The sequence below is a fragment of the Pseudomonas sp. FH1 genome, from assembly GCF_000510895.2.
In the GTDB taxonomy this organism is placed as follows: domain Bacteria; phylum Pseudomonadota; class Gammaproteobacteria; order Pseudomonadales; family Pseudomonadaceae; genus Aquipseudomonas; species Aquipseudomonas azotoformans_A.
Window position 1 is genome coordinate 57,672 of record NZ_AOHM01000142.1, and the last position, 56,893, is coordinate 114,564.

Annotated in this window: 52 protein-coding genes (2 of these 52 only partly in view); 24 read left to right on the forward strand and 28 right to left on the reverse strand. The window is 62.2% G+C overall.

Features of this window, described 5'->3' with window-relative positions; genetic code table 11:
* On the reverse strand, positions 1-355 hold the beginning of the coding sequence (xylA, locus tag H096_RS31440; protein ID WP_033903111.1) for a xylose isomerase. The gene continues 962 nt to the left of window position 1, outside the view; only the first 355 of its 1,317 coding nucleotides appear in the window; its start codon is at positions 353-355; its stop codon lies beyond the left edge, outside the window.
* Between the two features lie 139 nt (positions 356-494).
* On the opposite strand from xylA, the gene H096_RS31445 reads away from it, so the two are divergent.
* Both H096_RS31445 and H096_RS31450 read left to right on the forward strand, forming a co-directional pair.
* Positions 495-1,667, forward strand: coding sequence for a XylR family transcriptional regulator (locus H096_RS31445; protein ID WP_033903112.1), 1,173 nt, complete (start codon positions 495-497; stop codon positions 1,665-1,667).
* An 88-nt stretch (positions 1,668-1,755) separates the two neighbouring features.
* Positions 1,756-2,733, forward strand: coding sequence for a sugar-binding transcriptional regulator (locus H096_RS31450; protein WP_033903113.1), 978 nt, complete (start codon positions 1,756-1,758; stop codon positions 2,731-2,733).
* Positions 2,734-2,804: 71 nt separating this feature from the next.
* Here the strand turns inward: H096_RS31450 and dhaL are convergent, their stop codons facing one another.
* From dhaL to H096_RS31475, 5 genes are read right to left on the reverse strand one after another with little or no spacing between them, the layout of a single operon-like run.
* Positions 2,805-3,452 (reverse strand): dihydroxyacetone kinase subunit DhaL, encoded by a 648-nt coding sequence (gene dhaL, locus H096_RS31455; RefSeq protein WP_033903114.1) that lies wholly within the window; start codon positions 3,450-3,452, stop codon positions 2,805-2,807.
* A gap of 3 nt (positions 3,453-3,455) precedes the next feature.
* Positions 3,456-4,457: a dihydroxyacetone kinase subunit DhaK gene (locus tag H096_RS31460; RefSeq protein WP_033903115.1), complete on the reverse strand. Its 1,002-nt coding sequence runs from the start codon at positions 4,455-4,457 to the stop codon at positions 3,456-3,458.
* A gap of 36 nt (positions 4,458-4,493) precedes the next feature.
* A complete protein-coding gene (locus H096_RS31465) occupies positions 4,494-5,252 on the reverse strand; it encodes an SDR family oxidoreductase (RefSeq protein WP_033903116.1) in 759 nt (252 codons plus the stop codon).
* Positions 5,253-5,266: 14 nt separating this feature from the next.
* Positions 5,267-6,244 carry an ABC transporter permease gene (locus H096_RS31470; RefSeq protein WP_033903117.1) on the reverse strand — a complete coding sequence of 326 codons (978 nt, stop codon included), beginning with the start codon at positions 6,242-6,244 and terminating at the stop codon, positions 5,267-5,269.
* Positions 6,241-7,728, reverse strand: coding sequence for a sugar ABC transporter ATP-binding protein (locus tag H096_RS31475; RefSeq protein ID WP_033903119.1), 1,488 nt, complete (start codon positions 7,726-7,728; stop codon positions 6,241-6,243). The genes H096_RS31470 and H096_RS31475 overlap by 4 nt, the downstream gene beginning before the upstream one ends.
* Positions 7,729-7,984: 256 nt before the next feature.
* On the opposite strand from H096_RS31475, the gene rpiB reads away from it, so the two are divergent.
* The gene (gene rpiB, locus H096_RS31480) at positions 7,985-8,467 is read left to right on the forward strand and encodes a ribose 5-phosphate isomerase B (protein ID WP_033903120.1); all 483 of its coding nucleotides are present in this window, start codon (positions 7,985-7,987) and stop codon (positions 8,465-8,467) included.
* Positions 8,468-8,473: 6 nt separating this feature from the next.
* Here the strand turns inward: rpiB and H096_RS31485 are convergent, their stop codons facing one another.
* The 5 genes from H096_RS31485 to H096_RS31505 form a co-directional block, all read right to left on the reverse strand.
* A complete protein-coding gene (locus tag H096_RS31485; protein ID WP_033903121.1) occupies positions 8,474-9,739 on the reverse strand; it encodes a carbohydrate porin in 1,266 nt (421 codons plus the stop codon).
* A 56-nt stretch (positions 9,740-9,795) separates the two neighbouring features.
* Positions 9,796-12,204 (reverse strand): glucose/quinate/shikimate family membrane-bound PQQ-dependent dehydrogenase, encoded by a 2,409-nt coding sequence (locus H096_RS31490; protein ID WP_033903122.1) that lies wholly within the window; start codon positions 12,202-12,204, stop codon positions 9,796-9,798.
* A gap of 178 nt (positions 12,205-12,382) precedes the next feature.
* Positions 12,383-13,123, reverse strand: coding sequence for a helix-turn-helix domain-containing protein (locus H096_RS31495; protein ID WP_033903124.1), 741 nt, complete (start codon positions 13,121-13,123; stop codon positions 12,383-12,385).
* Positions 13,124-13,312: 189 nt separating this feature from the next.
* Complete coding sequence (locus tag H096_RS31500) at positions 13,313-14,641, reverse strand: MFS transporter (RefSeq protein WP_033903131.1); 1,329 nt, start codon at positions 14,639-14,641, stop codon at positions 13,313-13,315.
* Positions 14,642-14,706: 65 nt separating this feature from the next.
* Positions 14,707-15,675, reverse strand: a complete 969-nt coding sequence (locus H096_RS31505) for a hydroxyacid dehydrogenase (RefSeq protein WP_033903132.1) — start codon at positions 15,673-15,675, stop codon at positions 14,707-14,709.
* A 276-nt stretch (positions 15,676-15,951) separates the two neighbouring features.
* On the opposite strand from H096_RS31505, the gene H096_RS31510 reads away from it, so the two are divergent.
* Together H096_RS31510 and H096_RS31515 are read left to right on the forward strand one after the other, a co-directional pair.
* The gene (locus tag H096_RS31510) at positions 15,952-16,626 is read left to right on the forward strand and encodes an RraA family protein (protein ID WP_033903133.1); all 675 of its coding nucleotides are present in this window, start codon (positions 15,952-15,954) and stop codon (positions 16,624-16,626) included.
* Positions 16,623-17,843, forward strand: coding sequence for an MFS transporter (locus tag H096_RS31515; RefSeq protein ID WP_033903134.1), 1,221 nt, complete (start codon positions 16,623-16,625; stop codon positions 17,841-17,843). The genes H096_RS31510 and H096_RS31515 overlap by 4 nt, the downstream gene beginning before the upstream one ends.
* 33 nt (positions 17,844-17,876) lie before the next feature.
* Here H096_RS31515 and H096_RS31520 read toward each other — a convergent pair whose 3' ends face one another.
* Entirely contained in the window at positions 17,877-18,767 is an 891-nt protein-coding gene (locus tag H096_RS31520; protein ID WP_033903135.1) for a proline iminopeptidase-family hydrolase, read from the reverse strand.
* A gap of 81 nt (positions 18,768-18,848) precedes the next feature.
* Positions 18,849-19,607 carry an autoinducer binding domain-containing protein gene (locus H096_RS31525; RefSeq protein ID WP_051422267.1) on the reverse strand — a complete coding sequence of 253 codons (759 nt, stop codon included), beginning with the start codon at positions 19,605-19,607 and terminating at the stop codon, positions 18,849-18,851.
* Positions 19,608-19,746: 139 nt separating this feature from the next.
* Here H096_RS31525 and H096_RS31530 point away from each other — a divergent pair, with 139 nt between their 5' ends.
* Complete coding sequence (locus H096_RS31530; protein ID WP_033903136.1) at positions 19,747-21,117, forward strand: APC family permease; 1,371 nt, start codon at positions 19,747-19,749, stop codon at positions 21,115-21,117.
* A gap of 46 nt (positions 21,118-21,163) precedes the next feature.
* Here the strand turns inward: H096_RS31530 and H096_RS31535 are convergent, their stop codons facing one another.
* Entirely contained in the window at positions 21,164-23,107 is a 1,944-nt protein-coding gene (locus tag H096_RS31535; protein WP_033903137.1) for a methyl-accepting chemotaxis protein, read from the reverse strand.
* Between the two features lie 146 nt (positions 23,108-23,253).
* On the reverse strand, positions 23,254-24,144 hold the full coding sequence (locus H096_RS31540; RefSeq protein ID WP_016978827.1) for a bestrophin family ion channel: 891 nt from the start codon (positions 24,142-24,144) through the stop codon (positions 23,254-23,256).
* Between the two features lie 370 nt (positions 24,145-24,514).
* Between H096_RS31540 and H096_RS31545 the strand changes: the two genes are divergently transcribed.
* Genes H096_RS31545 through H096_RS31555 form a run of 3 tightly spaced genes read left to right on the forward strand, consistent with a single transcriptional unit; the run spans position 24,515 to position 26,650 of the window.
* Positions 24,515-25,378, forward strand: a complete 864-nt coding sequence (locus tag H096_RS31545; RefSeq protein ID WP_033903138.1) for a hypothetical protein — start codon at positions 24,515-24,517, stop codon at positions 25,376-25,378.
* Positions 25,379-25,404: 26 nt separating this feature from the next.
* Positions 25,405-26,445 carry a GGDEF domain-containing protein gene (locus H096_RS31550; RefSeq protein ID WP_033903139.1) on the forward strand — a complete coding sequence of 347 codons (1,041 nt, stop codon included), beginning with the start codon at positions 25,405-25,407 and terminating at the stop codon, positions 26,443-26,445.
* A 10-nt stretch (positions 26,446-26,455) separates the two neighbouring features.
* Positions 26,456-26,650: a hypothetical protein gene (locus H096_RS31555; RefSeq protein WP_033903140.1), complete on the forward strand. Its 195-nt coding sequence runs from the start codon at positions 26,456-26,458 to the stop codon at positions 26,648-26,650.
* A gap of 7 nt (positions 26,651-26,657) precedes the next feature.
* On the opposite strand, the gene H096_RS31560 is transcribed toward H096_RS31555, so the two are convergent.
* Positions 26,658-26,969 carry a helix-turn-helix domain-containing protein gene (locus H096_RS31560; protein ID WP_061436242.1) on the reverse strand — a complete coding sequence of 104 codons (312 nt, stop codon included), beginning with the start codon at positions 26,967-26,969 and terminating at the stop codon, positions 26,658-26,660.
* Positions 26,970-27,047: 78 nt separating this feature from the next.
* Here H096_RS31560 and H096_RS31565 point away from each other — a divergent pair, with 78 nt between their 5' ends.
* Together H096_RS31565 and H096_RS31570 are read left to right on the forward strand one after the other, a co-directional pair.
* Entirely contained in the window at positions 27,048-28,139 is a 1,092-nt protein-coding gene (locus H096_RS31565) for an NADH:flavin oxidoreductase/NADH oxidase (RefSeq protein ID WP_033903141.1), read from the forward strand.
* A 200-nt stretch (positions 28,140-28,339) separates the two neighbouring features.
* Positions 28,340-30,466: a TonB-dependent siderophore receptor gene (locus H096_RS31570; protein ID WP_033903142.1), complete on the forward strand. Its 2,127-nt coding sequence runs from the start codon at positions 28,340-28,342 to the stop codon at positions 30,464-30,466.
* 36 nt (positions 30,467-30,502) lie between these two features.
* On the opposite strand, the gene H096_RS31575 is transcribed toward H096_RS31570, so the two are convergent.
* The 6 genes from H096_RS31575 to H096_RS31600 form a co-directional block, all read right to left on the reverse strand.
* On the reverse strand, positions 30,503-31,669 hold the full coding sequence (locus H096_RS31575; RefSeq protein WP_033903143.1) for a M20 aminoacylase family protein: 1,167 nt from the start codon (positions 31,667-31,669) through the stop codon (positions 30,503-30,505).
* Complete coding sequence (locus H096_RS31580) at positions 31,659-32,888, reverse strand: diaminopropionate ammonia-lyase (RefSeq protein WP_033903144.1); 1,230 nt, start codon at positions 32,886-32,888, stop codon at positions 31,659-31,661. Before H096_RS31580 ends, H096_RS31575 begins: the two co-directional genes overlap by 11 nt.
* 31 nt (positions 32,889-32,919) lie before the next feature.
* Positions 32,920-33,696 (reverse strand): amino acid ABC transporter ATP-binding protein, encoded by a 777-nt coding sequence (locus H096_RS31585; RefSeq protein ID WP_033903145.1) that lies wholly within the window; start codon positions 33,694-33,696, stop codon positions 32,920-32,922.
* Positions 33,689-34,354, reverse strand: coding sequence for an ABC transporter permease subunit (locus H096_RS31590; protein WP_033903146.1), 666 nt, complete (start codon positions 34,352-34,354; stop codon positions 33,689-33,691). Before H096_RS31590 ends, H096_RS31585 begins: the two co-directional genes overlap by 8 nt.
* An 8-nt stretch (positions 34,355-34,362) precedes the next feature.
* Positions 34,363-35,004, reverse strand: coding sequence for an amino acid ABC transporter permease (locus H096_RS31595; protein WP_033903147.1), 642 nt, complete (start codon positions 35,002-35,004; stop codon positions 34,363-34,365).
* A 76-nt stretch (positions 35,005-35,080) separates the two neighbouring features.
* The gene (locus tag H096_RS31600; protein ID WP_033903148.1) at positions 35,081-35,971 is read right to left on the reverse strand and encodes a transporter substrate-binding domain-containing protein; all 891 of its coding nucleotides are present in this window, start codon (positions 35,969-35,971) and stop codon (positions 35,081-35,083) included.
* A gap of 267 nt (positions 35,972-36,238) precedes the next feature.
* On the opposite strand from H096_RS31600, the gene H096_RS31605 reads away from it, so the two are divergent.
* Entirely contained in the window at positions 36,239-36,703 is a 465-nt protein-coding gene (locus H096_RS31605; RefSeq protein WP_033903149.1) for an Lrp/AsnC family transcriptional regulator, read from the forward strand.
* Positions 36,704-36,787: 84 nt separating this feature from the next.
* Here H096_RS31605 and H096_RS31610 read toward each other — a convergent pair whose 3' ends face one another.
* Positions 36,788-37,510 carry a FadR/GntR family transcriptional regulator gene (locus H096_RS31610; RefSeq protein ID WP_010211221.1) on the reverse strand — a complete coding sequence of 241 codons (723 nt, stop codon included), beginning with the start codon at positions 37,508-37,510 and terminating at the stop codon, positions 36,788-36,790.
* 48 nt (positions 37,511-37,558) lie between these two features.
* Entirely contained in the window at positions 37,559-39,295 is a 1,737-nt protein-coding gene (locus H096_RS31615; protein ID WP_033903150.1) for an IlvD/Edd family dehydratase, read from the reverse strand.
* A 192-nt stretch (positions 39,296-39,487) separates the two neighbouring features.
* Here H096_RS31615 and H096_RS31620 point away from each other — a divergent pair, with 192 nt between their 5' ends.
* The 7 genes from H096_RS31620 to araH are packed head-to-tail and all read left to right on the forward strand — an operon-like array spanning position 39,488 to position 47,826.
* Complete coding sequence (locus tag H096_RS31620) at positions 39,488-40,810, forward strand: MFS transporter (RefSeq protein ID WP_033903151.1); 1,323 nt, start codon at positions 39,488-39,490, stop codon at positions 40,808-40,810.
* A 15-nt stretch (positions 40,811-40,825) separates the two neighbouring features.
* Positions 40,826-41,815, forward strand: coding sequence for an AraD1 family protein (araD1, locus tag H096_RS31625; RefSeq protein WP_033903152.1), 990 nt, complete (start codon positions 40,826-40,828; stop codon positions 41,813-41,815).
* 11 nt (positions 41,816-41,826) lie between these two features.
* Positions 41,827-43,407 (forward strand): aldehyde dehydrogenase (NADP(+)), encoded by a 1,581-nt coding sequence (locus H096_RS31630; RefSeq protein WP_033903153.1) that lies wholly within the window; start codon positions 41,827-41,829, stop codon positions 43,405-43,407.
* Positions 43,408-43,443: 36 nt separating this feature from the next.
* Positions 43,444-44,307, forward strand: coding sequence for an SMP-30/gluconolactonase/LRE family protein (locus tag H096_RS31635; RefSeq protein ID WP_033903154.1), 864 nt, complete (start codon positions 43,444-43,446; stop codon positions 44,305-44,307).
* Between the two features lie 37 nt (positions 44,308-44,344).
* Positions 44,345-45,349 (forward strand): substrate-binding domain-containing protein, encoded by a 1,005-nt coding sequence (locus H096_RS31640; RefSeq protein WP_016976497.1) that lies wholly within the window; start codon positions 44,345-44,347, stop codon positions 45,347-45,349.
* Complete coding sequence (araG, locus tag H096_RS31645) at positions 45,346-46,848, forward strand: L-arabinose ABC transporter ATP-binding protein AraG (RefSeq protein WP_033903155.1); 1,503 nt, start codon at positions 45,346-45,348, stop codon at positions 46,846-46,848. Before H096_RS31640 ends, araG begins: the two co-directional genes overlap by 4 nt.
* Positions 46,849-46,857: 9 nt before the next feature.
* Positions 46,858-47,826: an L-arabinose ABC transporter permease AraH gene (araH, locus tag H096_RS31650; RefSeq protein ID WP_033903156.1), complete on the forward strand. Its 969-nt coding sequence runs from the start codon at positions 46,858-46,860 to the stop codon at positions 47,824-47,826.
* A gap of 249 nt (positions 47,827-48,075) precedes the next feature.
* On the opposite strand, the gene H096_RS31655 is transcribed toward araH, so the two are convergent.
* On the reverse strand, positions 48,076-49,224 hold the full coding sequence (locus H096_RS31655) for an aldose epimerase family protein (RefSeq protein ID WP_033903157.1): 1,149 nt from the start codon (positions 49,222-49,224) through the stop codon (positions 48,076-48,078).
* Between the two features lie 137 nt (positions 49,225-49,361).
* On the opposite strand from H096_RS31655, the gene H096_RS31660 reads away from it, so the two are divergent.
* On the forward strand, positions 49,362-50,129 hold the full coding sequence (locus tag H096_RS31660; protein ID WP_033903158.1) for an SDR family oxidoreductase: 768 nt from the start codon (positions 49,362-49,364) through the stop codon (positions 50,127-50,129).
* Here H096_RS31660 and mug read toward each other — a convergent pair.
* On the reverse strand, positions 50,104-50,637 hold the full coding sequence (gene mug / locus H096_RS31665; RefSeq protein WP_033903159.1) for a G/U mismatch-specific DNA glycosylase: 534 nt from the start codon (positions 50,635-50,637) through the stop codon (positions 50,104-50,106). The genes H096_RS31660 and mug overlap by 26 nt on opposite strands.
* Positions 50,634-51,632, reverse strand: a complete 999-nt coding sequence (locus H096_RS31670) for an AraC family transcriptional regulator (RefSeq protein ID WP_051422273.1) — start codon at positions 51,630-51,632, stop codon at positions 50,634-50,636. Before H096_RS31670 ends, mug begins: the two co-directional genes overlap by 4 nt.
* 65 nt (positions 51,633-51,697) lie before the next feature.
* Here H096_RS31670 and H096_RS31675 point away from each other — a divergent pair, with 65 nt between their 5' ends.
* A complete protein-coding gene (locus H096_RS31675; RefSeq protein WP_033903160.1) occupies positions 51,698-52,924 on the forward strand; it encodes an MFS transporter in 1,227 nt (408 codons plus the stop codon).
* A gap of 1 nt (position 52,925) precedes the next feature.
* Here the strand turns inward: H096_RS31675 and H096_RS31680 are convergent, their stop codons facing one another.
* Positions 52,926-53,783, reverse strand: a complete 858-nt coding sequence (locus tag H096_RS31680; protein ID WP_033903161.1) for a LysR substrate-binding domain-containing protein — start codon at positions 53,781-53,783, stop codon at positions 52,926-52,928.
* Positions 53,784-53,917: 134 nt separating this feature from the next.
* Here H096_RS31680 and H096_RS31685 point away from each other — a divergent pair, with 134 nt between their 5' ends.
* The 3 genes in view from H096_RS31685 to H096_RS31695 are tightly spaced (each overlapping or abutting the next) and all read left to right on the forward strand, a layout consistent with a single transcriptional unit that may run on beyond the window.
* On the forward strand, positions 53,918-54,967 hold the full coding sequence (locus tag H096_RS31685) for an agmatine deiminase family protein (protein ID WP_033903162.1): 1,050 nt from the start codon (positions 53,918-53,920) through the stop codon (positions 54,965-54,967).
* Positions 54,964-55,845, forward strand: a complete 882-nt coding sequence (aguB, locus tag H096_RS31690; protein WP_033903163.1) for an N-carbamoylputrescine amidase — start codon at positions 54,964-54,966, stop codon at positions 55,843-55,845. The genes H096_RS31685 and aguB overlap by 4 nt, the downstream gene beginning before the upstream one ends.
* Positions 55,842-56,893: the 5' portion of an extracellular solute-binding protein gene (locus H096_RS31695; RefSeq protein WP_033903164.1), read on the forward strand. The gene runs 22 nt beyond the window's last position; only the first 1,052 of its 1,074 coding nucleotides appear in the window; the start codon lies at positions 55,842-55,844; its stop codon lies off the right edge, out of view. The genes aguB and H096_RS31695 overlap by 4 nt, the downstream gene beginning before the upstream one ends.

Sequence of the window (56,893 nt, forward strand, 5' to 3'; positions counted from 1 at the left end):
CGAAGTGGTGGCGGTACTCCTTGAGCGAGCTGCCTTCGGGGGCGACATCCGTGTCGTGAAAGCTGTAGTAATCGATGCCCAACTTGGAGAAAAACTCGAAGGCGGCGTCCGCCTTGCCGATTGCCAGTTCCATCGGGTCGCCACTGCGCTGCCACGGCCGCTTGAAGGTGCCCACTCCAAACATATCTGCCCCCGGCCAGACGAAGGTGTGCCAATAACAGGCGGCCATGCGCAGGTGTTCGCGCATGGGTTTGCCGAGGATGAGCTTGTTGGCGTCGTAGTGGCGGAAGGCGAGGGAAGCATCGCTGTGGGGGCCTTCGAAGCGAACCTTCTCGACACCGGGGAAGTACGGCATGGCGTTTTCCTTATTGTTCTTGGCGGTGGCTCGATACTAGCAACGGCGTTGGGCCTGCCGATTATGAAAATCATCAAGGGAGAGTGCGATTTTGCGTAGCAGGGGCTAGTCTGTTTCGACTGGCCCCAGGATAAAAACAATGAAAACCCTACCGCCCGTGCACCGCATTGCCTTGCTGTTCAACGGCAGCAAAATCTACGACCGTGGCATCATCGCCGGCATCGGCAATTACCTGAGCAGCACCCGCGCGTCCTGGGACTTGTTCCTCGAAGAAGACTTCCTGTGCCGCCTCAAAGGCATCGAACGCTGGCAGGGCGATGGCATCATTGCCGACTTCGACGACCCGCTGATTGGTGAGGCGCTGGCCGGGAGCAAGGTGCCGGTGGTGGCGGTGGGCGGTTCCTATGAGGATGTGCGGGCCTATCCCAAGGGCATTCCCTACGTGGCCACGGACAACTACGCCTTGATCAAACTGGCCTATGAACATTTGATCGAAGCCGGCCTGACGCAGTTTGCCTGTTTCAGCCTACCCGAAGCCCAGGCCAATCGCTGGGCGCAGGAGCGCGAAAAAGCCTTCAAGCGCTTACTGCGAAGGGATGGCTTGCCCGTGCAGATCTATCGCGGCCTGGGCACCAGTGCGCCGCTGTGGGACAGCGCCGTCGAGCAACAGATTGCCTGGCTGCAAAGCCTGCCCAAACCCATCGGCATTATCGCCGTCACCGACGCCCGCGCGCGGCAGTTGCTGCAGGCCTGCCTGACCGCCGGCATTGCTGTGCCGGAAGAAGTGGCGCTGATCGGCATCGACAACGACCCGCTGACCCGTACCCTCACGCGGGTGCCATTGAGTTCGGTGATCCAGGGCACCGAAACCATGGGCCGCACCGCCGCTGCGCTGTTGCATCAGATGTTGCACGGCAAGCCCTGCGCGGGTACGCAGGTGCTGGTGCCGCCGGATGCAATCAACGTGCAGGCGTCCAGCTTGCATCAACCCTTGGGTCATCCTTATGTGATGCAGGCGCTGCTGTTTATCCGCCAGTACGCCTGCCAGGGCATCAAGACCGCCCAGGTGGCGGCCTATGTTGGCGTGTCCCGTTCGTCCCTGGAGGCGCATTTTCGCAAGGTGCGCGGGTGCAGCGTGCATGACGAGATCCTGCGCTTCAAACTCGCCAGCGCCGCCAAGGGGCTGGAGGATGATCACCTGGCGATTGCCGATATCGCCCAGCAATGCGGCTTCAAGTCCGCGCAGTACCTGCACACGGTGTTCCGTCGCGAGTTCGGCTGCACGCCACGGGAATACCAGCAGAGCCATTAGAAACTTTGCAGGCTTGGCCCATTCGCCGCTGGACTTGCACCGTACAGACTAGGGAGAATGGTTTTTTGTGGCGTAAATGGAAGCTCCCATGACCGACAGTGCCCAGCGTGCCGCCAGCGACATCGACCTGATGACCGAAGTGGCCATGCTTTATTACCTCGACAACATCACCCAGGAAGCCATCGCCAAGCGCTTCGACCTGTCGCGGGTCAAGGTCAGCCGGCTGCTCAAGCGCGCCCGGGATGAAGGGGTGGTAGAGGTGCGGGTGTTGCAGCATCCGGCGTTGAACACGGAGCTGGAGCAGGCGCTGGTCGAGCGTTTCCAGCTGGACCGCGCGTTGATCGCGGTGGACCATGGCGACCCTGACACCCAGCGCTCGGCCGTGGCCAGCCTGGTCGCCAACTACCTGAACAAGACCCTCAGCGACGGCATGATCATCGCCGTCGGCATGGGCCGCAACGTCGGCGCGGTTGCCGAGAATGTGTTCCTGCCGGTGACGCGCAACTGCACGTTTGTGTGTGCGATTGGCGGCTCGCTCAAGGCGGGCGAATACATGAACCCCGACCATATCTGCCGACGCCTGGCCCTACGTTTCGGCGCCGAGAGCGAAACCCTGTACGCCCCGGCCCTGGTGGCCAATCCGGAACTGCGCAGCGTGTTGATCAACAACGACACCGTGCGCTCCACCCTCGACCGCGCGCGCCGCGCCGATATCGCCTTGATCGGCATCGGCGACATGAGCGAGAACAGCAACATGGTGCGCATGGGCTGGTTTTCACCCCAGGAAATCGCCCAGGCCCGTGTGTCCGGTACGGTGGGCGACATGATGGGCTACGACTTCATCGACATCCACGGCCAGCCGGCGGTCAACGCCATGCAGGGCAGGGTGATCGGCTTGACGGTGCAGGAGCTGGTGCGCATTCCCGATGTGGTGGCGATTGCCAGCGAGAACACCAAGGCGGCAGCCACCCTCGGCGCGTTGCGCTCCGGGGTGATCAACACCCTGGCGACGACCGTGTCGAATGCCTACACGATCCTTGCCCTGGATGATGCGACGCGTCGCTAAAGACGACCACATCCTTGTGGTGGGCAGGGCTATTGTGGAAAGCCCGCTCACCACGGGAAGTCTGCTGCCAACTAAGCAACCAACCGCGCCTCCACCGATTCGGCGAGGTCGGTGAGGATCAGGCAGCACGACACCGCGCCGGCATCCAGTACGCCGAGGGAACGTTCCCCAAGGCGGCTGGCGCGGCCGATTTTTGCCACCAGGTCGCGGGTGGAATCACGGCCCTGGGAGGCCGCGCTTTTCATCTGGCGCAAGGCCTCGCTGAACGACGCGCCGCTGGCCTGGGCCTGTTCAAAGGCTTCGACCGCCGGGATCAGCGTATCCATCAGGCATTTGTCGCCCACACCTGCGTCGCTGATGTCCTGCAAGGACGTGAGACCACCGCGCAGCAGCTTGGCGAAGGTCGCCGCGTCAATGCTGTCGCGGCCGCGCACTTCGTCGGCCATGCCGATGAACAGGCTGCCGTAGAGCGGGCCCATGGAGCCGCCGATGCCTTCCATCAGCGCCAGGGTCAGTTCGTCCAGTGCCTCGGCCAAAGACAGCTCGCGGCCTTCGAGGGTCTTGCCGCAGCGTGAGAACCCCTTGGCCATGTTGATGCCGTGGTCGCCGTCGCCGATGGCGCCGTCCACTTCGCTGAGGTATTCGCGGTTGGCGACGATGATCGACACCAGGTTGGTGACGATGGCGCTACCGGTGTTGCTGGGGAAATGCTCGCTCATGCTCTACTCCGACTGGGTCATGCCGATGGAGCGGCAGGGTTGGTCGATCAGGCTGCTCAGTTCGGCGTCGAGGCCGAGCAGGGTCAGGGTCACGCCCATCATTTCCAGCGACGTGAAATAGTTGCCCACATAGCAGCGGTGAATGCGCAGGCCCTTGGTGCGCAGTTGGCGCTCGACCTCGGCGTAGAAAATATACAGTTCCATCACCGGCGTAGCGCCCAGGCCGGAGACCAGCACCACCACGCTCTGGTCCTGGGTGAAGTCGCGGTCGGCCAGGATCGGCGCAAGCATGCGCTCGGCCATGGCCGCAGCGGATTCCACCGGCACCACTTCAATGCCCGGCTCGCCGTGATGGCCGATGCCCAGTTCCATCAGGCCATCGGCAATCTGGAAGTTCGGCTTGCCCACTGCCGGGATGGTGCAGGGCGTCAGGCCCACGCCGATGGAACGGCAATGATCCACGGCTTTCTGCGCCACACGGATCACGCCGTCGAGGTCGTAGCCCTGGGCGGCGGCGGCACCGCCGACTTTCCACATGAAAATCTCACCGGCCACGCCGCGACGCTTGGCGATGTCGGCAGCTGGGGCAGAGGCTACGTCGTCATTGGCGACCACGGTGCGAATGTTCATGTCTTTGCTGGCGGCCATTTTCATCGCCAGCTTCACGTTCATGTTGTCGCCGGCATAATTGCCGTACAGGCACGCCACCCCCGCGCCCTGGTCAGCGGCGCGGAATGCATCGAAGAAACTCTTGGCGGTGGGCGAGGAGAAAATCTCGCCGACGGCGACCGCATCCACCAGCCCTGGCCCCACATAACCCAGAAACGCCGGCTCATGCCCCGAACCGCCACCCGTGACAATGCCCACCTGGCCGGCCGGTGAGGTCTTACGCTTACCGATGACCCGTGGGTTGCTCTCGTACTGCGCCAGTTCCGGGTGCGCCAGGAGGATGCCGGCGAGCATGTCCTCGACCACCAGGTCCGGATCGTTGATGACTCGATTCATAGGGTGTTTCCTTGTTCTTATCTGTCTGGAATCGGATTACTGAATGCTGTAGCCGCCGTCGATCACCACGTTTTCGCCGGTGATCATCTTGGCCGCATCGCTGACCAGATAAAGCACCAGGCCGGCGATCTCTTCCGGCTGGGCGAAGCGCCCCACCGGGATCTGCAATTTGGCCTTCTCACCCAGTTCGCCGGCCCACGCCTTCTTGCCCAGGGCGGTCTCGACGATGGTCGGCGAAACGGCGTTGACGTTGATGCCGTGGGGTGCCCACTCCATGGCCAGCACCTTGGTCATGCCGACCACTGCCGCCTTGCTGGCGCAGTAGACCACATGGCGATCAAGGCCAATCACCGCCGCTTGGGAGGCCAGGTTGACGATGCGCCCGCCGCCTTGTTCGATCATATGCCGGGCACAGGCCTGGGCCACGAAGAAGCTGGCCTTGAGGTTGATGTCCAGGGTGGTGTCCCAGGCGTTTTCGCTGACGTCCAGGGCCTTGTCCAACAGCGCGACACCCGCGCTGTTGACCAGGTAATCAATGCGCCCGAGTCCGGCGTGGGCCTCATCAATCGCAGCCTGTACCGAATCGAGCTGGCGCAAATCAGCCACCAAGCCCAAATGCCCCTGGCCGAGGCCGGCAGCCACTTCCACCACCGCCGGGTCACGATCCAACAGGACCACCCGCGCACCGCGCTCCACCAACAAACTCGCGCAGGCCAGGCCGATCCCGGCGGCGCCCCCGGTGATCACGGCGCAACGGCCGGTGAGGTCGAACGCCTGGTTCCAGAAATTGGACATTGCACACACTCCACTTAGCGTTTTTTCTTGCGCCAGACATCGATCAGCACCGCAAGTACGATGATCAACCCCTTGGCCACTTGTTGGTAATACGACGACACCCCGAGCAGGTTCAAGCCGTTGTTGATCACACCGATCAGCAGCGCGCCAAACAAGGTGCCGACGATGCTGCCGGTGCCGCCGGACAGGCTGGTGCCGCCGATCACCACGGCGGCAATCGCGTCCAGCTCATACGACACGCCGGCCTGGGGCAGGGCCGAGGTGGTCCGCGCCGCCAGCACCACGCCCGCGAGTCCCGCCAGCAGGCCCGAAATCACATACACCGAAAACGTCACCTTGCGTACGCCAATGCCGGAAGTGCGCGCGCTTTTTTCATTGCCGCCCACGGCATACACATAGCGACCGTAAGTGGTGTAGCGCAGCACCATCCAGAAGATCAGCGCGACCACCGCAAAGATAATGATCGGCACGCCGATGGGGCCGAGCTTGCCGATACCCAGGGCCAGGAAACTGTCCGGCAGGTCGGTGACCGGGCTGCCATCGTTGAGGATAAAGGTCATACCCCGCGCCACGCTGAGCATGCCGAGGGTGGCGACAAAGGGCGGAATGCTCAAATTGGCAACCATGAACCCGTTGACCACGCCCAGCATGGCCCCGGCAAACATCCCGGCACTCACCGCCGCCAGCAGGCCGAAGCCCTGGGTCGCGACCAAGGCGCTGCACAAACCGGCAAACGCCAGGATCGACCCCACCGACAGGTCGATGCCCTTGGTCAGGATCACGTAGGTCATGCCCACGGCGAGAATGCCGTTGATGGAAGTCTGGCGCAGGATGTCCATCCAATTGCGCCAGGTCATGAAGTATTCGCTGGAAAACGCCATTACCAGGCACAGCAGGATAAACACCAGCGGCAGGCCAAAACGGTCGAGGGACAGGCGCAGGCGGTTGCGCGGCGCGGCGGTAACGGGGGCGGCGAGGACTTTGCTATTCATGAGGCAAGACTCAACAAGGCTTCCTGGGAAAGGGCGGTGTCGGTGCTGACGGTCACCAGCCGGCCGCCCTTGAACACGGCGATGCGATCACTCAGGTGCAGCAGCTCCGGGGCTTCGGACGAAACCACGATGGCCGCGCCACCGGCGCGCACGAATTCATCCAGCAAGTGATAGATCTCCTGCTTGGCGCCTTCGTCGATGCCGCGCGTGGGTTCGTCGCAGAGCAGGCAGATCGGCTGCGTCGACAGGCATTTGGCGAGCACGACTTTCTGTTGGTTGCCGCCGCTCATGGACTCCACTGGCAGGTCCAACGAGGAGACTTTGATCTGCAGACGCTTGACCATGCTCTGGGCCAGGGCGTTTTCCTTGCGCGCATTGATCACCGACCAACTCGACAGCTGCTTATAGGCCGACAACGCAATGTTGGCGAGGATGCTGCCACTGAGCACCAGGCCGCTGTCTTTGCGGTCTTCGGTGACCAATGACATACCGGCGCGAATCGTCGCCGCTGGCGTGCCGGTCGGCAACGGCTGGCCTTGCAGGGTGGCGCTGCCAGCGTCCGGCAGGGTCAGGCCGTACAGGCAGTTGAGGAATTCGCTGCGCCCCGAGCCCATCAGGCCGTAGATGCCGAGGATTTCGCCCTGGCGCAGTTGCAGGCTGATGTCCTGGAACTCGCCGTCGCGGCTCAGGCCACTGACGTCAAGGCAGGTTGTGGCAGCGCATTCGCGGCCGACCTTGTGGTCGATGCGTTGCAGCTCCTGGCCGACGATGCCGCGCACCAGGTGGGCGAGGTCGATATCGGCCATGCGCCCGCTTTCCACAAAGGCGCCGTCGCGGAAGATGCTGTAGTCATCGGCGATCTGCGCCAGTTCGCTGAGGCGGTGGGACACGTAGATGATGCCGGCACCCCGCGCCGTCAGGCGGCGGATCGCCTTGAACAGGGTTTCGGCTTCGCGCTCGCCGATGGCTGAAGTGGGTTCGTCCATGATCATCACCTGGCAGTCATGGCTGAAGGCCTTGGCGATCTCCACCAACTGAATCTGCGCCACGCTCAGGCGATGCATGGGGCTGGTGGCGTCGACGTCGAATTCCAGGCTTTGCAGCAATTCGCGGGTGCGCCGGTTCAGTTCCTTGCTGTCGACGATGCAGCCAGCGCGGCGCGGCTCGCGACCCAGCCAGATGTTCTCGGCCACGGTCATGTAGGGGATGGGTTCCAGTTCCTGGGTGATCATCGCCACGCCCGCGGCGAGTGCCGCACTGGGGCGGTCGAACTGCACCGGTTCGCCGTTGAGCAGGATGGTGCCGACGTCACGCTGGGTGATGCCCATGAGGATACTGAGGAAGGTCGATTTGCCGGCGCCATTGCCGCCGCACAGTGCGTGCACGCTGCCGGCCCGCAGGGAGAGACGCCCGTCGCGCAGGGCAGGGACCCCGGCATAGGCTTTGGAAACTTGTTCAGCCTGGAGCAGTAATGGCGTGGCCATCGGTGTGTCCTCTTGCTGATTTTCTTATTAGGTAGGCTTAACCAACAGCCTGATCATATGATCGGATAGTGATCATATGTTTAAACTGCTTGAGGCGGTTTTGTCAATCCTTTGCCCACGGCTCTCGCCGAGGTTTTGGCGTTATTTAGTGTTTGGGTCTTTAAATAAGCCTTGACAGCGAACTGCTCATCGCCCGCTAATGATTGTGCATAATTTCAGTGGGTGATCATTTGATCGGTCTGATGGAGAAACAGTAATGGGTGCACAAACGACGTTTTCGGTGGCCATCGGATGCGACGAGGCGGGCTTCGAGCTCAAGGAATTGCTCAAGCGCTTTATCGAAGGCCTGGGCTATGGGGTCGAGGATTTTGGCTGTCATTCGTCCAGCCCGGTGCTGTATCCCGATATCGCGGCGGCGGTGGCCATGGCGGTGGGGGCGGGTGAGCAGCGCCTGGGCGTGTTGATTTGCGGCACGGGCATTGGCATGGCGATCTCTGCCAATAAGATCAAAGGCGTGCGGGCTGCACAGGCTCACGACACGTATTCGGCCGAGCGAGCGCGCAAGAGCAACGATGCGCAGATCCTGTCCATTGGTGCGCGGGTGATCGGGTCCGAGCTGGCTAAGAGCATCGTCAAAGTGTTTCTGGAATCGGAGTTCGAAGCGGAGCGCTCCGGCAAAAAAGTCGAGCGCATCACTGCGCTCGAACAGGCGAACAGGGCGTTGCCGTCAGACGACTGAGCCGTTTCAGAACACCGCCTTGACCTGCAGGCCCAGCACCAAGGCGTTGTCGATGTTGTCACCGGAAAACGCACCCGGCTCGATGATGTATTGCACATCCGGGCGCAGGGTCAGCCAGGGCGTGGCCTGGTAGCCGTAGCTGAGTTCGATCAGCTGTTCGGCATTGCTCAGGTTGGGGTATTCGTTGCCGGCGTTGAAGGCTGCCAGCTCCTGCACCTCGCGGCTGCGCGGGTTGGGCGCGGCGCGACCGTAACCCAGGGCCAGGGTGTCACGCGGCCGGCCTTCGAACGGCTTGTACAGCACCACGCCCGCGCCATACCACTTGCTGAACGGCGAAGCCGCTTCACTGGCGGCAGAGTATTGACCGAAGGCGTGCAGCACGCGGCCGGCGGAGGAGTCGGAAGCCCAAACGGCCTGGTCGATCAGCAGGTAGTGGCCGCCGCGACCGCTGACTTCCTTGCTGCTGCCGATGCGTTTCACGTCGGAGCTGTCGTAGTAATAGCCCAGCTTGTATTCACCCGGCAGGTTGCCCGCGTGTTTGTACACCAGCTCGATCGGCACCACGGTGCCGGTGGTGTGTTTGGGTCCCAGTTTCCAGGCGCGGCTGGAGTTGCCGTTGCTCTCCGGGTCCACGTTGAACGCGGCGACGCGCAGTTGCCAGTTGGGCGCAAAGTCGTATTTCACCCGCGCACCCAGGCGCGCATTCGGGTAGTTGGTCCAGCCGCTGCCGCCGGACATGTTCAGCGGGTGCCCGCAGAAACCGGCGTTCATGAAGTTGCACAGAATACCGCTGTCCAGGCCGCCGAGGTCATTGCCCATGGCCATGTAGCCGAGCTTGACGTTGAGGGCCGGCGTGAACAGCGTGCGCTCGTAGCTCAATTCGGTCAGGCGCGTGTAGAGGCCACCGTAGTTTTCCTGGATCGGCAGGCGGTTGCCCACCAAATCTTCGGAAGCGCTGTTGCCGCGACGGTCGTTAATAGTGACTTGGATGCGGTCGCCATTATTGAAACCGTAGAGCTTGCCCAGGTCGAACTGCACGCTCAGCTTGAGGTTCTGCGAGTAGCGCGCCGAGCGATGCTGGCCACCGTGGGCGTTGTAGGCGGTTTCACCGCTGTAGTCGCCGGTAAAGCGGATGCCTTGCGCGTCGAGTTCGCGGCGCAGGCCGCCCCAGTCACCGGTCAGGGTGGTGTCATCGGCTTGCACGGGCAGGGCGGCACCCAGGGCGAGGCCCAGCAACAGGCGCCCAAGGGGAATATGAGAAGTGGGGGTCATGCGGGTTTTTCCAGGCAGAAGGCGCGGCGCCGGGGGAGGCGCCGCGCGAACAGGGGTTATGGCAGGGCGTAGGCGATCACGTAGTCGCCACGGTCGGTGGACTGGCGTGCGCCACCGGCGGTGATCACGATGTATTGCTTACCGGTTTTCGGCGACACGTAAGTCATCGGGCCACCTTGGCTGCCCACGGGCAGGCGGGCTTTCCAGACTTCATCACCGTTACCGCTGTTGAAGGCGCGCAGGTAGAAATCCTGGGTGCCGGCGATAAAGATCAGGCCGCCCTGGGTCGACAGGGTGCCGCCGAGGGTTGGCAGGCCGATCTTGATCGGCAGGTGCATGCGAATGCCCAGCGGTCCGGTGTCTTCCACGGTGCCGACCGGCACTTGCCAGGCGACCTTTTGCGTCTTCATGTCGATCGCGGTCAAGGTGCCGAACGGCGGCGCCTGGCACGGAATACCGGCCACCGACAGGAATCGGTTCTTGTTCACGGCATACGGCGTGCCCTTGAGCGGCACGGCGCCCATGCCGGTGTTGAGCGCTTCGCCACCGGACGCGGCCTGGGCCTTGTTCTGCGACGGCACCATCTGGATCCACAGGCCCAGGCGCATGTCATTGACGAAGATAAAGCCGTGTACCGGGTCGGTGGAAATACTGCCCCAGTTCATGCCGCCCAGGGAGCCTGGGAAACTCAGGGATTTATCGGTGCCCGGCGCGGTGTACAGGCCGTCGTAGCGCATGCCCTTGAAGTCGATACGGCACAGCAGCTGATCGTAGGGAGTGGCGCCCCACATGTCCGATTCGGTCAGGGTTTGCGCGCCGATCTGCGGCATGCCGACGGATTTCGGCTGTGTCGGGGCGTAGGGTTCGTTGGGGATGTTGGCGGCCTTGACCGGAACTTCTTTAACGTCCGTCAGCGGTTTGCCGGTGGCGCGGTCGAGCACGTAGATCTGCCCGGCCTTGGTGCCGATCACGACCGCAGGCACGGCTTTGTCACCGCCCGGTGGCGTGAAGTCGATCAGGCTTGGCTGCATCGGCAAGTCGAAGTCCCACAGGTCATTGTGGACGGTCTGGTACACCCACTTTTCCGCGCCGGTGGAGGCATCCAGCGCCAGCACCGAAGCGCCGTATTTGTGGTTGAGCTGGGTGCGTTCCACGCCGTAGATGTCGGTGGACGAGCTGCCCATCGGCAGGAAGACCGTGTTCATCAGCGGGTCGTAGGACATCGGCGCCCAGCTGTTCGGCGTACTGCGCACGTAAGTGCTGCCGTCAGCCGGGGCTTTTTTTTCTTCCGGGTTGCCGGGGTCGAAGGCCCAGCGCATCTGGCCGCTGATCACGTCGAAGCCACGGATCACGCCGCCGGGCATGTCGGTCTGCACGTTGTCGGCCACGCGGCCGCCGACTACTACGGTGGTGCCGGCGATCAGGGGTGCGGAAGACAGTTGGTAGTAGCTGTCCGGCACGTTACCCAGGCCGGCTTTCAAATCCACCTGGCCGTGGGTGCCGAAGTCTTCGCAGAATTTGCCGGTATCGGCATCTACGGCGATCAGGCGCGCGTCGATGGTGTTGGTCAGCAGGCGACGCTGGCATTGCGCACCGGCCGGAACACTGGCGGCAATGATTGGCGAGCTATTCGGCTGGGTCGGCTGGGCAATCGGCGCGGTGGCGTCGAAATACGCCATGCCACGGCAACGCTGCCACACCGCCGATTTGGCGTTGACCTCGTTCTTCCACAGCTCTTTGCCGGTGTCGGCGTCCAGGGCGATCAGGTTGTTGTGCGGCGTGCAGATGAACACCTTGTTGCCGATCTGCAGGGGCGTCAGCTGGTCTTCGGCACCGTTGCCGTCGCTGATGGCGACGTCGCCGGTGTGATAGGTCCAGGCCACTTTGAGCTTGTTGACTGTGTCACGGTTGATCTGGTCCAGCGCAGCGAAGCGGCTGCCGCCTTCGGTGTTGCCGTAATGCGCCCAGTCTTTCTGCGCGTCGGCCGCAGCCACCGGGGTGATACCTGGGCCGGCACCGGTCGGCGCCACGCTCGGGTGGGCGACGAACATGTTGCCCGCCGCGACTGCCACGCCCAACGCCAGTACGCCAGCCACCGCATAGGCGCCACGTGCAGGCCGGTTGACGAGCAACGGGTACACCAGCGCCACCACCATGCCGATGGCTGCGAACATGAACACGCGGGAGAACAACGGCCAGAACACCAGGCCCACGTCCGCAACGGCCCAGATGGCCGTGCCGATCAAAAAGGCGGCGAACAACCAGGCACCGGCCGGCTTGCGGCCGGCGATCAGCAACCCGGCAATCGTCATGACTGCGCCGCCGATCAGGAAGTACCAGGAGCCTCCCAGGCTGACCAGTTTGACGCCGCCAATGACCAGCGCGAGGCCGAGCAGGGCGATGATCACGCCCAGGCCCAGCAGTAAGAATCTAGAGGCGCCAGCGGCGCGCGATGCTCGTTTCATGTCGACAGGACTCGAATGTGAGAGGGCAAAGACGCGATTTTAGCAAGATAAGTAACTGGTTAGTACATTAGAGTCCTGCAATAGACTATTACAGGTGCTGCGATGATGGGATGTGGTGGAGTGTCGCTCAGGGTGCGATCCGTCTCGCACCCTGCTGTTCTGCGCATCCGTGATGAGTTTAGTCGGCTTTTTTGCCGCGCAGCTTTTTCTGCAGGGCGTCGGTGTCGGCCAGTGCGTCGCCACCCAGGCTACGGGTCAGTTCGACGGCAGCTTGCTGGAACAGCGGGTGCAGCGTCTGCGCCTGTTCGGCGGTCAGGCGGCTGGCGGGGCCGGACAGTACCAGCGCACCGATCAGGTTTTCTCCTGGGCCGAAGATCGGCAGGGCCATGGACGAGGCGTGGGGGTCGGTGGCGCCGTGGGAGAAAATCGGCTTGATCATCTTCGCGGCCAGCGAATAGGGCGTGCGCAACGCCTCGGCCCCGGCGGCACCGTCCATGGGGCGGGTGTCGCCGGGTTGCAGGTGCAGGCGCAGGTGGTGGGGGGAGTTCACACGGTACAGGCACATCCGATAAGCGCCGTGGCGTACATAGAAGGACGCAGTTTCGCCAGTTTCTTGAGTCAGGCGGTGCAGCAGTGGGGTGATGTGGCGTTCAAGGTCGAGGCCGTCCTGATACACGGTGTTCAAGCGCATGATCTCGGTGGCCAACTGATAGCGACCGTCGGCCAGGCGGGTGATCAGGCCGTGATCCTCCAGCGAGACCATCAAGCGCATGATGGTGCTTTTGATCAGCCCGGTGCGGGCGGCGAGTTCGGCCAGTTCCAGGGCGGTATCCCCCATGCGGAAGGCAGTGAGCACGGTGAGCACCCGATCGGCCGAGGCCACCCCGGTGACTGCGGGGCGTGGGCGGGTTTTTACCATGGGGTGCTCCTTGTTGGGGGGAAGCTGCAAAATACTGGTATTGGCGGATGGGGGCAATCTTGACTGAGCACTGTACCTGTGGCGAGGGCGCTTGCTCCCGTTGGACTGCGTAGCAGTCCCATTTTTTGGGGCCGCTTCGCGATCCAACGGGAGCAAGCGCCCTCGCCACAGGTGGGTGGCATTAGGATTTCAGTTGGCGTTGGCGGCTTTATTGAACTCCATGGTTTCCTTCATCTGCTTGCGCCCCATCAACAACACCATCACCGCACCCGCTGCACACAGTGCTGCCAATGGCAGCAGCGCAATGGCGTAACTGCCCGTCGCGTGATGAATCGTGCCGTACACGTTAACCATGATCCCGCCGCCAATCAGGTTGGCCATCGCGCCCACCGCCGCCAAGCCAGCGGCGGCGGTCGAGGAGGAGAGCCAGGTGGAGACCAGTGCCCAGAACGGGCCCTTCATGGAGTACGCACCGATCAATACCATCGACAGCATGATCACCGTCGCCACCAGGGATGAGGTGACCAGTGCCAACAGCAGGCCGCCCGTGATCAGTAGCAACGTGGTCGCGGTGTGCCAGCGGCGTTCGCCGGTTTTATCCGAGCTGCGGCCCCACAGGATCATCAGGATCGATGCCAGCCCATAGGGAATGGCGTTGACCAGGCCGATTTCCAGGTTGTTCAAGCCAAAGGTCTTGAGCAATTGCGGCGCCCACACGCTCATCGTGCTACCGGCCGCCGACGCGCCGGAGTAGATCAGCGCCAGCACCCAGATGTGTTTGTGGCGCAGCAGTTTCCAGAGTGAGATATGCCCAATGGCGGTTTTGCGGCTGCGCTCTTCGTCAAGGCGGCTGGTGAGCCAATGGCGTTGCTCGTGGCTCAGCCATTTGGCTTGCTCCGGGCGATCGGTCAGCACAAACAGGCAGGCAATGCCCAGCAGTACCGCCGGAATGCCTTCGATGATGAACAGCCAGTGCCAACCGCGCATGCCGAACCAGCCGTCCAGGCTCAACAACAAGCCGGACAGCGGCGAGCCGATGAAGTTGGCACCGGGAATTGCCACCATGAAAATAGCGACCATGCGCCCACGGTACGCCGCTGGCAGCCAGTAGGTGAGGTACAACAGCACGCCCGGAAAGAAGCCGGCCTCGGCCGCACCCAACAGGAAGCGCATCACATACAGCGAGTTGGCGCCGGTGACAAACGCGGTGCCGGCGGAAATCAGACCCCAGGTGATCATGATCCGCGCAATCCACACCCTCGCGCCGAAGCGCTGCAGGGCCAGGTTGCTCGGCACTTCCACCAGGAAGTACGAGACAAAGAACAGGCTGCTGGCAAAGCCGAAGATTGCCGGGGTCAGCCCCAGGTCCTGGTTCATTTGCAGCGAGGCCATGCCGATGTTGCCACGGTCGATGATCGCCAGCAGGTAGCACAGGATCAGGAATGGCAGCAGTCGCCAGGCCACCTTGCGCATGGTTGAGCGCTCAAGGGCGCTGATGTCGGTAGAACTGATAGGCATGACTCTCTCCCGTGTTGTTTTTTTTGGAGAAGCGTGATGAGCCCGCGCGTAATCGGCGGACGATGTCAGTGTGCGTAGAGATGGCGGTTGACCACCGCACGCGGCGGCGGCGCGATGCCGTCCCAGAAATCGATGATGTGTTGCAGGGCCAGCAGGCCCACGCGGTCCCGTGCTTCGGCGGTGTTGGCGCCCACATGGGGTGTGGCCACCAGGGTCGGCAGGCCCCACAGCGCCGAGTCGGCAGGCGGCGGTTCGGGGTTGAAGGTGTCGAGCCCGGCGCCGGCAATCTGCCCGGTGCTCAAGGCGTGGACCAAGGCTTCGGTATCGATCAGTTCACCGCGTGCCGTGTTGATCAGAATGCTGCCGGGGCGCATGCGCTTGAACTGCGCGGCGCCAAACAGGTTGCGGTTCTGCTCGGTCAGCGGGCAATGCAGGCTGATGATATCGCAGCTCGCCAGCAGGTCATCAATGGTGTCGACGCGCTCCACGTTCGGCAGGTCGGCCAGGTACGGATCAAACACTTTGATGGTCATGCGCAGTGGCGCCACCAGTTCCATCAGGATCCGTCCGATGGCGCCCAGGCCCACCAGGCCCAGGGTCTTGCCGGACAGTTCGATGCCCACCGAAGTGGTCTTGTCCCAATGCCCGTCACGCATCCGCGCGTCGAGCAGGGCGGTCTGGCGCGCCACGCTGAACATCAATGCCAAGGCGTGTTCGGCCACCGATTGCGCGTTGGCGCCCAGGGCGATGGTCACCGGGATCTGGCGCTCGGCAGCGGCGGCGATGTCGATGGTGTCGTAGCCCACGCCGTGCTTGGCGATGATTTTCAGTGCGGCGGAGGCGTTGATCATCTCGCGGGTCAGTTGGCCCTGGCGCACGATGATCGCGTCCGGTTGTTCGCGGGCAATCATCGCGATGAGTTCATCGGCCGGTGCGTAGGGCGTGGTGGGGATGATGCGCACGCCGTGGGAGGCGGCATGGGCCATGGCGTCGGCGGTCAATTCCGGGCCGGTCAGCAGGAGGGTTCGGGTCATTTCTGTGCACCTTGGTGTTTTTGTCGGTGTGCGGTAGTGGCAGGAAATTAGCATAATGAAACGCCGTTGCAATAAATAAATTTTCAGTGGTCACCTAAGATTGAGCTGTATTCGTGGTTTTGCCTTGTCGTATCAGGGGTTTAGTTTGTTTATACGGAAGGGCTGCCGCTCGTCATTTGGCGGATGGCTCGGGTTTTGGTCTTGTTGATTTGAATTTGTTATGTTAATTTCGAAACGACGTTTCAAAACAAACAAAAATCATCAGAGGAATGCCCCATGTCCATCGGATTCAGAGTGCTCAAGCAGCAACGCAAGGTCGCCGCCGAGTGGGTCGAGCGTTACCGCACCGTGCCCGTCGCCAACATCAGCGACTCCATGCACCGCATGACCGCCGGCGGCGCCAGCCTGCAACCGATGCACCGCACGGGCGTACTGGTCGGGCCGGCGCTTACCGTGAAGGCACGGCCGGGGGACAACCTGATGCTGCATCACGCGCTGGACATCGCCGAGCCTGGCGACGTGATCGTGGTGGATGCCGGCGGTGACCTGAGCAACGCGCTGATTGGCGAGATGATGGTGGCCTACGCGATCAAGAAGGGCGTGGCGGGTATTGTGATCAACGGCGCGATTCGCGACGCGGCCAGCATCGGCGCCGGGGAGTTCCCGGTGTTCGCCGCCGGTATTACCCATCGCGGCCCTTACAAGGACGGCCCTGGCGAGGTGAATGTGCCGATTGCCCTGGCCGGCATGGTGATCGAACCGGGCGATCTGGTGATTGGGGATGAGGACGGTCTGCTCTGCGTACCGTTCGAGCAGGTCGGCGAGGTGTATGATCGCGCCCATGCCAAGCATGCCGCCGAACAGAAGCAGCTGGAACAGATTGCACTGGGCGAAAACGACCGTTCCTGGGTCCTTAAATCCCTGACACAAAAGGGCTGCGAGTTTATTTGAATCCTGCGTCTACCCCCCGATGGCCCGCGCCCATCCGCGCGTTGCGCCATCGTAATTTCCAGATCTACTTTGTGGGTCAGGGCCTCTCCACCCTGGGCAAATGGGTGCAACAGGTCGCGCTGTCGTGGCTGGCCTACCACCTGACGGGCTCGGCCGTACTGCTGGGCGCGATTGCGTTTCTGACGCTGTTGCCGCAGCTGTTGGTCGGGCCGCTGGCGGGCGCCTGGTCCGACCGCCACGACAAGCGCCGCCTGCTGATGGCGGTACAGGCCATACTGGCAGTGCAATCGGTGGCGCTCGCCGTGCTCACCTGGCAGCAGTGGATGGGCCGCGAAGTCATCATCGCCATGGCGCTGCTGCTGGGGTTGCTCAATGCTCTGGAGACACCCCTGCGCCAAGCCTTGATCGCCAGTTTTGTCGATGACCCCAACGACTTGCCCAACGCCCTCGTACTCAATGCGATGCTGATCAACGCCGCGCGCTTTATCGGCCCGCCGCTGGCCGGCTTGCTGATCAACTGGAGCGGCGAGGCCGGTTGCTTTCTGCTCACCGCCATCGCCTTCGGCATGTTGCTGATCGGTCTGGGCCAGGTGAAGAGTCGCGCACAAGTGCGCGCCAAGGGCTCTACCGGGGAGATCTTCCGCGAAGGTCTGCGCTACCTGTGGGGCACATTGTCCATCCGCCGCTTGCTGATCAGCGTGGTGATGGTGAACCTGCTTGCCTCCTGCTACACGGTGCTGCTGCCGATCTTGGCCAAGCACACGTTCAGCGGCGATGCACAGACCCTGGGCTGGCTCTGGGGCGCTGCGGGCGCGGGGGCTTTTGTGGCCACGATATTCCTTGCGTTCGCGGGCAGCACCTCGCGGTTGAGCCGTATCATCGCCATGGGCGCGGTGGTGTGTGCGGTGTCGTTGTGTGCGGTGGCGGCCAACCCACCCCTGTGGTTTACCTTGGTTGCGCTGGCCGGATTGGGTTTTGGTATCACGGTGAGCAATGTCAGCAGCAACATGACGCTGCAAAGCGCCGCGCCCGAAGCCTTGCGGGGCAGGGTGATCGCGTTCTACATCGCCATGCGCTTCGGTTTTGAAGCCATCGGCGGGTTACTTGCCGGTCTGTTGGCGGCGGCGCTGAGCGTGCAATGGACCCTGCTGCTGGCCGGCGGTTTGCTCGGGCTTTATCAGTTGGCGAGTTGGCAGGTCAGCCGCGGGCGCGGTTGAAAGCACCGACGGCCCACGGCTTGACCCGGCCTGCTAGCTCAGTCGCTGTTCCAGAAACCGCGCCACACACGCCATGCACGCGTCACGCTCTTCCACGTGGGGCATGTGGCTGGAATGCTCGAAAATCTGCCACTGCACATCCGCAATGCTGTCGGCGAACGGCTGCACCGTCGCGGGCGTGGCCTCATCGTAGCGGCCGGAAATCAGCAGCGTCGGCACTTGGATGCGTGACAGGCGATCGATGATCGTCCAGTGGCGCATGCTGCCGATCACATGGAATTCGGTGGGGCCGTTCATGGCGTGATACACCGTGGGGTCGGCGTCGATGGCGGCGAAGGTGCGCGCGACTTCGGCGGGCATCGGTTGGACGCGGCATACATGGCGCGCGTAGAACACGTCCGAGGCTGCGCGGTATTCGGCGCTGTCGGTAGTGCCTGCTCTCTCATGTTGCAGCAACGTGGCCTGCACCTCGGCGGGCAACGCCTGGCGCAATTCATTCGCCGCCTCGGACCACAACGCCATGGACGCCGGCGAGTTGGCGATGATCAGCGCCTTGAGGCCGGCCGGCTGGCGCACCGCATGCTCGGCGCCGAGGATGCCGCCCCAGGATTGGCCGAGCAGGGCGTAATCGCGGATGCCCAAGTGGGCGATCAGGTTGTTCAGTTCAGCGAGGAACAGGTCGACCGCCCAGTATTCGCTGGGAGCATCCGGCAGATGAGTCGAGCGGCCATTGCCGATCTGGTCGTAGTGCACCACCGCCCGCCCGGTGGCCGCCAAATCCTTGAAACTGTCGACGTAGTCGTGGGTGCAGCCGGGGCCGCCATGGGCGACGATCAGGGGCAGGCGCCCCGAGTCCAGATCGCCGGTGACTCGGAACCATGTCCGGTGGCCACGGAAATCGGCATAACCTTCGCGAACCTGCATGCTGTGTACCTCCTTGGGGATCAATGAGGTACAGGCTAGCCAATGCGTGCCGTCAGTGGCACTGGCAAAAATGCTAGGTTCTCAGACTTCCACCAGCCGGTAATGCAGGCCGCGCACTACCGCTTCCACACGGTTGCGCGCGCCCAGTTTGCGCGCGGCGCCGACCAGGTGCAGGTTGACCGTCGCCTGGGAGCGGTTGAGGGTGGCGGCAATGCCTTTGGCGGTCAGCCCCTTGGCCGAATGTTGCAGGCACTCGCGTTCGCGGCGGGTGAGGTGGATGTGCGTGCAGCAGCGCTCGGCCGGCGCCAGTAACTCGCTGGCCCTGGCCTGGAAGGCGTGGGCCAGCACCAGCATCTCGCCAAGGTTGTGCTGGGCTTGCTGCTCGGCGCCGTCCGGCGTGCCGTCGACAATCTCTGTCAGCGTGGCGAAGCCGCCATCGGGCAAGTGCAGCGGCACGGTCAAGCCGGTGCTCAGGCCGTAGTCGCGAATGTAGTGAGCCACTGGACGATGGGCCTCGGTGAGGGCGCCGTTCCAGTGCGTGTCCGTGCCAAATGACCAGACAAATGGCGTGGTGCGGCGTGCCGCGCATTGCTGCACCGGATCGATTTGGTAATAGCCGCGCTCGCACCACAGGGCGTGCATGTCCGTCGGGGCATACAGCGTCTTGAACACTGACGGCGTGATCAGCGCGCCTTCATGGCTGACTGGCACGGGGGCATAGTCGTAGATCAGCGTCTTGAAACCCAGTGAGTTAGTGGCGACCTGAACCTCGGCCAAGCACGCATCCAGCGTCGTGGTGTGGGCGAGTTGCTCGCTGAATCGCATCAGGTCGGTGTGCATGGCGCCTCCGGGCGTGGGGTTGCGCGGTTTTTCAAGCAAACAGTCTGCCAAGGCCAAAACCTAGTATTTTTCAGGATAGAGCTGCCGGCCTGTACCGCCCTAGAGTGAGGCTTCTGTTCAACCCTTGCGGAGCGTCATCATGATCGATCCTTCCACCCCCGGTGACAGCGCGCAGCTGGCGCGTTTCGGATATACCCAACAACTCAAGCGCCAGCTCAGCCTGGGTGACCTGCTGATCTACGGCATGGTGTTCATGGTGCCGCTGGCGCCGTTCTCGATCTTTGGCGGGGTGTTCGACGCCAGCCACGGCATGGTCCCGCTGACCTACCTGATCGGCTTTGTCGCCATGTTGTTCACCGCCATCAGTTACCAGCAGATGTCCCATGCGTTCCCGGTGGCGGGTTCGGTGTATGCCTACGTCGGGCGTGGGCTGAACAGCCAGTTGGGGTTCCTGGCGGGCTGGGCGATCCTGCTCGACTACCTGCTAGTGCCCACCTTGCTCTACGTGATCGGCGCCAATGCCATGTCCAACGTGATCCCCGCCGTGCCACAGCCGCTGTGGATCGTGTTTTTCGTGGTGCTCAACACCCTGGTCAACCTGCGCGGTATCCAGACCACCGCCCGCGCCAACCGCTTGTTCCTCTACGGGCAACTGGTGGTGCTGGTGGTGTTCGTGGTGCTGGCCAGTATCGCGATCAGCAACGGCGTGAATGGCGCCAGATGGACCATGAAGCCGCTGTACAACCCGGACGAGTTTTCCCTGCCGCTGATCTTCAGCGCGTTGTCGGTGGCGGTGCTGTCGTTCCTGGGCTTCGATGCGATCTCCACCTTGTCGGAAGAAACCCGTGGCGGCAGCCGAGCGGTGGGACGTGCGACCTTATGGGCATTGGCGCTGGTGGCGGCGTTGTTCATGGTGCAGACCTGGCTAGCGGCGCTGTTGCAGCCCAATCTGGTGCAGTACCCGGATGCCGATGCGTCGAACAACGCCTTCTATGAAATCGGCCGCCTGGTGGCCGGGCCCTGGTTGCAGGTGGTGATCGCCCTGGCCGTAGCGATCGGCGCAGCGATCGCTAACTCCCTGGTGGCCCAGGCCGCCACTTCGCGCTTGTTATTCGCCATGGCGCGGGACCGCCAATTGCCGCAGTTTCTCAGCCAGGTGCACCCCGTCACCGGCGTGCCGCAGCGCGCGACATTGCTGGTTGCGGCGCTGAGCCTGGTGCTCGGCCTGTTCTTCGTGGGGCAGATCAACCTGCTGGCGTCGATGTGCAACTTTGGTGCGCTGACCGCGTTTTTGCTGCTCCATGTGGCCGTGGCCTGGCACTACCGCAGCGCCGGTCGCCGGCTGGTGCACGGGCTGGTGCCACTGATCGGCTTTGTGATCATCAGCTACGTGCTGGTCAACTCCGACAGCTATGCCAAGGTCGGCGGCACGTGCTGGATTGCGCTGGGGATTGCCGTGCTGGTGTTTTTCAAGGCCACCGGGCGTTCGACGGAACTTCAGGTGGGTTGAGCCATTATCTGTAGGAGCCGGCAAGCCGGCTCCTACAGAGGAAGGGTTAGAACTTGAACCGACCCACCAACCCCTTGAGCTGACCCGAAATATCCGTCAACCGACCTGACCCGGTCTGCGCCGAGTGGGCGAAGCCTTCGACCAGCTGCGCGTCGGCATGGATCTGCGCGATGTGTCGGTTGATCTCTTCTGCCACCTGGTGCTGTTCCTCGGCGGCGGTGGCGATCTGGGTGTTTTGATCGCGGATCGAGTCCACCGAACCGCGGATCTTGTCGAAGCTGTCGCGGGCCTGCTGGATACGTTCCACGCTGGTGTGGGACACCAGCAGGCTGCCTTGCATCTGTTGCGTCACTTCTTGGGTGCGGCGGGCGAGGTTGCCGAGCAGGCTGTCGATCTCGCCAGTGGAGTCGGCGGTGCGACGGGCGAGGGCGCGGACCTCGTCGGCGACCACCGCGAAACCTCGGCCTTGATCCCCAGCACGGGCAGCTTCAATCGCTGCGTTGAGCGCCAGCAGGTTGGTCTGCTCGGCAATCGAACGGATGGTGTCGAGGATGGTGTTGATGTTCTTGCTGTCCTGCTCCAGCAACTGCATGGTCTGGGTCGACTTCTGCAGGTCTTCGCTGAGCTTGAGCACGCTGCCGGTGGCTTCACCGATGTGGTGCTGGCCGTCGTGCACATCGCGGTAGCCTTCGTCGGCACTGGTGGCGGCGGCGCTGCAGGAGCGCGCGACTTCGTTGGCGGTGGCGACCATTTCGTTGAACGCCGTGCTCACCAGTTCCACGGCTTCGCGCTGGCGGCCGGCGGCCTGGTTCATGTTGTTGGCGACTTGGCTGGTGTCGGCGGCGGCGGTCTGCAGGTCCGACGAGGCGTTGCCGATTCGCTGCACCAACTGGGCGATCATGCTCAGGAACTGGTTGAACCAGCCGGCCAGGCTGGCGGTTTCGTCCTTGCCTTGCACCTTGAGCTGACGGGTCAGGTCGCCTTCACCTTCGGCGATCTCTTGCAGGCCGTCGGCCACGCCGCGAATCGGCCGTACGATGACGCTGGCAAAGCTGGCGCCGACCACCGCGAACACCAACGCCAATACCGCGGCAATGGCGGCGATCAACCAGGTCAGGCGGGTGGCGCCGGCCATGACTTCGTCGCGCTTGATCAGGCCGATAAAACGCCAGCCCAGGTCTTTGGAACTGACCATATTGGCCATGTAGGCCACGCCATCGATCTCGATCTGGGTCACGCCGTCGCCACGCTTGGCCAGTTCGGCGTAGTTCGGGCCCAGGTCAGCCAGGGGCTTGAAGTTGTGCTTGGCATCGCTGGGGTCCACCAGCACGTTGCCGTTGCCTTCCACCAGCATCAAGTAGCCGCTGTCGCCGAGCTTGATGTTGCGCACCAGTTCGGTGAGCTGCTTGAGCGACACGTCCAGGCCGACCACGCCAAGGATATTGCCGCTGGCATCGGCGACGGTGTGTACGGTGCCGATCAGCGTCACATCGTCCGGCGCCCAATAATAGGCGCCAGTGCGCACTGTTTTGCCCGGTGCGGCGATGGCCGCCTGATACCAGGGGCGTACGCGCGGGTCGTAGTTGTTGAGTTTGGTGTCGTCGGGCCAACTGGCGTAGCCGCCGTCTTTCAAGCCCAGGGACAGGTAGGCGGTGCTCGGATGGCTCTTCGCGAACTGGTCGAAAATCTCCAGCAGTTCTTTATTGGTGGGGGTGAGGGGGATTTGTGCGGCGTCGGCGCCGGCGTAGCTCTTGAGGTCCTTGGCCGCGACAACGCGCGGGTCCTTGGCCACATAGTCGACGTTCTGGCTGATGCCGTCGAAGAACTGCTTCATGCCATTGTCGATCTGGCGGATCTCACGGCCGCTGCTGTCGAGGAAATTGGCCTGGGCCCCCTCACGCAGATTCAGCACAACCAGTACCGCGACCAAAATAACCGGGACGCACGCGATGGCGGCAAACGCCCAGGTCAGCTTTTGCTTGATATTCATGACTTCACCCGCGGGTATTTATAATTTTTGGCAAGGAGAAAACAGTAGCGTCGAGCGTCGCATGTGTTGTTTTGAGAGGGGTGTGGCCCATGCGTACTCCCTGTGTATCGACTGCGGGAGCACGCACTTGAGGGCCAGAGGAGGGTTTAACCGATGCGCTCGCCACCCAGCGCATCACGCTGCATCGACTGCAGGTTTTTCTCGATGGTTTCGCAGATGGTTTCCATCTGGATCTGGTGTTCGCTGGAGTTGAACGGGCTTTGCAGGTCGGTGCCGATGCGCTCGATGGCCAGCAGCATGAAACCCACCACCGTCGAGGCCAGCGGGGTGAACCAACCCAGGGATTCCACCAGGCCCACCGGTACGATCAGGCAGAACAACGAGATAAACAAGCGCGGGAAATACACGTAGGGGTAGGGCAGCGGGGTATTGGCAATCCGTTCCATGCCGCCCTGGGCGTTGGACAAGTCCACCAGGGTCGACTCCAGTCGCGCCAGGCGGATGCTGTCCAGATGACCGGCTTTATATTCTTTGGCGAGCAGCGCGGCAGAGCCGGTGAGGATGTCGTTGGCGAAGTTGTTGGTCGCGCCATTACGCGCGAACTCTTCGCTGGGAATGAACGCGCGGACTTCTTCAGGGCATGGCTGGCCCTTGAGATGGGCGGCCAGGCAGTTCACGTACGCTACATGACGGCGCAACAGGGTGGCCTTGACCGGGTTCACTTCGCCGTCGGGGTCGTCCAGCAAGGTCAAGACCTGGCGCGCAAAGCTGCGCGAGTTATTGACCATCGCGCCCCACAGCGTGCGGGCTTCCCACCACCGATTGTAGGCGCTGCTGTTACGGAAACTGATCAGCACCACCAGCGCCGAACCCAGCAGGGTCAGGGGCATCAGCGGCAAATTGATCTTGGCGGTGAGAAACAGCATGAAGTCCACGGTGACGGCGACGTCCCACAGCAACAGCCAGAACAGCGCCCAGCCCACGTAACCCATGGTCTTGATGATCAGGCGGTACTTTTTGAGGATGGCAGCTTTCAAACGAAGACCTCGCGGCGAGCGGTAAGCAACAGTGCCTTAGCTCGGACGCCGGCGGGTGGGTAAGGTTCGCCCCGAAGACTGAAACGTTTAAGTCGGCTTGGTTGGATTTGGCTTACACCGCTTGGCTTTCAAGTGTGCGGGCGATATGTAAGTAAATGTCACAAGAGTTTTGCTGCTCACCCAGTTGCTACGGGCCATTGGAACAATTTTGGTAGCGATGGGGTCCCGTACTGTAATCACGATAGATTGCGCTTCGAGGCAAAACGCCATTAGTGGCTTTTATTCTGACGTGAGTTGTTGTGAGACCTGGTTGCATAAAGAGTGCAATTGAAATCAATGAATTCAGGTTGTTTGATCAGGGCTCTTTCTCATGTGTGGTCGTTCGTTGAAGTTGGCGCTGGAGCATTCGGCACGTGTAGCCGAATGCCATGTGGAATTTGAGGCGTGCATCCGCACGCATTACACACTGCTGCTGGAGCCTTATTCAAAAAGGCCGTTTTTTTACAAGACGGCGTTGAAGTTCAATCGTTTGATGGTGTCTTTTGCGTTATTGAGTGCCTATTTTTCTCGGCCGTTGCCGTTACTTTCCGAAGTGAAAGCATTGTGTCTGGCGCGCGGATTTTGCTCGAGGAACGGCCTGGAATCGATCTTCCTGTTGTTCAGGGCCTTGGGGTTCATGAAAGTGACGGGACACCTGGAAGATAGCCGTTTCCGCGTTTTCAGCCCGTCGTCCCAGGCGTGCCAGGAAGTCAGGGCGATGCTCACTTCGGTCGTGGACCCGCTGGGCACGCTCTATCCGGAAAATACAATGATTCGGCATTTGGGTGGGGTAGATGACCGTGCTTTTCTGGCCGTTTATTTCAAAGGCTTTGCGACGATCCTTGAGTGTAATTCGACCATTGATCAGTTGTTGCCGGATTGTTATTGGTTGGTCAATCGTGATGCCGGTCACTTGTTGATGTTGGCTATCTATAACGACGCGTGTGCGTTGGACAACACCGGTGCCAGTTTCCGGTCTTCCTCTTATCTTTCACTTGCCGAACAATTATCGGTCTCCAAGACGCACGTTATTCGCTTGGTTCGGGAAGGGGTGGACAGGGGATATTTCAAAATTCATTCCAAGACGCAACTGGAAGTGCTACCGCCGTTTGTGGTGTTGGTCAGACGCTTCATGGCCTATTCATTTGCGATCAGCCTGCACAGTCTCCAATTGGGTCATAACGACGGTCAGTAGGCGACTCATGTACAGGGAATGAACGAATGCCGGCGAACTTGAAGCTTCGGCCACGGATGCAAAGGCTATTGTCACCGGCGATCTTGCAGGCTGAAATCATCGGGATTATCGCCTGGTTGGGCGTATTGCTGGTCGATCCATCGATGAAGTTTGATGTGCACAAACTGATTGTCACGCTGTGTCTGCTGGTGGTCTGCCGGCTTCACCGCGCGGTGACCCACTACTACGTGTGGCGGCTGCTTGGCGTTGCCTACATGGTGTTGCTGGCTGTTGGATTCGCTTACGTGTTGCACGCCAATCTCGAACTGCAAGTATTTGCCTTGCCGCTGGCGTTGACGTTGGTGCTCAGCAGCGCAGTACTTTTTATCACGCCCCGGGATTTTCTGATGTGTGCAGCGTTGGTCTGGTGCGTGATGTGGCCAAATATCCAGATCGGTGTGTACGCTGGCGTCGAGGTTTACCTGTTCATATTTTGTCTGTCATCAGTGTCTATTGGCTTCATCCTGAATTTCTCTTACTTGAAGAACTTGCGCTCCGTGCTGCTGGTTGAAAGTGAGTTCCGCGAACTGGCACACACTGACCACCTGACGTCCCTATTGAACCGGCGCGCCTTTATGGAAAGTTTCGCCAAACTGATTGCAGCCGGTCATACCGGCTATTTCATGATGTTGGATATCGACAGTTTCAAGTTGAAGAATGACCAATTCGGGCATGACGTCGGTGACAGGATTCTCTGCGCGATGGCCGCGTGCCTGAAATCCACTCCTGGCAGCCACAGTTTCGGCAGGATCGGCGGCGAGGAGTTCGGCGTATTACTGGTCTGTGATGATCCCCACACGGCGACCGATTATGCGCTACGCCTGCTGCATGCCATTCGCTGCAGTGTCGCGCCGCCCCATGACTACACCTGCAGTGCGGGCATGACGTGCTTTACGGCGGGCGCTGAGCTGTCTGCGGTACTCAAGTGTGCCGATCGCAATCTCTATGCATCCAAGCGCAACGGCAAGGATTGCGTGCATCTGGATGGCAACCCTGTGCGACCGCGTTTGCCCGCGGCAGTTGAATAAACGAGGACGTATGAAGATCGAATTGGAAGACGTGGGCTCACCCGAAGGTTGCCTGCTGCGGCTGGGTGACTTGAGCATGATGTTCAACACGCGTCTGGAGGCGCAGCAATTTGTCGACCAACTGCAAGGGCGTATTGGCGCAATGAAGTTTGGCAGTGCGCCGGACCGAGGCGTCGAACAGGGCGAAGACGATCCGCTGGCCTGATTTTGGTTCAGTGCTGGGCGAGGATGCACCCGAGCAAACCGGGAAAGCGTTCCTCAAGCAAATCGCCGCGCAATGAATTCATGTGCGTGGTCCCCACGCTGCGGGTCTGCACCAACCCGGCATCGCGCAACACGCGAAAGTGATGGGACATGCTCGACTTGGGCCGCCCGCCGTCCAGCTCGCCGCAGGTGGCTTCAGGCACGCCGGCCAGGCAGCGCACGATTTCCAGGCGCACCGGATCGCTCAGGGCGTACAGCACGCGTTCGAGGGTCAGGTCTTGAAGGGGAGGGTGTTTGAAGGCTCGCATGAAACGAATCATAACAGGGGGCTATCGTTGAACACCATAGTTCGATTACCATCGAACTATCGAATCAACCAACCACTGGCTGGAGTCAACATGTCCGCATTGTTCGAACCGTTCACACTCAAAGACGTCACCCTGCGCAATCGCATTGCCATTCCGCCGATGTGCCAGTACATGGCCGATGATGGCATCGTCAACGATTGGCACCTTGTGCACCTGGCCAGCATGGCCCGTGGCGGGGCTGGCCTGGTAGTGGTCGAAGCCACCGCCGTCGCGCCGGAAGGCCGTATCACCCCAGGCTGCGCCGGGCTCTGGAGCGACGCCCACGCCGAGGCTTTCGTGCCGATGGTGCAGGCCATCAAAGCTGCCGGTTCGGTGCCGGGCATCCAGATCGGCCATGCCGGCCGCAAGGCCAGCGCCAACCGCCCGTGGGAAGGTGACGACCATATGGCCGCGTCCGATGCGCGCCGCTGGGAAACCATCGCACCGTCGGCCATTGCCTTCGGTGCCAACCTGCCGCAAGTGCCGCGCGCCATGACCCTGGACGACATCGCCCGTGTGCGTCAGGACTTCGTCGACGCCGCCCGCCGTGCCCGCGACGCCGGTTTCGAGTGGATCGAGCTGCACTTCGCCCACGGCTACCTGGGCCAGAGCTTCTTCTCCGAGCACTCCAACCAACGCACCGACGCCTATGGCGGCAGCTTCGACAACCGCAGCCGTTTCCTCCTGGAAACCCTGGCCGCCGTGCGCGAAGTGTGGCCGGAAAACCTGCCGCTCACCGCACGTTTCGGTGTGATCGAATACGACGGCCGCGACGAGCAGACCCTCACCGAATCCATCGAACTGGCCCGTCGTTTCAAGGCCGGTGGCCTGGACCTGCTGAGTGTCAGTGTCGGCTTCACCATTCCCGACACCAACATTCCATGGGGCCCGGCGTTCATGGGCCCGATCGCTGAGCGCGTGCGTCGTGAAGCGGGCATTCCGGTGACATCGGCCTGGGGCTTTGGCACGCCGCAACTGGCGGAAGGCGCCTTGCAAGCGGGGCATTTGGACTTGGTTTCGGTGGGGCGTGCGCACCTGGCTGATCCGCATTGGGCGTACTTTGCGGCCAAGGAGCTGGGCGTCGAGAAGTCGTCGTGGACCTTGCCTGCACCGTATGCGCATTGGTTGGAACGTTATCGCTGAGGCGGTAAGGGCGTGACAGAAGCCACTCGTGAGAGTGGCTTTTTTTTGCGCGGGTTTTGCCGTGCGTTGCTACGAAGCGGTTACTCGATAAGTCGCTAATGAGAATAAATGCCAAACGGTAATGATTTGACATATCATGCCGCGCAGAATAATTGGCAGATATGCCGCCCCATCTGGCTCTTTCACTAGGTTTATCCTTCATGCGTCGTACCCTGCTTTCCGTGTGTGTGCTTCAGGCGTTTTCCCCGTTGAGCTGGGCGGAGGTCGAACCGCTTGAAAAAGCTGCGATCGAGCTGCAAACCACCAGCATTACCGGCGCGGCCGACTACGAAACCGCCCAGGGTCCGGTGCAGGGCTACCATGCCACCCGCTCGGCAAGTGCGACGCGCACTGATACCTCGATCCACGAAACCCCGCAGTCCATCAGCGTGGTGTCCAAGGCGGTGGTCGAGGACATCGGCGCCACCCGCTTGCAGGACGCGCTGGACTACGCCGGTGGCGTCGGCCGGGCCAACAACTTCGGCGGGCAGGGGCTCACCACCTTCACCGTGCGCGGCTTTACCACCGGCGAGTTCTACCGCAATGGTTTCCCGATCAATCGCGGCTACCCGAACATGCCCGACGCCAACACCATCGAGCGCCTGGAAGTGCTGCGCGGCCCGGCGACCATGCTCTACGGCCGTGGCGATCCCGGCGGCACCTTCAACGTGGTCTCCAAGCAACCGCTGGCCGAGCCGACGGTGACCCTCGGTAGCCAACTGGATGACCAGGGCATGCAGCGCGCCACCCTCGACGCGTCCGGCCCGCTGGATGAAGACGGCCGCCTGGCCTATCGCTTGAACGTGGTGGGCGAGGGCGGCGACACCTTTCGTGATCACGTGGAAACCGAGCGCTACGGCGTGACCCCGGTGATCACCTGGCAGGCCACCGACGACACCAAGGTGATCTTCGAAGGTGACTTCATGCGCAACAATCACCCGTTGGACCGTGGCTTGACGCGTTACCCCAATCAAAAAGGCACGCCTTCGCGCGACACCTTCTGGGGTGAAAAAGACGCCGGCAAACTGCACAACGACAACAGCATGGCGCAATTGCGTTTCGAGCACCTGCTCAACGAAAACTGGACCCTGGGCGGTGGTTTCCAGTGGCTCGACGGCACCTTGCAAGGCAATGCCATCGAAGCCAACGGCCTGGCCGCTGACGGTCGCACCCTGGGCCGCAACTTCAACTACCGCAAGCTGGAGTGGACCGACAAGGACACCCAACTCAACCTCACCGGGCATTTCTCCATCGGCGGTTTCGACCACACGCTGCTGACCGGCGTCGAGTTCGAAGACTACGACTACAAGTCGATCATCCAGCGTTCCAGTGGCGCGGTGGGTGCCTACCCCATCGACATCTTCAACCCGGTCTACGGCCAGCCGCGCCCGGCACTCACGCGCACGCCGACCCACGACAAGGAAAACCTCAAGACCTACGCCGCCTTCGTCCAGGACCAGGTCGCCCTGACCGAGCGCCTCAAAGTGCTGGCCGGTGCCCGCTTCGAGCGCTTCGAACATGACTACCACACCTATGTGCCAGGCGGTAAAAGCTGGGAAGCCAGCGATAACGCGGTCACCCCGCGCATGGGCGTGATCTACGACCTCACCGACACCGTCGCGGTGTATGCGGACGCAGCCCGTTCGTTCAAGCCCAACACCGGTGCCAGCCGCCAGGGGGGTGGTTTTGAGCCGGAGAAAGGCAAGTCCTACGAGATGGGCATCAAGTGGGAAGCCCTGGATCGCCAACTGAGTGTCGACGCGGCGATCTACCAGATCGAGAAGAAAAACGTGCTCACCACCGACCCGCTGGACTCAACCTTCAGTGTCGCCGCCGGCCAGGTGCGCAGCCGAGGTTTGGACCTCAACGTCGCCGGCAACATCACCCCGCAATGGCGTGTGATTGGCGGCTATGCCTACGTGGACGCCGAAGTCACCAAGGACAACACCCTGCACACCGGCACCCGCTTGCTGAACATTCCGCGCAACAGCTTCAGCCTGCTCAACGTCTACGAATTCCAGGACGGCGCACTCAAGGGCCTGGGCCTGGGGGCGGGCGGCAAATACGTGGATGAGCGCGCGGGGCAGACCTCCAACACTGCGTTCTCGATGGATGCCTACACCGTGGTCGACCTGCTCAGCTACTACAAGGTCAACGACAAGATCCGCCTGAACCTGGACGTGAAGAACCTGTTCAACCGCGACTATGAAGAAGGCGCGTTCGGCAACGTGTATGCGTATCCGGGTGAGCCGCGCACGGTGCAGGTGGGGATCGCCTACACCCTGTAAAAAAACGGGGAAGAGCGGGGCGCTCTTCCCTCGATTTCACGACGCCAATGCCGCCACCGCCACCTGCGCGAAATACTGCGCGCCCGTCTCCAGCACCTGGTCGTTGAAGTCATACCGCGCGTTGTGCAGTGGCGTGCCGCCTTCGCCAGCCTGTTCCCCGTTGCCGATGAACACAAAGTTGCCCGGCACCCCTTGCAGGAACGCACCGAAGTCTTCGGAAATCATCATCGGTTGAACCTCCGGGTTCACCCGTTCAGCCCCCACCACCGCCGTCGCCGCAGCAACGGCAATCGCTGTGCAGTGTGCCCAGTTTACGGTGGGGGCGAACTCATGGGTGTACTCGAATTCACACGATGCCCCGTGCAACCGGCAGATACCTTCGCTGATTTCGCGCATGCGCTTGGCGAGCATGGCCTGCACTTCGGGCGCGTAGCTGCGCGTATCACCCTTGATCACCACGTGGGTGGGAATCGCGTTGCGGATACCGTCGGTGATGAACTCCGTGCAGGAAATCACGGCCGGCACGCTCGGATCGAGGTTGCGCGAGATGATGGTTTGCAGGGTCAGCACCACCTCGGCGGCAATCACAATCGGGTCGACACCCATGTGCGGGCGTGCCGCGTGGGTGCCGGTGCCGGTGATGCGGATCATGAAGTTGTCTTCGCTGGCCATGATTGCGCCGCTGCGTGTGGCGATGCTACCGGCGGGCAGGCCCGGCATGTTGTGCGCGCCGTAAATCGCGTCCACCGGAAAACGTTCGAACAGGCCGTCGGCGATCATGGCCTTGGCGCCGCAGCCGTGTTCTTCGGCCGGCTGGAAGATAAACCGCACGGTGCCATTGAAGTTGCGGCGCTCGGTGAGTAGCTTGGCGGCGCCCAGTACCATCGACATATGCCCGTCGTGCCCACAGGCGTGCATCTTGCCGGCAGTGACCGAAGCGTGTGCGCGGTCCGGTGCGTTTTCGTGGATATGCAGCGCATCCATGTCAGCGCGCAGGCCGACCGTGGCCGGGCTGTCCCCCAGCGTCAGGCTGGCGACCAGGCCGGTGCCGCCTATACCACGGTGTACTTCCAGGCCCATCGCCGTCAGGGCATTGGCAATGTAGTCGGCGGTCTGCACCTCTTCAAACCCGACTTCCGGATGTTGGTGCAAGTGGTGGCGCCAGCGCACCAGTTGCTGCTCAAAGGCAGTGTCATTGCTCACGGGAAACCTCCTGGGTCAGCCAATCGCGTTGGCGGGCGAGCACCGATGGCGCGGTTTCTCCCACCAACTCTGCGTAGACGGTGGGCGCAGTGGCCCCTTCGGTATTGATGATCAGCACACGGGCGTGGGGCCCCAGGCCGATTTGCTGCGCGGCGTTCGGGTCGTTCGCCAACTGCTGCAAGGCCGCCAGCCCGGCCACGCCCGACTCGCCGGCCAGGATCGGGATATCCGTCGTGCTGCCTCGCGCCAAGGAGCCCATGGCCGACACGGCAGCGTCATCGCTGATGGTCATGAAAAAGTCGATGCACGGCGCTAGAAAGCGCCAGGCCAACGGCGAAGTCTCACCGCAGGCCAGGCCGGCCATCACCGAGTCGACTGAACCGGTGGCGCTCGCCGGACGCCCTTGCAATGCGCTTTGATACAGGCAATCGGCTTGCTCCGGCTCGACCATCACAAACACCGGGCGCTGCGCCTGGGCGTGCTCCCACAGATAACTGCTGATACCGGCCGCCATTCCGCCCACGCCCCCTTGCAGGAACACATGGGTAAACGGCGGGGTGCCGGCGGTTTGCTCGATCAATTCGGCAACCAGCGTGCCATAGCCCTGCATCACATCACGGGGAACGGTTTCGTAGCCTTCGTAGGAAGTGTCGGAAACCACCGGCCAGCCGTGTTCCTCGGCCAGTTGCGCGGTATGCGCCACCGACTCGTCATAATTGCCCCTGATACGGATCACTCGCGCCCCGTACTCGGCAATCGACGCCTCGCGCTCCAGGCTGACATTCGTGTGCAGCACGATCACGCAACGACAGCCGACACTCTGCGCTGCCGCCGCCAAGGCGCGGCCGTGGTTGCCATCGGTGGCGCTGATCACCGTGAAATCCTGCAAACGCTGGCGGTATTGGCCGGTGATCAGGCCTTCGGGTTCGAACGCCTCCTGCGGCAGCATCCGCAGGATCAACCGGATCAACGCAATCGGCGCGCCCAGCGCCTTGAAGCTGCCCAGGGGCGAGCGGGTCGATTCATCTTTTACGCAAAAGCTGCCGACGCCGAGGCGGGCGGCAACCCCTGGCAAATCCCATAGCGGCGTCGCCTGGGGGCTGAGTTGATCCCAGTGCGCCAGCCAGCGCCGAGACTGCAGGGCGGCCTCGATATTCATGACCTGTTTCAGGCTGTCCGGGTACGGGCCTCGGATGGCTCGCGGATTAACACACAACATGAAAGGCTCCTTGTTGATGGAAGTGGCAGGCTTAGGCGGTCGCGGTGCGGTAGCGGCCCAAAAACTGGCGGACCCGCTCGCTGTCCGAATGGGTGAAGAATTTTTCGGGCGCAGCGCGTTCCACCACCAGGCCCTTGTCGATAAACACCACCTCATTGGAAACCGCGCGGGCGAACTCCATTTCGTGGGTGACAATCACCATGGTGAAGCCGTCTTCGGCCAGCGCACGCATCACGGCCAGCACCTCGCCGACCAGTTCCGGGTCGAGGGCCGAGGTGGGTTCGTCGAACAGGATCACCTCAGGGTTCATCGCCAGCGCACGGGCGATCGCCACGCGCTGGCGTTGCCCGCCGGACAGCGACCAGGGATAGGCATCGTGTTTATGCGACAGCCCGACCTTGTCCAGCAGTGCCGCTGCCTGTTCGTTGGCCTCTTTGCGGTTGACCCCCATGACATGGATCGGCGCCTCGGTCACGTTTTGCAGCACCGTCAAATGCGGCCACAAGTTGAAACCCTGGAACACCATCGCGGTGCGTGCGCGCATGGCGGCCAGTTCGCGGTTGGACATGGGCTTGAGGCTGTCGGGCTTGAGGCCCATGCGGTCGCCGCCCAGGTAGATCTCGCCGGCATCCGGCACTTCCAGCCAGTTGATGCAGCGCAGCATGGTCGACTTGCCGGAGCCGGAGGAGCCCAGGATGCTGACGGTCTGCCCGCGCTCGACGGTCAGGTTGATACCACGCAGCACTTCGATGCCGCCAAAATGTTTGTGCAGGTCGCGGATTTCCACGACGGGCGCTGATTTATTCATGGACCAATCCTCTTTTTTGCGCGCGCCGCGCCAGGCGCTGCAGCAGCGCTTCGACGATGAGCGTGATCGACCAGTACAGCGCGATCACCAGAATGAACGGCGGCAGGGGTACGAAATATTTGGCTTGAACAGCGGACGCGGCGGCGGTCAGGTCCATCAACGTGATGATCGAGAGAAACGCCGTGTCCTTGAGCACACACACCAGTTGGTTGCCGAACAGCGGGCCCGAGCGCATGACCATCTGCGGCAGCAGGATCCGCCAGTACATCGTTGCGTTGATAAACCCATGGGCCCACGCGGCTTCCGCCTGGCCGGCAGGCAATGCGATGCGGGCGGCACGCAGGATCTCGGCGAAGTAAGCGCCGTGGTAGGTGATCAGCGCGATAAAGCCAGCGGTCCACACGTCCAGGCGGACTCCCGCATTGGGCAGCCCGTAATACAGCAGGTACAAAAAGATCAGGAAGGGCAGCATGCGCATCAGGTCCAGCAGGCCGCGCAACAGCCTGCGTGGGAGGTTCTGCCGACCTTCGAGCAAAAACGCAATGCCGCATGCCAGCCCGAAGGCACACACCGCCGACACGCAAAACAGCAACAGGGTGTTCTGCAAACCGGTGGCAAACAGCGCGGCGTTGTCCCACAACATGGTCAAACCGTTCATGGGGCCTCCTACATGGCCAGGCGCTTGGCACGCGCATCAGCGATTCGTTGAAAGCGCACCAGGGCGCCGATGATCAGGATGTAGAACACCCCGGCGGCGAGGATCGGTGGCAGCGGGTCGTACGTGACGGCAGCGATGCGGTTGGTCACGCGGGTCAGGTCGACGATGCCGATCATCGCGATGGCCGGGCTGCTCTTGACCAGCAAAGACATCTCGTTGACCAGGCCGGGCAGGCTGGTGGTCATCATCTGCGGCAACATGATCCGGCGCAGGGTCAGGCCGGTGGTCATGCCGGCCGCGTTGGCCGCTTCCACTTGTTCGCGGGAAAAACTGTTGAGCGCGCCGCGCCAGATTTCCGCATTGAAGGCGGTGGTGTTGAGGGTCATGGCACCGATGGCGACGATGCGTGGGTCGATCTCCCAGCCGATGGACGGGGCGATCACAAACAGGAACAGCACCAGCGTGACCATGGGCGTGGCCCGGATCAGGCTGACATACAGCGCCAATAAGGGGCTGAGAAGCGGGATCTTCGCGGCCCGGAGCATCGCGACAACCAAGCCCAGCACCACCCCCAACAGGATGGAGATGCCGGATATCCAGATCGTCGTCCAGGCGGCATGAAGGAGCGTGAGCCAGTCACTGCCAGTCATCATGAATTCCTTGGATCGAGCGCGTTGCCCGGCCGCCAGCGGGCCGGATCAACGCGGGTGATAGACGCCGTGCGATCTACTGCGCGGTCAACTGCTTGAACTGTTCGACCGAGGTGATCGGCTCGCGTGGCAGGTTGTCGAAGGCTTGGCCCAGCCATTTCTTCTGCAGTTCGGCCAACTTGCCGGTGTCGCGCAAGTGATTGACGAAACCGCTCAGGTACTCCAATAGCGCGGTGTTGCCTTTTGCCACGGGCCAGGCAATGAAGCCCATGCCCGAGGTGGGCTCACCCACAGCGAAGACCTTGGGGCGTTCCTTGACCAGCATATTGGCCGGCACGATGGAGTTGACCACGTAGTCCAGACGGCCGTTGGCCAGGTCGGCGTAGGCTTCCGGATAGGATTGGTACTGCACGACCTTGCCCAATGAGCCGCCGAGGGACTTGAGCTTGGCGTCGAGCTGGGTCAGGCGCGCCAGTTGCGCACCGCCGGCCTGTACGCCCACGGTCAGGCCGGACAAGTTGGCGAGGCCCTTGATGCGCCCGTCATCCGCGCGTTTGATGTAGTAGGACACCTCGGGGGCCACCGGCGCCACGAAGTCGAAGGCGCCCAGGCGCTCTTCGGTCACGCCGGCGCCGGTGATGGCGCCGTCGTATTTGCCCGAGGTGATCCCGGCCAGCAGGCCGGTCCAGGGCATGATGTCCTGGTTGACCTTGAACGGCGCGTACTTGCGCAGTTCGGCGATCACGTCTTTATGAAAGCCGTCGGATTCGCCGTCCTTGATGAATTCGAAAGGGTAGTAGCTGTCTTCGGTGGCGACGCTCAATACGCCCTTCGCCTCGATTTGCTCCAGCGTCGCTGCCTGGACACCCAGGCTTGTGCCCAGCAGCAGTGCTGCCGCGCCAAGGGTGAGATAACGCTGTGCCGTGGAGACGAAGTTGTGCCGGTTTTGCTGCTGATCAAGTTTCATGAAGGATTCCCAGTGAAAAGGCGAAGGGCAGTGGCGAGCACAAAGGGAGGGGGGCATGTGGTCTCCTTTCTTATTGTTTTTTGCGGTGCAGATGATGCTAAGGCCTGCCTTGCGCACGATTGGCCGAAAATGCACGGCGTAAATGCACCATTCTTGCGTTTTGGCATTTTGTTGCGTGGTTGGCGTGGGAAGTTGCTAGATTCTCGGTGGCTGGCGCAACGAATCTGCGTCAACCGGCGTTTTGCGCCCTTCACCGAGGAATGCCCTATGCAGTTGGATGCTTACGACAGGAAGATCCTCAGTGTTCTGCAGGAGAACAACCGGCTGTCCCAGCGCGAACTGGCAGAGTTGGTCAACCTGTCACCGTCGGCGGTGAACCGACGTATCGTCGCGCTGGAGAAAGCCGGGGTGATCAGCCAGAACGTGAGCATCGTCGACCCCACGGCCGTGGGGCGGCCGATCACGGTGATCGTTGAAGTGAAGCTGGAAAATGAACGCCTGGACCTGCTGGACGAGATCAAGCGGCGTTTCGTGGGCTGCCCGCAGGTGCAGCAGGTGTACTACGTGACCGGTGATTTTGATTTTTTGCTGGTGATGAATGTGAAGGACATGAGCGAATACGAGCAACTGACCCGTGAGCTGTTCTTTTTCGGCAACATCAAACAGTTCAAGACCTTTGTCGCCATGCAAAACAACAAGCGCACGTTTGCCATGCCCATTGAGCTGGAGTAACCGTGCAACCTGGTTTTATGGGCCGGCACGCGCCCACATTTGAATCAGTTTGCACCTGATAAAGCGTGGTTGTCGGCCTGAATGTCAAAGTGGCGTGAGCACATTCATCACGGTGTCCAACGCCACCCGCGTGTCATCCAGTTGCACCAGCGACGCGTGCCGTGCGCCCAGGGCATCGCGGTTCTGAATGGCAGTGAGGATCGCCTTGTGCCGGGGCAGGCTCAGGCCCTGGATGTCCGGGCGGCGGTTGGTGATGTTGATCGACTCGCGCAACGGCAGCGACAGCATGTTGCACATGTAGGCCAGCAGGTCATTGCGGGTGGCGTCGGCAATCGCGCGGTGGAAGTCCAGGTCAGCCTGCAGCAGCTGTTCGTGGGTCTGCGCGGTTTCCATGCCCAGGTAGGCTTGCTCGATGGTGGCGATGTCTTCGTCGGTGGCGGTGGTCGCGGCCATGGCGGCGATTTCCGGTTCGAGGATGCGCCGCACGCCGGCCAGGGTGTTGAAGAACTCGCTGTGTGGCGTGGATTGCATCAACCAGGACAGCACGTCCGGGTCGAGCAGGTGCCATTTCAAGCGTGGCCGCACCACCGCGCCCACCCGTGGCTTGGAATACACCAGGCCCTTGGCGCTGAGCACGCGGGTCGCTTCACGCAACACCGAGCGGCTGACCTTGTACTCCTCGCAGAGCGTGGCCTCCATGGGCAAGCGTTCTTCGGGCTTGAAGCGACCGGAAACGATGTGCATGCCCAAATCCTGGACGATCTGGGCATGCTGGCTCTTGCGCGGCTTGGACGGCTGGTGATCCATGTCTACAGGGAGGCTCTGGCTTGAATTCGCCGCATCATAGCATCCCAATTAGTGGGAATGCCTTGGGACTTCCGCCCCGCGGCAACCCACCAGGAAGTCAAAGTCGCAGCCCTGGTCGGCCTGCAGCACATGGTCGATATACAGCTGGCGATAGCCACCGACGATCAGCTTCTCGGGTGGCGCCAGGTCGGCCATGCGGGCCGCCAGCTCTGCGTCGGGGATGTCCAGGTGCAGACGGCCGTTGGCGCAGTCCAGTTCGATCCAGTCACCTTCCTTGACCGTGGCCAACGGACCGCCGGCCGCCGCCTCCGGCGCCACGTGCAACACCACCGTGCCGTAGGCCGTGCCGCTCATGCGCGCGTCGGAGATCCGCACCATGTCGGTCACGCCTTGGGCCAATAGCTTGGCGGGCAAGCCCATGTTGCCGACTTCGGCCATGCCTGGGTAACCCTTGGGCCCGCAGTTTTTCATGACCAGGATCGAGTTGGCGTCGACGTCCAGCTCCGGGTCGTTGATACGTGCCTTGTACATGTCGAAGTTCTCGAACACCACGGCGCGGCCTCGGTGCTGCATCAGTTCAGGGCTGGCGGCGGACGGCTTGAGGACTGCACCGAGAGGCGCCAGGTTGCCGCGCAGCACGCAGATACCGCCGTCGGCGCGGATCGGGTTGTCGAGGGTGCGGATCACTTCGTCCTGGCCGTAGATCGGCGAGTCCTGGGTGTTCTCGCCGAGGGACTTGCCGTTCACGGTCAGGGCATTCGGATGGGGAATCAGGTTGGCTTCACCGAGGCGACGCAAAACAGCGGGTAGGCCGCCTGCATAGTAGAACTCTTCCATCAGGAAACGCCCCGATGGCTGCAAGTCGACGATGGTCGGCATGCCACGGCCCATGCGGGTCCAATCGTCCAGATCGAGTTCGACGCCAATGCGCCCGGCGATGGCCTTGAGATGGATCACCGCGTTTGTCGAGCCACCAATGGCGGCATTCACGCGGATCGCGTTTTCAAACGCTTCTTTAGTGAGGATCTTCGACAGCTTCAAATCTTCGCGCACCATCTCCACCGCGCGCATGCCGGACATATGCGCCAGCACATAACGCCGTGCATCCACCGCCGGAATCGCCGCGTTGTGCGGCAGCGAGGTGCCCAGTGCCTCGGCCATGCAGGCCATGGTCGACGCGGTGCCCATGGTGTTGCAGGTGCCGGCCGAGCGCGACATGCCGCCTTCGGCCGCCAGGAAATCATCCAGGGTAATCGTGCCAGCTTTCACCTGCTCGCTGAGCTGCCACACCACCGTGCCCGAGCCAATGTCCTGGCCCTTGTGCTTGCCGTTGAGCATCGGCCCGCCGGTGACCACGATGGCCGGCACGTCGCAGCTGGCGGCGCCCATCAGCAGGGCGGGGGTGGTCTTGTCGCAGCCGGTCAGCAGCACCACGCCGTCAATCGGGTTGCCGCGAATCGCTTCTTCCACGTCCATGCTCGCCAGGTTGCGCGTGAGCATGGCGGTGGGGCGCAGGTTCGATTCGCCATTGGAGAACACCGGGAATTCAACCGGGAAGCCACCGGCCTCGATCACGCCGCGTTTGACGTGCTCGGCGATCTGGCGGAAATGCGCGTTGCACGGGGTCAGCTCCGACCAGGTGTTGCAGATGCCGATGATCGGTTTGCCATGGAACTGATGGTCGGCGATGCCCTGGTTCTTCATCCAGCTGCGGTACATGAAGCCGTTCTTGTCGGCAGTACCAAACCACTGGGCGGAGCGTAGGCCGGGCTTTTTATCAGACATGATCGATTCTCTTATTGTATGACTATATGTGCTGTGCTTGCTTAAACATAAGCGTAAAAACCCTGCTTTGGAAGAGTTGTTTTGCAAATAGTCATACTATATAGTCGGCTTCAACTGAGGTATGGCCCTGGCGGATTTTCGCGAGAGGCGTCCCCCGAGCTTCTATAAAAACAACAATCGGAGATCGACCCCATGAGCCAGGAACTGCGGCTTATTCGGCGCATCACGCTGAAACTGATTCCCTTCCTGATCCTGCTGTACCTGATCGCCTACGTGGACCGCTCCGCCGTGGGCTTCGCCAAGTTGCACATGGGCGCCGACGTCGGCATTGGCGACGCCGCCTACGGCTTGGGTGCAGGGTTGTTCTTCATCGGCTATTTCCTCTTTGAGATCCCCAGCAACCTGATGCTTGATCGCTTCGGCGCCCGGCGCTGGTTTGCGCGGATCATGATCACCTGGGGCGCCATCACCATCGGCATGGCCTTCGTGCAGGGGCCGCACAGCTTTTACGTGATGCGCTTTTTGCTCGGCGCGGCGGAGGCGGGGTTCTTTCCGGGCGTTCTGTACTACATCACCCAGTGGTTCCCGGTGCGCCATCGCGGCAAGATCCTCGGGCTGTTTATCCTGTCCCAGCCCATCGCGATGATGATCACCGGGCCGGTGTCCGGTGGTTTGTTGGGCATGGACGGCATCCTTGGCCTGCATGGCTGGCAGTGGCTGTTTATCGTCATCGGCACGCCGGCGATCCTGCTGACCTGGCCGGTACTGCGCTACCTGCCGGACGGCCCCAAGCAGGTCAACTGGATGAGCGAGGATGAAAAAGCCTGGCTGACCGGCGAACTCGCCAAAGACCTGCAAGCCTACGGCCAGACCCGCCACGGCAACCCGCTGCATGCCTTGAAAGACAAGCGCGTGCTGTTGCTGGCGCTGTTCTACCTGCCGGTGACCCTGAGCATTTATGGCCTGGGCCTGTGGCTGCCGACCTTGATCAAGCAATTCGGCGGCAGTGACCTCACCACCGGTTTCATATCTGCCGTGCCGTACATCTTCGGCATCATCGGCCTGCTGATCATCCCGCGCAGTTCCGACCGTTTGAATGATCGCTACGGCCATCTCGCCGTGCTTTACGTGCTGGGCGCCATCGGCCTGTTCTGCAGCGCCTGGCTCAGCGTGCCGGTGCTGCAAATGGCCGCGTTGTGCCTGGCGGCGTTCGCGATGTTTTCCTGCACGGCGGTGTTCTGGACCTTGCCGGGACGGTTCTTTGCCGGCGCCAGTGCGGCGGCGGGCATCGCGTTGATCAACTCGGTGGGCAACCTCGGCGGCTATATCGGCCCGTTCGTGATCGGCGCGCTCAAGGAATACACCGGCAACCTGGCGTCGGGCTTGTACTTCTTGTCCGCAGTGATGGTGTTTGGCTTGCTGCTGACGGGGGTGGTCTATCGCCTGCTCGAACGCCGGCACGTGTTGCCTGCCGACCAATTCGCCGCCAGTGCCCGTGGCGCTACACGTACTTGATTCAGGAGAAATGACATGCGTTTGGTTCAGTTTGAATTACGTAACGGGGACCGCCGGGTTGGCGTGGTGGAAGGCAGTAAAGTGCGTGAGGTCAACAGCGCCCGCACAGTGCGCGAACTGGCCCTGGCTGCGATAGACGCCGGTGTCGGCCTGGCGCAACAGGTGGACAGCCTGGGCTTGGGCGACAGCTACGATTACGCCACTTTGCTGGCCGACCTGAAAATCCTGCCGCCGTTGGACCACCCGGACCCGGCCCACATGCTGATCAGCGGTACCGGCCTGACCCACCTGGGCAGCGCCTCGGCGCGGGACAAGATGCATCAGGCCGGTGATGACACCGCACTGACCGACACCATGCGCATCTTCAAATGGGGCGTGGAGGGCGGCAAGCCGGAATCCGGTCAGGCAGGCGTGCAGCCGGAGTGGTTCTACAAGGGCGACGGCAGCATTGTGGTGCGCCCCGGCGCTGCCTTCCCGTCGCCGCCTTTCGCGGAGGATGCGGGGGAAGAGCCCGAGATCGGCGGCCTCTACGTCATCGGCCCGGACAGCCAGCCCTATCGCGTTGGTTTCGCGGTGGGCAACGAGTTCTCCGACCATGTCATGGAGCGCAAGAACTACCTGTACCTGGCCCATTCCAAACTGCGCAGTTGCAGCTATGGCCCCGAGTTGCGCGTGGGCGAGTTGCCCCAACACCTGGCGGGCACCAGCCGCATTCTGCGCGACGGCGAAGTCATCTGGCAGAACGAATTCCTCAGCGGCGAGGCCAATATGTGCCACAGCCTGGAAAACCTCGAGTACCACCACTTCAAGTACCGTCAGTTCCTCACGCCGGGCGATGTGCACGTCCACTTCTTCGGCACCGCGACCCTGTCATTCGCTGACGGTATACGTACCCAGGCTGGCGATGTGTTCGAGATCAGCCAGGCCGAGTTCGGCGCGCCGCTGGTCAATAGCGTCGGCAGCAGCGATGCGGCATTCGAGCCCGGCCACGTCATCACCCTTTAAAGGAGATTTTCATGACCCAGTCACTTGGCCACAACTACATCGGCGGCCAGCGCAGCGCCAACGGCAGCGTTAAACTGCAAAGCGTCGATGCCGCCACTGGCGAAGCCCTACCGCAGGATTTCTACCAGGCTACTCCGGAAGAAGTCGACGCCGCCGCCAAGGCCGCCGCGCAGGCTTACCCTGCGTACCGAGCGTTGAGCGCGGCGCGCCGTGCGCAGTTCCTCGATGCGATTGCCGATGAACTGGATGCGTTGGGGGATGACTTTGTCGAGCTGGTCTGTCGCGAAACCGCCTTGCCCGCCGCACGCATCAAGGGCGAGCGCGGGCGTACCAGCGGCCAGATGCGCCTGTTCGCCAGCGTATTGCGTCGCGGTGATTTCTACGGCGCGCGCATCGACAAGGCTTTGCCAGATCGCCAGCCGATGCCGCGCCCGGATTTGCGTCAATACCGCATCGGCCTGGGGCCGGTAGCCGTATTTGGTGCAAGCAACTTCCCCCTGGCGTTTTCTACTGCGGGCGGCGACACCGCCGCCGCGCTGGCGGCAGGCTGCCCGGTGGTGTTCAAGGCCCACAGCGGGCACATGGCGACGGCCGAGCGGGTTGCCGATGCAATCATCCGCGCGGCCGACACCACCGAGATGCCCGCCGGTGTGTTCAATATGATTTTTGGCGGTGGCGTCGGTGAAGCGCTTGTCAAACACCCGGCGATCCAGGCGGTGGGCTTTACCGGCTCGCTCAAGGGCGGTCGTGCGTTGTGCGATATGGCGGCAGCGCGCCCGCAGCCGATCCCGGTGTTTGCCGAAATGTCGAGCATCAACCCGGTGATCGTGCTGCCCAAGGCGTTGAAAGCGCGTGCCGAAAGCGTCGCACGTGACCTGACTGCCTCGGTGGTCCAGGGTTGCGGCCAGTTCTGCACTAACCCAGGCCTGGTGATTGGCATCGCATCGCCTGAGTTCACCGCGTTCACCCAACAAGTCGCGCAATTGATCGGCGACCAACCGGCGCAGACCATGCTCAACGCCGGCACCCTTGGCAGCTATGGCAAGGGCCTGGAAAAGCTCCTGGCACATCCGGGCATCCAGCACCTGGCGGGCCGCCAACAGGCCGGCAGCCAGGCGCAACCGCAGTTGTTCAAGGCCGATGCGAGCCTGTTGATCGACGGCGATGCAGTGCTGCAGGAAGAAGTCTTCGGCCCCACCACGGTGTTTGTCGAACTGGCCGACCAGGCCCAGCTCAGCGCCGCCTTGCAGGGGCTACACGGCCAACTCACCGCCACGATCATTGGCGAGCCGGCTGATCTGCAACAGTTCGCCGAACTCACGCCCCTGCTGGAACAGAAGGTCGGCCGCATCCTGCTCAACGGTTACCCGACCGGTGTGGAGGTCTGCGATTCAATGGTGCACGGCGGGCCGTACCCGGCCACGTCGGATGCCCGTGGCACGTCGGTCGGTACCTTGGCCATCGACCGTTTCCTGCGCCCCGTGTGCTTCCAGAATTACCCTGATAGCCTGCTGCCCGACGCGTTGAAAAACGCCAACCCGTTGCGTATCCAGCGGCTGGTGGATGGCACGCCATCTCGCGACCCGCTGTAACGCGCACCTGAGAACAACAACAATCCAGGAGGCATCATGTCGTGTATCGCCGTTACCCCGCACCGTGCGCAGTTGGGCGAAGGTCCGTTCTGGGACGCGCCGACCCAGGCGTTGTACTGGGTCAATATCGCCGGTAAACAGGCGCTGCGCCTGATGGACGGGCAATTGCAGGTGTGGCAATTGCCCGAGCATGTCTCAGCCTTCATTCCGTGTGAAAGCGGCGATGCCCTGGTGACCTTGAGCAGCGGCGTGTATCGCCTCGACCTGGCCACCGAAGCCCTGACCCTGCTGTGCGTCGCGGACCCGCAACCGGGCAACCGTGGCAATGAAGCGCGCTGCGATGCCCAGGGCCGCCTGTGGCTAGGCACCATGCAGAACAACATCGGCGAGCAGGGCGAAGATCTGCCCATCACCCGACGCTCCGGCGGCCTGTTTCGTATCGATGCTGATGCGCAGGTCACGCCGTTGCTCAGTGGCTTGGGCATTCCAAATACCTTGCTGTGGAGCGACGACGGCCGCCACGTGCACTTTGGCGACAGCCTGGACGGCACGCTGTACCGGTATGAAATTCAAGCCGACGGCCAGCTCGATCCCGCGCAAGTCTGGTTCGGCCCCCACGAACGCGGCGGGCCGGATGGCTCGGCCATGGACGTTGACGGTTACACCTGGAACGCCCGCTGGGACGGCAGTTGCCTGTTGCGCCTCACGCCCGACGGCGAAGTAGACCGCATCATCGAACTGCCCGTCAGCCGCCCCACCAGTTGCGTGTTTGGTGGCCCGGATCTCACCACCCTCTATATCACCAGTGCCGCGAGCCCTTTGGCTCACCCCCTGGATGGTGCGGTATTGGCCATCGAAGTTGATGTACCTGGAAAACCCTGTCACCGCTTTGCCGGATAAACCCAAGACTTAAAAACAACAACAAGGAGTCACCCGTATGAATCGTCGTCGTGGTTTGCGTTCCCTGTGCTGCGCCGCTGTGGCGGTCTCGGCCATGAGCTTGAGCGGGCTGTTGCTGGCCGCTGAAGAAGTGAAGATCGGTTTCCTGGTCAAACAGGCTGAGGAACCGTGGTTCCAGACCGAGTGGGCCTTTGCCGAGAAAGCCGGCAAGGAACATGGCTTCACCGTGATCAAGATCGCTGTGCCCGATGGTGAGAAAACCCTCTCGGCCATCGACAGCCTGGCCGCCAACGGTGCCAAAGGCTTTGTGATCTGCCCGCCGGACGTGTCCCTCGGCCCGGCCATCGTCGCCAAGGCCAAGGCCAACGGCTTGAAAGTCATTGCAGTGGATGACCGCTTCGTCGACGCCAAAGGCAACTTCATGGAAGACGTGCCGTACCTGGGCATGGCGGCCTTCGAGGTCGGCCAGAAGCAAGGCGCCGCCATGGCCGCCGAAGCGAAAAAACGCGGCTGGGACTGGAAGGACACCTATGCGGTGATCAACACCTTCAACGAGCTCGACACCGGTAAGAAGCGCACCGATGGCTCGGTCAAATCCCTGGAAGAAGCCGGCATTCCCAAGGATCACATCTTGTTTACGGCCGCCAAGACCCTGGATGTCCCAGGCAGCATGGACGCCACCAACTCGGCCCTGGTGAAACTGCCCAGCGGCGCGAAAAACCTGATCATCGGCGGCATGAACGACAACACCGTGCTCGGCGGCGTACGCGCTACTGAAAGCGCCGGCTTCAAGGCGGCCAACGTGATCGGCATCGGCATCAATGGCACCGACGCCATCGGCGAGCTGAAAAAACCGAGCAGCGGCTTCTTCGGTTCGATGCTGCCGAGCCCGCACATCGAGGGCTATAACACCGCGCTGATGATGTACGAGTGGGTCACAAAAGGCACCGAGCCGCCGAAGTACACGGCCATGGACGAAGTGACCCTGATCACCCGTGAAAACTTCCAAGCCGAGCTGACCAAGATCGGGCTGTGGCAATGACTGCTGCCGCCTTGCGATTTGACGGCATCGGCAAAACCTTTCCGGGGGTCAAGGCGCTGGATGGCATCAGCTTCAGCGCCCACCCTGGGCAGGTGCACGCGTTGATGGGCGAGAACGGCGCGGGCAAGTCGACGCTGCTGAAGATCCTCGGCGGCGCCTACATTCCCAACAGCGGCACGCTGCAGATCGGCGAGCAGGTCATGGCCTTCAAAAACGCTGCTGACAGCATTGCCAGCGGCGTGGCGGTGATCCATCAGGAACTGCACCTGGTGCCGGAAATGAGCGTGGCCGAGAACCTGTTTCTCGGGCATTTGCCATCGAGGTTCGGCGTGGTCAACCGGGGGCTGCTGCGAGAGCAGGCCCTTGCTTGCCTGAAGGGCCTGGCGGATGAAATCGATCCTGCCGAGAAGCTCGGGCGTCTTTCCCTGGGCCAGCGCCAACTGGTGGAAATCGCCAAAGCGCTGTCCCGTGGCGCCCATGTGATTGCGTTTGATGAGCCCACCAGCAGCCTTTCCGCACGGGAGATCGACCGCTTGATGGCGATCATCGCGCGCCTGCGCGATGAGGGCAAAGTGGTGCTCTACGTGTCGCACCGCATGGAGGAAGTGTTCCGTATCTGCAATGCGGTGACGGTGTTCAAGGACGGCCGTTATGTGCGCACCTTCGAGGACATGAGCACGCTGACCCATGACCAGTTGGTGACCTGCATGGTCGGCCGCGATATCCAGGACATCTACGACTACCGCCCGCGTGAGCACGGCGAGGTGGCGCTCAAGGTCGACGGCCTGTTGGGGCCTGGCCTGCGTGAGCCGATCAGTTTCAACGTGCGCAAGGGCGAGATTCTTGGCTTGTTCGGGCTGGTCGGGGCAGGGCGCACGGAGTTGTTCCGCCTGCTCAGTGGCCTGGAGCGAGCCAGTGTCGGGCAACTGCAACTCTGTGGTGAACCGCTGCATTTGCAGTCACCACGGGACGCCATCGCGGCCGGCGTGCTGTTGTGCCCGGAAGACCGCAAGAAGGAGGGCATCATTCCGCTGTCCAGCGTCGCCGAGAACATCAATATCAGCGCGCGGGGCGCTCATTCCACGTTTGGCTGGCTGCTGCGCGACGGCTGGGAGAAGGGCAACGCCGACCAGCAGATCAAGGCCATGAAGGTCAAGACGCCCAACGCGGCGCAAAAGATCATGTACCTCTCTGGCGGCAACCAGCAAAAAGCCATTCTCGGCCGCTGGCTGTCGATGCCGATGAAAGTCTTGCTGCTCGACGAACCCACCCGTGGCATCGATATCGGCGCCAAGGCCGAGATCTACCAGATCATCCATAACCTCGCTGCTCAGGGCATTGCGGTGATCGTGGTGTCCAGCGACCTCATGGAAGTGATGGGCATCAGCGACCGCATCCTGGTGCTGTGCGAAGGCGCGCTGCGCGGCGAACAAATCCGCGAACACGCGACTGAATCCAACCTGCTGCAATTGGCCTTGCCGCGCAGCCTGGCGAACTGAGAGACGATTATGACCCCTCAACACAACGTGCTGCCCACCGCGCGCAAGCCCTTGGACCTGCGCGCATTGCTGGACAACTGGGCGATGCTGCTGGCCGCCGTGAGCATCTTTTTGCTGTGCGCCTTGCTGATCGACAACTTCCTTTCACCGTTGAACATGCGCGGGCTGGGCCTGGCGATTTCCACCGTGGGCATCGCTGCCTGCACCATGCTGTTCTGCCTGGCGTCGGGGCATTTTGACCTGTCGGTGGGCTCGGTCATCGCCTGCGCCGGGGTGGTGGCGGCGATTGTGATGCGCGACACCGACAGCGTCATGCTTGGCATTGGCGCGGCGCTGCTGATGGGCCTGATGGTGGGGCTGATCAACGGCATCGTCATCGCCAAGCTGCGGGTCAATGCGCTGATTACCACGCTGGCGACCATGCAGATCGTGCGTGGCCTGGCGTACATCTTTGCCAACGGCAAGGCGGTGGGCGTGTCCCAGGATCAGTTCTTTGTCTTCGGTAACGGCCAGTTGTTTGGCGTGCCGGTGCCGATCCTGATCACCATTTTGTGCTTCCTGTTCTTCGGCTGGCTGCTCAACTACACCACCTACGGGCGCAACACCATGGCCATTGGCGGCAACCCGGAAGCGGCGTTGCTGGCGGGGGTGAACGTGGACCGCACCAAGATCCTGATCTTCGCTGTGCATGGGGTGATCGGGGCGTTGGCTGGGGTGATATTGGCGTCGCGCATGACCTCCGGCCAGCCGATGATTGGCCAGGGCTTTGAGCTGACAGTGATTTCGGCGTGCGTGCTGGGCGGGGTTTCGTTGAGTGGCGGGGTAGGGATGATCCGCCATGTAATCGCCGGAGTGTTGATTTTGGCAATCATCGAGAATGCGATGAACCTGAAGAACATCGACACGTTCTATCAGTATGTGATCCGGGGTTCGATCCTGCTGCTGGCCGTGGTCATCGACCGCATGAAACAACGCTGATTGTGGAGACTGGGCTTATGTGGCGAGCGGGCTTGTTGTGGCAGCCGAGCTTGTTGTGGCGAGCGGGCTTGCCCCGCGTTGGGGCGCGAAGCGGCCCTAAAACCTGCAACGGAGTTCGGACTGGAAGAATGCAGTGACTGTATTGGGGCTGCTTCGCAGCCCAACGCGGGGCAAGCCCGCTCGCCACAACAAGCCCTCTAGCCACAAACAACGGACCCGCCTCGTTAACCGAAGCGGGTTTAGGTCAGATCAGTCGGTGGTGAATTTGAAGATTGTGTTCTGGGTATAGGTCTGACCTGGGTTCAGGCGCGTAGAGGCAAACGTCGGCTGGTTAGGCGCATCCGGGAAATGCTGGGTCTCCAGCGTAAACCCGCTCCAGTGCTGATAGGTCTTCCCAGCCTTGCCCTTCACCGACCCATCCAGGAAGTTGCTGGTATAAAACTGCACCCCAGGTTCGGTGGTAAACAGCTGCAAGCGCCGCCCCGACTCAGGATCATGCACCTCGGCCGCAAGCTGCTTCACATCACCTTTGTTATCCAGCGCCCAGTTGAAGTCAAACCCACCCTGTTTCGGCTCGGCAAACTTGAGCTGCGGGTGATCCTCCTTGATGTGCTGGCCGATGGGTGTCGGTTTCAGGAAGTCCATCGGCGTGCCCATGACGGGTGCCAGTTCGCCGGTAGGGATCAGGGTGGCATTCACCGGCGTGTAATGGCTGGCGTGCAACGTGGCAACCTGCTTGAGGATGTCGCCATTGCCCGCGCCGGCCAGGTTGAAGTAGCTGTGGTTGGTGAGGTTGAGCACCGTGGGTTTGTCGGTGGTGGCCTTGTAGTCGATGTGCAGTTCGTTGTTGTCGTTGAGGCGGTAGGTGACCTCGGTCTTCAGGTTGCCGGGGAAGCCCATTTCACCGTCCTTGGACAGGTAGGTGAGGGTCACGCCCACCGAGTCCTTGGCCTTGACGGGCGTGGCTTTCCATACGTGCTTGTCGAAGCCCTGGGCGCCGCCATGCAGCGAATTGGGGCCGTCGTTGAGCGGCACCTGGTAGCGCTTGCCGTCGAGCTCAAAAGCGCCACCGGCCAGGCGATTGCCGAAGCGCCCGATGGTCGCGCCGAAAAATGCGTTGCCGCTTTGATAGCCCTGCACGTCGTCGAAGCCTAGCACCACGTCCTCGACCTTGCCGTGTTTGTCCGGCACCTTGAGCGATTGCAACACGCCGCCGTAGGTGATGACCGTGGCTTGCATGCCGTGGCTGTTGCGCAGGATGTACTGTTCGACGGCGATGCCGTCGTTGGTTTTACCGAAAGGTTTGTGTTCGCTGGTGAGGCCTGCGGCCTGGGTGCCGCCGCTGGCGATCAGCATGGACATCGCCAGGCCCGACAGCAGGTATCGAGGGTGCTTCATGATCGAACTTCCTTTTGTTGTTTTGAGTGGAATAGTTCTACTAATGTGCGATATTTTGTCGATAGAGCAGCGAATTTATAGCCTTTAACGCCATTTTTGCAAAATAAAATAAGACTAATTGAGCGAGGCAAGCTTTCATGACGACCCAGCACGCTGTTTACCCCGACCTCGAAGGTAAGACGGTCCTGATCTCCGGAGGCGCTTCGGGCATTGGCGAATTCATGGTGCGCGCCTTTGCAGCGCAAGGTGCCAAGGTCGGCTTTGTCGACCGCGCTCAAAGCCAGGGCGAACGCTTGGCGGCGCTGCTGAGTTTGCGCGGGCACACGGTTGAATTCGTAAATTGCGACATCACTGATGAGATCGCCTACAAGGCCGCCATCACGCGTTTCGAACACTCCCTGGGGCCGATCACCGTGCTGGTGAACAACGCCGCCAATGACGTGCGCCACACCTTGGAAGAGGTCGACTCGGAAATGTTCGATCGGCTGATTTCCGTCAACCTCAAGCACGCCTTCTTCGCCGCCAAGGCGGTGGTGCCGATGATGAAAAGCGCGGGCGGCGGGGCGATCATCAACCTCGGTTCAGTTGGCTGGATGATGGCCTCCGCCGGCTACCCGGTGTACGCCGCCAGCAAGGCCGCCGCCCACGGCATGACCCGCGCCCTGGCCCGGGAACTGGGACCGAGCCGGATCCGTGTGAATACGCTGGTGCCGGGGTGGGTGATGACGGAAAAACAATTGGCGATGTGGGTCGACGATGCGGCTAAAGAGCTGATCAGCCGCAGCCAGTGCCTGCCGGGCAGTGTGCTGCCGGAACACATCGCCAATATGGCGTTGTTTCTCGCCTCCGATGCCTCGGCGATGTGTTCGGCGCAGAACTTTATTGTGGATGGCGGCTGGGTGTAGGTGTTTGGCAAGCCAGGCACAGCTCGCGGTAGGCATTCACAAGCTGTTCCAGGCTGAACGCCAGGTTGCGCCCGCTGGGGTTGGGTAATACCCACACGGACGCGCCGCCCAGCAACTGCGGCTGTAATCCCCAATCAACCTGGCGCTGGCCCGACAACGCGCTATAACCGGCCTTGCCGAGAAAGGCCACGAAGCGTGGCTGATAGCGTCGGATCTTGTGTTCGAACGCCGCTGCGGCATCCGTGAACTCATGCCGGGCCAGTTCTCCGGCGCTGGCCGTGGGCCGTTCTACGACCGTGGTCAGGCCGCAGCCATAGTGCGGCAGTGTAGGGCCGTCCTCGGGACGTATCTCATGCGGCGTGAAACCGGCCAGGTGCAAGGTGCGCCAGAAACGGTTGCTGCGATTGGCAAAGTGCAGGCCCAGTGCGGCGGAGCCTTTGCCGGGGTTGATGCCGCAGAACACCACGTTCAGGTGATCGGCCAGGATGTCTTCGAGGCGGTCGTTCATGTTGGGCTCCTGCCGCGCTGACGGCTGGCCCCAGGGGGTTGGCCGGTAATACGCTTGAACGCACGGCTGAACGCTGCCTGAGAGGTATAGCCCAGGCGCAGCGCCACTGCCTCGATAGGCAAACGCTCCAGGGTCAGCCATTGGCTGGCCAGGCGCATGCGCAATTGCGTCACGTAGCGCAGGGGCGGGATGCCCAGGGTGGCCTGGAAGCGCTCGGCGAACACCGAACGGGAGGTGTGACAGTGCGCCGCCAATTCGGCCACGCTCCAATCGCGGCCAGGTTGCTGGTGCAGGACGAGCAGGGCACCGGCCAATCGCGTGTCGCGCAGCGCCGCCACCAATCCCGATGCATTCCCGCAGGCACATTCCACCCAGCCCCGCACGATCATGGCGGCGACCACATCGGCCAGGCGCGCGAGGATGCCGCAGTAGCCGATGCGGGCAGCGGACACTTCACGCTCCATCACCGCCAGGATCGGCATCAGGCCGGGGTAACGCTGGCCCTGGGCATCGATCAGCATCAAGGCCGGCATCAGGCTACCGAGCCCCTGGAGACTGCCGAGTTCGAACGCCATGCAGGCGCTGAACAGCAAGGTGCTGGGGGGCGTATCAGGGGACGCATCCACGGCGCAGACGGTATCGCCCAACGCGGTCGCGGCAAAGCCGTCAATGTCCTGCACAGGCCTGTCCGCATCGGAGGACAGCGCATGGGCGCCGCCGTGGGAGATGAACACGGCATTGCCTGCCGACAATTCAAACAGGCCACCGTCGTCGGTTTTCAGGGTGGCCGTGCCTGCGGCCAGGAAGTGGAAGTAGGCATGTCCGGGTTTGGCCGCAAAGCCCATGCCGAAGCTCGGTCCGGCCTGGATGCGCCGGTACTGCACCCCACTCAGGCGCATGCCGCGCAGCAGTTCGTCGATGAGGTCGGAGGACTGATTGAAAGGGGCCATTGCAGTCATATTCGGGGTTTTGGTCAAAAACTCAAGGGTCTGCATCATAGATCATCCGGATGGGCGAACCTAGACTGGCCGTCGCGCTAATTTCCCGAGGATGTTGTGTGATGAATGATTATGTAGTCCAAACCGCTCACCCTGCCCAAGTGGCGCCCGATGCGCCCGCCTGGATGGCGGTGTTTTCCCTGGCCATGGGGGTGTTTGGCTTGTTGACGGCGGAGTACCTGCCGGCCAGCTTGTTGACGCCAATGGCGCTGGACCTGGGCGTGTCCGAGGCGCTCGCTGGCCAGGCCGTGACGGTGACGGCAGTGGTGGCGTTGTTCGCCGGGCTGCCGGTGCCCGGCCTCACGCGTGGGATCGACCGACGCGTGGTGCTGCTGGGTTTCTCCCTGCTCATGATTGCCTCAAACCTGTTGGTGGCGTTCTCTTCAAGCCTGGCGGTGCTGCTGCTGATGCGCATCCTGCTGGGCGTCGCCCTGGGCGGTTTCTGGAGCATGGCAGCCGCCGTGGCGATGCGCCTGGTGCCGGCGGCGCTGCTGCCCCGAGCGCTGTCGATCATCTTCAGTGGTATTGCGGTGGGCACGGTGGTCGCCGTGCCGCTGGGCAGCTACCTCGGTGGTCTGTATGGCTGGCGCAGTGCGTTCATTGCCGCCGCGGCTGTTGGTGGCGTGACGCTGGCGTTCCAACTGTTCACGCTGCCACGCCTGGCGCCCACGGGCACCGCACGTCTGCGCACGGTACTGGACGTGCTGCTGCGTCCGGGCATCGCCATCGGCATGTTTGGCTGCGTGCTGGTGCACACCGGGCACTTTGCGCTGTTCACTTACATCCGGCCTTTCCTGGAAAGCACCACGGGGGTGGGGACAGAAGGGCTGGCGTTGATGCTGCTGGGGTTCGGCGCAGCCAACTTCATCGGTACGCTGCTGGCCGGTTGGATGCTGGTGCGTTATCCACGTGGCACGTTGGTGCTGATGCCGGTATTGGTTGGCGTTGCGGCGCTCGCCTTGGTGTTGCTGCCGGCCTCCCTGCCAGGCCAGGCATTGCTGCTGGCGCTGTGGGGCATGGCGTTTGGCGGGGTGCCCGTGGCGTGGTCGAACTGGGTGGCCCGCGCCGTGCCGGATCAAGCTGAAAGTGCCGGTGGCATGGTGGTGGCGTCCGTGCAATCAGCCATTGCGGCGGGCGCGGCCGGTGGAGGAGCGATGTTCAGTCTCAGTGGCATCAGCGGCGTGTTTCTGGGCGCGGGTGTACTGATGCTGTTGGCCGCCTTGTTGATTGCGCTGCGAGTGCAGGTGCCACGCACCGAGGCAGGTATGGGCGTGGCGCTGCACCTTTGAACTAGGTCTCCAGGTGGCTCAGCAACCACGCCGTGAAACTGCGCGCCAGCGGATCCTGCTCGCTGTCGCGATGGGTCAGCAGCGCCCAGCTCGGCCCGCGAATCGTCGCGTCGACCAATGGCGTGAGCAACCCGTCGGTTTGCGCCTGACGGCTCAGCAACTGGCTGACCAAACCAATTCCCAGGCCGGTACATACGGCATCGAGCAACAGGCCGGGGTCGGAGAAATTCAGGCCCTGGTCCTGCTGCCCCACATCAATCCCGGCTTCCACCGCCCAATGGCTCCAGTCCATTTCCCGTTCACCGTGGAGGGTGGTGCGTTGTGCCAGGGGCAGCTTCAACAGCCGTGGGTGGCAGGCGGGAAACAGCCGGTCGGCGTGCAGCACCTTGAAGCTGCATTCGGCCTGGGAGCTGATGTCGTCGCGCACGGCCAGGTCGATGGTCTGGCTGGCCATGTCGGGCACTTCGTCGGTGCTGAAGATCCACAGGTCGACTTCCGGGTGTTGCTGGCGGAAATCCGCGAGCCGTGGCAACAGCCAGTGCCGGGCAAAGGTCGGCGTGGTGTTGAGCACCAGTTGATTGGGCTTGCGGTACTGCCCCAGGCGCCGCACGCCCACCGCCAGTTGCTGCAGCAGCGCTTGGGTGGTGCTGAGGAAGTCATGGCCCGCGTCGGTCAGGCTCACGCTGCGTCCGCTGCGGAAAAACAGCGGCTGTTCCAGGTATGCCTCCAGGCTGCGGATCTGCTGGCTGATCGCCGATTGGGTCAGGTGCAGTTCTTCGGCGGCCTTGTGGAAACTGCCCAGTCGCGCCGCAGCTTCAAAGCCGCGCAGGGTGCCGAGGGGCGGCCAGTGGTTGAGCATGCTGATAAGTTCCTCTAATCAGTTTTCTACAAAATCCATCGTTTGTCCGGCTTTGCAAGCTGCCATAGCATGTGTGTCAAGACTCCGTGGGCAGTTTTCACTGAACACAATGACTTAACTGAAGGGTACTTGTCATGCAGCAGAATGCAATGCAAAGCAATGGTTGGTGGATGCCTGCGGAGTGGGCCCGGCATGCGGCGACGTGGATGGTCTGGCCGCACAATCGGGCCTTGTGGGAAACCACGTGGGGCGTGACCCTGGCGCACGTGCAGCAGGATTTTGCACGGGTAGCCAATGCGATCGCACGCTTCGAACCGGTGAAAATGCTGGTTGATCCGTCTGCCGTGGCGGGCGCCAAGGCGCTGTGCGGGCCGGGCATCGAGCTCATCGAACAGGCCGTCAACGACAGCTGGTGCCGCGATTCCGGCCCGACCTTTGTCTGCCATCCGCAGCTGGGCACGGCCGGTGTGAGCTGGCGCTTCAATGCCTGGGGTGGCAAGTCGGCCCATGATTTGGACGAAAGCCTGGCACGTCGGGTGCTCAATCACCTGGGGCTGGAATGTTTCGGCACGCCCCTGAGCAATGAAGGCGGCGCGATCCATGTGGACGGCGAGGGCACGCTGATCACCACCGAATCGGTGCTGCTAAACCCCAACCGCAACCCCGGCGTGAGCAAGGCCGAGATGGAAGCCATCTTCACGCGCCTGCTGGGCATCAAGAAGACCATTTGGTTGCCCGGCGACCCGGACTACGTCACGGGCGACATGACTGACGGGCATGTTGATGGTGTCTGCGCATTTGCCCGTCCTGGCGTGTTGCTGGTCGATGCGACTCTGGATCAAAGCTCTGTATACGCCGAAGTGGTGCGCGAAAACCGTCGCGCCCTGGAACTCGCCACCGACGCCCGAGGCCGCCATTTCGAGCTGATCGAGCTGTATGAAGCCACTGATGCGGTCGACACCGACGCCGAGGTGTTCTGCGCCTCCTACACCAACTTCTACATTGCCAACGGCGCAATCATCATGCCGGCCTATGGCATTGCAGCCGATCATGTCGCGGCAGAAGTCCTGGCCCAGGCGTTTCCTGGTCGCGAGATCGTACCGGTGCAGATCAACCACCTGGCCCATGGCGGCGGCGGCGTGCACTGCATCACCCAGCAACAGCCAGCGTGGGTGAAGCCATGAGTATTCTGACCATTGCCACTACCCAAATGCCCTGCACCTGGGACCTGCAGGGCAACCTCGACCGTGCCGAGCAACTGGTGCGAGACGCGGCGGCGCAGGGCGCGCAGGTCATTCTGTTGCAGGAACTGTTTGCCACGCCGTATTTCTGCATCGAGCAGCACCACAAGCACTTGGCGCTGGCCGAGGACTATCAGCACAGTCACGTGCTCAAACGCTTCGCCGCACTGGCCAAGGAGTTGGGCGTGGTACTGCCGCTGAGTTGGTTCGAAAAGGCCGGCAATGCATTCTTCAATTCCCTCAGCGTGGCGGATGCCGACGGGCGCTTGCTCGGCGTGTACCGCAAGACCCATATCCCGAACGCCATCGGCTATCAGGAGAAGGAATATTTCAGCCCCGGCGACACAGGTTTTCGCGTCTGGGAGACGGTCTTCGGGCGCCTGGGCGTGGGCATCTGCTGGGACCAGTGGTTCCCGGAGACCGCGCGCTGCCTGGCGTTGCAAGGCGCCGAAGTGCTGCTGTTTCCCACCGCCATCGGCTCGGAACCCGGTTGTGCCACGCTCGATTCGCGGGACCATTGGCAGATGACCATGCGCGGCCACGCGGCAGCAAACCTGTTGCCGGTGGTGGCGGCCAATCGCGTCGGGCGTGAAGTGGCGACCACTGATCCGGACCTGCAAATGGACTTCTACGGCTCATCGTTCATCTGCGACCACAAGGGCAAGCTGCTGGCTGAAGCGGATCGCGACTCCACCGGCGTGCTGCTGCGCAGCCTCGATCTGTCCGCCATGCGCGAAGACCGCCTGACCTGGGGCATCTATCGCGACCGTCGCCCGGAGATGTACAGCGGACTGCTGACCCTGGATGGGCGTCCATCATGAAGCGGCTATTGAGTTGTGCGCTGATCATGACGAGTGTCTGCGCCTTGGCTGAGGACAAAACCCTCAAGCTCTACAACTGGGCCGATTATTTCGCTGCCGACACCTTGTCCAGGTTCACCGCCGAGACCGGGATCCGGGTGATCTACGACGTGATGGATGGCAGCGAAACCCTGGAAGCCAAGTTGATGGCCGGCGGCAGCGGCTACGACCTGATCTTCCCCGGCGATACCGTGGCCGAACGCCTGATGCGCGCCGGCAGTCTGCAAGCACTGGACCCCGCCAAGCTCAGCGCCATGAGCGACATCGAGCCGGGGCTGCAGAAACTGCGCACCCACTACGTCAATTCGAACAAAGCCACGGTGCCCTACACTTGGGGCACGATCGGCCTGACCTACAACACCCAGCAGATCCAGCAGCGTATGCCAAATGCGCCGGTTAACAGCCTCGACCTGTTGTTCAAGCCGGAGAACGCGGCGAAATTCGCCGATTGCGGCATCTCGCTGATCGACTCGCCGGACGAAGTACTCGCCGTGGTGCTCAACTACCTGGGCCGCGACCCGCGCAGCGCCAAGCGTGAAGACCTGGCGGCGGCCAGCGATCTATTGCTCAAGGTGCGCCCGTACATCCGCAAGTTCCAGTCGCAACCGGTGACCGACCTGGTCAATGGCAACCTGTGCCTGTCCCTCGGCTACAGCGGCGACATGACCCAGGCCCAGCGCGCCGCCGATGCCGCGGGCAAAGCGGTGACCTTCGGTTATCACATCCCCCGCGAAGGCACTACGGTGTGGATGGACACCATGGCCATCCCGGTCGACGCCCAGCACCCGGAATACGCTTACGCCTTCATCAACTTCGTGATGCGCCCGCAAAACATGGCGGCCATCACCAACCTCACCGGCTACCCCACGGCGAACGCCAAGGCGCGGCCGGACGTGGAGGCAAGCATGCGCGATAACCCGGACATCTACCCGGACGCTGCCACCTTCGAACGGTTGATCGCCGGCAAGGACATCCCCCAGGCCGATATGCGCGCACGAATGCGTGTATG

Excerpts from the sequence above, each read along its gene's own strand:
- H096_RS31590 (WP_033903146.1), bottom strand. The coding sequence starts at position 34,354 with ATGAACGGTTTGACCATGTTGTGGGACAACGCCGCGCTGTTTGCCACC.
- H096_RS31560 (WP_061436242.1), bottom strand. The coding sequence starts at position 26,969 with ATGATTCGTTTCATGCGAGCCTTCAAACACCCTCCCCTTCAAGACCTG.
- H096_RS31445 (WP_033903112.1), top strand. The coding sequence starts at position 495 with ATGAAAACCCTACCGCCCGTGCACCGCATTGCCTTGCTGTTCAACGGC.
- H096_RS31535 (WP_033903137.1), bottom strand. The coding sequence starts at position 23,107 with ATGAATATCAAGCAAAAGCTGACCTGGGCGTTTGCCGCCATCGCGTGC.
- H096_RS31495 (WP_033903124.1), bottom strand. The coding sequence starts at position 13,123 with ATGGTAAAAACCCGCCCACGCCCCGCAGTCACCGGGGTGGCCTCGGCC.
- dhaL (WP_033903114.1), bottom strand. The coding sequence starts at position 3,452 with ATGAGCGAGCATTTCCCCAGCAACACCGGTAGCGCCATCGTCACCAAC.
- mug (WP_033903159.1), bottom strand. The coding sequence starts at position 50,637 with ATGAACGACCGCCTCGAAGACATCCTGGCCGATCACCTGAACGTGGTG.
- H096_RS31450 (WP_033903113.1), top strand. The coding sequence starts at position 1,756 with ATGACCGACAGTGCCCAGCGTGCCGCCAGCGACATCGACCTGATGACC.
- H096_RS31550 (WP_033903139.1), top strand. The coding sequence starts at position 25,405 with ATGCCGGCGAACTTGAAGCTTCGGCCACGGATGCAAAGGCTATTGTCA.
- H096_RS31545 (WP_033903138.1), top strand. The coding sequence starts at position 24,515 with ATGTGTGGTCGTTCGTTGAAGTTGGCGCTGGAGCATTCGGCACGTGTA.
- H096_RS31485 (WP_033903121.1), bottom strand. The coding sequence starts at position 9,739 with ATGACCCCCACTTCTCATATTCCCCTTGGGCGCCTGTTGCTGGGCCTC.
- rpiB (WP_033903120.1), top strand. The coding sequence starts at position 7,985 with ATGGGTGCACAAACGACGTTTTCGGTGGCCATCGGATGCGACGAGGCG.
- H096_RS31605 (WP_033903149.1), top strand. The coding sequence starts at position 36,239 with ATGCAGTTGGATGCTTACGACAGGAAGATCCTCAGTGTTCTGCAGGAG.
- H096_RS31525 (WP_051422267.1), bottom strand. The coding sequence starts at position 19,607 with ATGCACACCGACCTGATGCGATTCAGCGAGCAACTCGCCCACACCACG.
- H096_RS31615 (WP_033903150.1), bottom strand. The coding sequence starts at position 39,295 with ATGTCTGATAAAAAGCCCGGCCTACGCTCCGCCCAGTGGTTTGGTACT.
- H096_RS31670 (WP_051422273.1), bottom strand. The coding sequence starts at position 51,632 with ATGCAGACCCTTGAGTTTTTGACCAAAACCCCGAATATGACTGCAATG.
- H096_RS31465 (WP_033903116.1), bottom strand. The coding sequence starts at position 5,252 with ATGTCCAATTTCTGGAACCAGGCGTTCGACCTCACCGGCCGTTGCGCC.
- H096_RS31475 (WP_033903119.1), bottom strand. The coding sequence starts at position 7,728 with ATGGCCACGCCATTACTGCTCCAGGCTGAACAAGTTTCCAAAGCCTAT.
- H096_RS31530 (WP_033903136.1), top strand. The coding sequence starts at position 19,747 with ATGATCGATCCTTCCACCCCCGGTGACAGCGCGCAGCTGGCGCGTTTC.
- H096_RS31595 (WP_033903147.1), bottom strand. The coding sequence starts at position 35,004 with ATGACTGGCAGTGACTGGCTCACGCTCCTTCATGCCGCCTGGACGACG.
- H096_RS31555 (WP_033903140.1), top strand. The coding sequence starts at position 26,456 with ATGAAGATCGAATTGGAAGACGTGGGCTCACCCGAAGGTTGCCTGCTG.
- H096_RS31460 (WP_033903115.1), bottom strand. The coding sequence starts at position 4,457 with ATGAATCGAGTCATCAACGATCCGGACCTGGTGGTCGAGGACATGCTC.
- H096_RS31565 (WP_033903141.1), top strand. The coding sequence starts at position 27,048 with ATGTCCGCATTGTTCGAACCGTTCACACTCAAAGACGTCACCCTGCGC.
- H096_RS31570 (WP_033903142.1), top strand. The coding sequence starts at position 28,340 with ATGCGTCGTACCCTGCTTTCCGTGTGTGTGCTTCAGGCGTTTTCCCCG.
- H096_RS31500 (WP_033903131.1), bottom strand. The coding sequence starts at position 14,641 with ATGCCTATCAGTTCTACCGACATCAGCGCCCTTGAGCGCTCAACCATG.
- H096_RS31510 (WP_033903133.1), top strand. The coding sequence starts at position 15,952 with ATGTCCATCGGATTCAGAGTGCTCAAGCAGCAACGCAAGGTCGCCGCC.
- H096_RS31685 (WP_033903162.1), top strand. The coding sequence starts at position 53,918 with ATGCAGCAGAATGCAATGCAAAGCAATGGTTGGTGGATGCCTGCGGAG.
- H096_RS31585 (WP_033903145.1), bottom strand. The coding sequence starts at position 33,696 with ATGAATAAATCAGCGCCCGTCGTGGAAATCCGCGACCTGCACAAACAT.
- araD1 (WP_033903152.1), top strand. The coding sequence starts at position 40,826 with ATGCGTTTGGTTCAGTTTGAATTACGTAACGGGGACCGCCGGGTTGGC.
- araH (WP_033903156.1), top strand. The coding sequence starts at position 46,858 with ATGACCCCTCAACACAACGTGCTGCCCACCGCGCGCAAGCCCTTGGAC.
- H096_RS31660 (WP_033903158.1), top strand. The coding sequence starts at position 49,362 with ATGACGACCCAGCACGCTGTTTACCCCGACCTCGAAGGTAAGACGGTC.
- H096_RS31640 (WP_016976497.1), top strand. The coding sequence starts at position 44,345 with ATGAATCGTCGTCGTGGTTTGCGTTCCCTGTGCTGCGCCGCTGTGGCG.
- H096_RS31505 (WP_033903132.1), bottom strand. The coding sequence starts at position 15,675 with ATGACCCGAACCCTCCTGCTGACCGGCCCGGAATTGACCGCCGACGCC.
- H096_RS31520 (WP_033903135.1), bottom strand. The coding sequence starts at position 18,767 with ATGCAGGTTCGCGAAGGTTATGCCGATTTCCGTGGCCACCGGACATGG.
- H096_RS31610 (WP_010211221.1), bottom strand. The coding sequence starts at position 37,510 with ATGGATCACCAGCCGTCCAAGCCGCGCAAGAGCCAGCATGCCCAGATC.
- H096_RS31630 (WP_033903153.1), top strand. The coding sequence starts at position 41,827 with ATGACCCAGTCACTTGGCCACAACTACATCGGCGGCCAGCGCAGCGCC.
- araG (WP_033903155.1), top strand. The coding sequence starts at position 45,346 with ATGACTGCTGCCGCCTTGCGATTTGACGGCATCGGCAAAACCTTTCCG.
- H096_RS31490 (WP_033903122.1), bottom strand. The coding sequence starts at position 12,204 with ATGAAACGAGCATCGCGCGCCGCTGGCGCCTCTAGATTCTTACTGCTG.
- H096_RS31600 (WP_033903148.1), bottom strand. The coding sequence starts at position 35,971 with ATGAAACTTGATCAGCAGCAAAACCGGCACAACTTCGTCTCCACGGCA.
- aguB (WP_033903163.1), top strand. The coding sequence starts at position 54,964 with ATGAGTATTCTGACCATTGCCACTACCCAAATGCCCTGCACCTGGGAC.
- H096_RS31620 (WP_033903151.1), top strand. The coding sequence starts at position 39,488 with ATGAGCCAGGAACTGCGGCTTATTCGGCGCATCACGCTGAAACTGATT.
- H096_RS31635 (WP_033903154.1), top strand. The coding sequence starts at position 43,444 with ATGTCGTGTATCGCCGTTACCCCGCACCGTGCGCAGTTGGGCGAAGGT.
- H096_RS31680 (WP_033903161.1), bottom strand. The coding sequence starts at position 53,783 with ATGCTCAACCACTGGCCGCCCCTCGGCACCCTGCGCGGCTTTGAAGCT.
- H096_RS31655 (WP_033903157.1), bottom strand. The coding sequence starts at position 49,224 with ATGAAGCACCCTCGATACCTGCTGTCGGGCCTGGCGATGTCCATGCTG.
- H096_RS31675 (WP_033903160.1), top strand. The coding sequence starts at position 51,698 with ATGAATGATTATGTAGTCCAAACCGCTCACCCTGCCCAAGTGGCGCCC.
- H096_RS31470 (WP_033903117.1), bottom strand. The coding sequence starts at position 6,244 with ATGAATAGCAAAGTCCTCGCCGCCCCCGTTACCGCCGCGCCGCGCAAC.
- H096_RS31580 (WP_033903144.1), bottom strand. The coding sequence starts at position 32,888 with ATGTTGTGTGTTAATCCGCGAGCCATCCGAGGCCCGTACCCGGACAGC.